The organism is Neolewinella lacunae (assembly GCF_014349155.1).
GTDB lineage: Bacteria > Bacteroidota > Bacteroidia > Chitinophagales > Saprospiraceae > Neolewinella > Neolewinella lacunae.
Map to the genome: position 1 here is coordinate 57672 of NZ_JACSIT010000154.1, position 57671 is coordinate 115342.

At 59.8% G+C, this 57671-nt stretch carries 49 protein-coding genes and 1 riboswitch (2 of these 50 cut by a window edge); of the genes, 25 read left to right on the top strand and 24 right to left on the bottom strand.

From position 1 onward, the window contains the following. Positions 1-147, bottom strand: the 5' end (the start) of a protein-coding gene (locus H9S92_RS21285) for a DUF4382 domain-containing protein (protein ID WP_187468730.1). The gene continues 795 nt to the left of window position 1, outside the view; the window shows 147 of its 942 coding nt (coding positions 1-147); the start codon lies at positions 145-147; its stop codon lies off the left edge, out of view. A gap of 422 nt (positions 148-569) precedes the next feature. Between H9S92_RS21285 and H9S92_RS21290 the strand changes: the two genes are divergently transcribed. After that, positions 570-2261 carry a DUF6909 family protein gene (locus H9S92_RS21290; RefSeq protein ID WP_187468731.1) on the top strand — a complete coding sequence of 564 codons (1692 nt, stop codon included), beginning with the start codon at positions 570-572 and terminating at the stop codon, positions 2259-2261. A gap of 79 nt (positions 2262-2340) precedes the next feature. Here H9S92_RS21290 and H9S92_RS21295 read toward each other — a convergent pair whose 3' ends face one another. The 3 genes from H9S92_RS21295 to H9S92_RS21305 all read right to left on the bottom strand — a co-directional run bounded on the left by H9S92_RS21295 (position 2341) and on the right by H9S92_RS21305 (position 7798). Then, positions 2341-2934 carry an RDD family protein gene (locus H9S92_RS21295; RefSeq protein WP_187468732.1) on the bottom strand — a complete coding sequence of 198 codons (594 nt, stop codon included), beginning with the start codon at positions 2932-2934 and terminating at the stop codon, positions 2341-2343. Between the two features lie 214 nt (positions 2935-3148). Next, positions 3149-4630 (bottom strand): RagB/SusD family nutrient uptake outer membrane protein, encoded by a 1482-nt coding sequence (locus H9S92_RS21300; RefSeq protein WP_187468733.1) that lies wholly within the window; start codon positions 4628-4630, stop codon positions 3149-3151. A 12-nt stretch (positions 4631-4642) separates the two neighbouring features. After that, positions 4643-7798: a SusC/RagA family TonB-linked outer membrane protein gene (locus H9S92_RS21305; protein ID WP_187468734.1), complete on the bottom strand. Its 3156-nt coding sequence runs from the start codon at positions 7796-7798 to the stop codon at positions 4643-4645. Positions 7799-8170: 372 nt separating this feature from the next. Continuing rightward, positions 8171-8363: riboswitch (cobalamin riboswitch) on the top strand. 258 nt (positions 8364-8621) lie between these two features. Between H9S92_RS21305 and H9S92_RS21310 the strand changes: the two genes are divergently transcribed. After that, positions 8622-10493 carry a TonB-dependent receptor plug domain-containing protein gene (locus H9S92_RS21310; protein ID WP_187468735.1) on the top strand — a complete coding sequence of 624 codons (1872 nt, stop codon included), beginning with the start codon at positions 8622-8624 and terminating at the stop codon, positions 10491-10493. 12 nt (positions 10494-10505) lie between these two features. Here H9S92_RS21310 and H9S92_RS21315 read toward each other — a convergent pair whose 3' ends face one another. Further along, positions 10506-11000 carry a DinB family protein gene (locus H9S92_RS21315; RefSeq protein ID WP_187468736.1) on the bottom strand — a complete coding sequence of 165 codons (495 nt, stop codon included), beginning with the start codon at positions 10998-11000 and terminating at the stop codon, positions 10506-10508. 387 nt (positions 11001-11387) lie between these two features. Between H9S92_RS21315 and H9S92_RS21320 the strand changes: the two genes are divergently transcribed. After that, positions 11388-12692, top strand: coding sequence for an aspartate kinase (locus H9S92_RS21320; protein WP_187468737.1), 1305 nt, complete (start codon positions 11388-11390; stop codon positions 12690-12692). Positions 12693-12881: 189 nt separating this feature from the next. Here H9S92_RS21320 and H9S92_RS21325 read toward each other — a convergent pair whose 3' ends face one another. Next, positions 12882-13565 (bottom strand): cell division ATP-binding protein FtsE, encoded by a 684-nt coding sequence (locus H9S92_RS21325; RefSeq protein ID WP_187468738.1) that lies wholly within the window; start codon positions 13563-13565, stop codon positions 12882-12884. A 282-nt stretch (positions 13566-13847) separates the two neighbouring features. On the opposite strand from H9S92_RS21325, the gene H9S92_RS21330 reads away from it, so the two are divergent. The 6 genes from H9S92_RS21330 to H9S92_RS21355 all read left to right on the top strand — a co-directional run bounded on the left by H9S92_RS21330 (position 13848) and on the right by H9S92_RS21355 (position 18291). Then, positions 13848-14948 (top strand): putative type IX sorting system protein PorV2, encoded by a 1101-nt coding sequence (locus tag H9S92_RS21330; protein ID WP_246464044.1) that lies wholly within the window; start codon positions 13848-13850, stop codon positions 14946-14948. A gap of 79 nt (positions 14949-15027) precedes the next feature. Further along, positions 15028-15879 carry a cell division protein FtsX gene (locus H9S92_RS21335; RefSeq protein WP_187468739.1) on the top strand — a complete coding sequence of 284 codons (852 nt, stop codon included), beginning with the start codon at positions 15028-15030 and terminating at the stop codon, positions 15877-15879. A 146-nt stretch (positions 15880-16025) separates the two neighbouring features. Further along, positions 16026-16358 carry a DUF3098 domain-containing protein gene (locus tag H9S92_RS21340; RefSeq protein ID WP_187468740.1) on the top strand — a complete coding sequence of 111 codons (333 nt, stop codon included), beginning with the start codon at positions 16026-16028 and terminating at the stop codon, positions 16356-16358. 6 nt (positions 16359-16364) lie between these two features. Continuing rightward, on the top strand, positions 16365-17162 hold the full coding sequence (locus H9S92_RS21345; RefSeq protein ID WP_187468741.1) for an undecaprenyl-diphosphate phosphatase: 798 nt from the start codon (positions 16365-16367) through the stop codon (positions 17160-17162). Positions 17163-17359: 197 nt separating this feature from the next. After that, the gene (locus H9S92_RS21350) at positions 17360-17938 is read left to right on the top strand and encodes a sigma-70 family RNA polymerase sigma factor (protein ID WP_222936200.1); all 579 of its coding nucleotides are present in this window, start codon (positions 17360-17362) and stop codon (positions 17936-17938) included. Between the two features lie 98 nt (positions 17939-18036). Beyond that, the gene (locus H9S92_RS21355) at positions 18037-18291 is read left to right on the top strand and encodes a hypothetical protein (RefSeq protein ID WP_187468743.1); all 255 of its coding nucleotides are present in this window, start codon (positions 18037-18039) and stop codon (positions 18289-18291) included. Between the two features lie 227 nt (positions 18292-18518). On the opposite strand, the gene porD is transcribed toward H9S92_RS21355, so the two are convergent. The 4 genes from porD to H9S92_RS21375 form a co-directional block, all read right to left on the bottom strand. Further along, the gene (gene porD, locus H9S92_RS21360) at positions 18519-19529 is read right to left on the bottom strand and encodes a type IX secretion system protein PorD (protein WP_187468744.1); all 1011 of its coding nucleotides are present in this window, start codon (positions 19527-19529) and stop codon (positions 18519-18521) included. A gap of 134 nt (positions 19530-19663) precedes the next feature. Next, a complete protein-coding gene (locus H9S92_RS21365) occupies positions 19664-20959 on the bottom strand; it encodes a bifunctional phosphopantothenoylcysteine decarboxylase/phosphopantothenate synthase (RefSeq protein ID WP_187468745.1) in 1296 nt (431 codons plus the stop codon). 164 nt (positions 20960-21123) lie between these two features. Beyond that, positions 21124-21471, bottom strand: coding sequence for a DNA-directed RNA polymerase subunit omega (locus H9S92_RS21370; protein ID WP_187468746.1), 348 nt, complete (start codon positions 21469-21471; stop codon positions 21124-21126). Continuing rightward, positions 21437-22270, bottom strand: coding sequence for an outer membrane protein assembly factor BamD (locus tag H9S92_RS21375; RefSeq protein WP_187468747.1), 834 nt, complete (start codon positions 22268-22270; stop codon positions 21437-21439). Before H9S92_RS21375 ends, H9S92_RS21370 begins: the two co-directional genes overlap by 35 nt. Positions 22271-22467: 197 nt before the next feature. On the opposite strand from H9S92_RS21375, the gene H9S92_RS21380 reads away from it, so the two are divergent. Together H9S92_RS21380 and H9S92_RS21385 are read left to right on the top strand one after the other, a co-directional pair. After that, a complete protein-coding gene (locus H9S92_RS21380; RefSeq protein WP_187468748.1) occupies positions 22468-23403 on the top strand; it encodes a DUF3137 domain-containing protein in 936 nt (311 codons plus the stop codon). A gap of 240 nt (positions 23404-23643) precedes the next feature. Then, entirely contained in the window at positions 23644-24789 is a 1146-nt protein-coding gene (locus tag H9S92_RS21385) for an MFS transporter (protein ID WP_290282473.1), read from the top strand. A gap of 40 nt (positions 24790-24829) precedes the next feature. Here H9S92_RS21385 and H9S92_RS21390 read toward each other — a convergent pair whose 3' ends face one another. Further along, positions 24830-25543: a LytR/AlgR family response regulator transcription factor gene (locus tag H9S92_RS21390; RefSeq protein ID WP_187468750.1), complete on the bottom strand. Its 714-nt coding sequence runs from the start codon at positions 25541-25543 to the stop codon at positions 24830-24832. Further along, positions 25540-26562: a sensor histidine kinase gene (locus H9S92_RS21395; protein WP_187468751.1), complete on the bottom strand. Its 1023-nt coding sequence runs from the start codon at positions 26560-26562 to the stop codon at positions 25540-25542. The genes H9S92_RS21390 and H9S92_RS21395 overlap by 4 nt, the downstream gene beginning before the upstream one ends. Positions 26563-26790: 228 nt before the next feature. Between H9S92_RS21395 and H9S92_RS21400 the strand changes: the two genes are divergently transcribed. Further along, positions 26791-28227, top strand: a complete 1437-nt coding sequence (locus tag H9S92_RS21400) for a S41 family peptidase (RefSeq protein ID WP_187468752.1) — start codon at positions 26791-26793, stop codon at positions 28225-28227. Positions 28228-28256: 29 nt separating this feature from the next. Here H9S92_RS21400 and H9S92_RS21405 read toward each other — a convergent pair whose 3' ends face one another. From H9S92_RS21405 to H9S92_RS21415, 3 genes are all read right to left on the bottom strand, one after another. After that, positions 28257-29168 (bottom strand): FAD:protein FMN transferase, encoded by a 912-nt coding sequence (locus tag H9S92_RS21405; protein ID WP_187468753.1) that lies wholly within the window; start codon positions 29166-29168, stop codon positions 28257-28259. Between the two features lie 88 nt (positions 29169-29256). Next, positions 29257-30570, bottom strand: a complete 1314-nt coding sequence (locus H9S92_RS21410) for a Gfo/Idh/MocA family protein (RefSeq protein WP_187468754.1) — start codon at positions 30568-30570, stop codon at positions 29257-29259. 45 nt (positions 30571-30615) lie between these two features. Further along, on the bottom strand, positions 30616-31518 hold the full coding sequence (locus tag H9S92_RS21415) for a formylglycine-generating enzyme family protein (RefSeq protein WP_187468755.1): 903 nt from the start codon (positions 31516-31518) through the stop codon (positions 30616-30618). A gap of 250 nt (positions 31519-31768) precedes the next feature. Here H9S92_RS21415 and H9S92_RS21420 point away from each other — a divergent pair, with 250 nt between their 5' ends. Further along, positions 31769-32455, top strand: a complete 687-nt coding sequence (locus tag H9S92_RS21420; protein WP_187468756.1) for an outer membrane beta-barrel protein — start codon at positions 31769-31771, stop codon at positions 32453-32455. A 634-nt stretch (positions 32456-33089) separates the two neighbouring features. On the opposite strand, the gene H9S92_RS21425 is transcribed toward H9S92_RS21420, so the two are convergent. Both H9S92_RS21425 and H9S92_RS21430 read right to left on the bottom strand, forming a co-directional pair. After that, positions 33090-33374: a hypothetical protein gene (locus H9S92_RS21425; protein WP_187468757.1), complete on the bottom strand. Its 285-nt coding sequence runs from the start codon at positions 33372-33374 to the stop codon at positions 33090-33092. Between the two features lie 5 nt (positions 33375-33379). Then, positions 33380-33898, bottom strand: a complete 519-nt coding sequence (locus H9S92_RS21430) for a hypothetical protein (RefSeq protein WP_187468758.1) — start codon at positions 33896-33898, stop codon at positions 33380-33382. 114 nt (positions 33899-34012) lie between these two features. Here H9S92_RS21430 and H9S92_RS21435 point away from each other — a divergent pair, with 114 nt between their 5' ends. The 4 genes from H9S92_RS21435 (at position 34013) to H9S92_RS21450 (ending at position 37275) form a co-directional block, all read left to right on the top strand. Beyond that, complete coding sequence (locus H9S92_RS21435; RefSeq protein WP_187468759.1) at positions 34013-34465, top strand: hypothetical protein; 453 nt, start codon at positions 34013-34015, stop codon at positions 34463-34465. Between the two features lie 39 nt (positions 34466-34504). Further along, positions 34505-35095, top strand: a complete 591-nt coding sequence (gene rdgB / locus H9S92_RS21440; RefSeq protein ID WP_187468760.1) for an RdgB/HAM1 family non-canonical purine NTP pyrophosphatase — start codon at positions 34505-34507, stop codon at positions 35093-35095. Next, positions 35095-35919 (top strand): hypothetical protein, encoded by an 825-nt coding sequence (locus H9S92_RS21445; RefSeq protein ID WP_187468761.1) that lies wholly within the window; start codon positions 35095-35097, stop codon positions 35917-35919. The genes rdgB and H9S92_RS21445 overlap by 1 nt, the downstream gene beginning before the upstream one ends. A 129-nt stretch (positions 35920-36048) precedes the next feature. Further along, entirely contained in the window at positions 36049-37275 is a 1227-nt protein-coding gene (locus tag H9S92_RS21450) for a metallophosphoesterase (RefSeq protein WP_290282792.1), read from the top strand. Positions 37276-37319: 44 nt separating this feature from the next. Here the strand turns inward: H9S92_RS21450 and H9S92_RS21455 are convergent, their stop codons facing one another. After that, complete coding sequence (locus tag H9S92_RS21455; RefSeq protein WP_187468763.1) at positions 37320-37865, bottom strand: TraR/DksA family transcriptional regulator; 546 nt, start codon at positions 37863-37865, stop codon at positions 37320-37322. 324 nt (positions 37866-38189) lie between these two features. On the opposite strand from H9S92_RS21455, the gene H9S92_RS21460 reads away from it, so the two are divergent. Beyond that, positions 38190-38537 carry a 4Fe-4S dicluster domain-containing protein gene (locus tag H9S92_RS21460; RefSeq protein WP_187468764.1) on the top strand — a complete coding sequence of 116 codons (348 nt, stop codon included), beginning with the start codon at positions 38190-38192 and terminating at the stop codon, positions 38535-38537. 238 nt (positions 38538-38775) lie between these two features. On the opposite strand, the gene H9S92_RS21465 is transcribed toward H9S92_RS21460, so the two are convergent. Together H9S92_RS21465 and H9S92_RS21470 are read right to left on the bottom strand one after the other, a co-directional pair. Next, on the bottom strand, positions 38776-39474 hold the full coding sequence (locus H9S92_RS21465; protein WP_187468765.1) for an outer membrane beta-barrel protein: 699 nt from the start codon (positions 39472-39474) through the stop codon (positions 38776-38778). A 672-nt stretch (positions 39475-40146) separates the two neighbouring features. Beyond that, the gene (locus H9S92_RS21470) at positions 40147-41631 is read right to left on the bottom strand and encodes a family 20 glycosylhydrolase (RefSeq protein ID WP_187468766.1); all 1485 of its coding nucleotides are present in this window, start codon (positions 41629-41631) and stop codon (positions 40147-40149) included. Positions 41632-41811: 180 nt separating this feature from the next. On the opposite strand from H9S92_RS21470, the gene H9S92_RS21475 reads away from it, so the two are divergent. The 6 genes from H9S92_RS21475 (at position 41812) to H9S92_RS21500 (ending at position 50458) form a co-directional block, all read left to right on the top strand. Then, positions 41812-42531, top strand: a complete 720-nt coding sequence (locus H9S92_RS21475; protein ID WP_222936201.1) for a M15 family metallopeptidase — start codon at positions 41812-41814, stop codon at positions 42529-42531. Between the two features lie 66 nt (positions 42532-42597). Next, positions 42598-42774 (top strand): DUF6435 family protein, encoded by a 177-nt coding sequence (locus H9S92_RS21480; RefSeq protein ID WP_187468767.1) that lies wholly within the window; start codon positions 42598-42600, stop codon positions 42772-42774. A 19-nt stretch (positions 42775-42793) separates the two neighbouring features. After that, on the top strand, positions 42794-42973 hold the full coding sequence (locus H9S92_RS21485; RefSeq protein ID WP_187468768.1) for a DUF2256 domain-containing protein: 180 nt from the start codon (positions 42794-42796) through the stop codon (positions 42971-42973). Next, positions 42970-43614 carry a cytochrome c oxidase subunit 3 gene (locus tag H9S92_RS21490; RefSeq protein ID WP_187468769.1) on the top strand — a complete coding sequence of 215 codons (645 nt, stop codon included), beginning with the start codon at positions 42970-42972 and terminating at the stop codon, positions 43612-43614. Before H9S92_RS21485 ends, H9S92_RS21490 begins: the two co-directional genes overlap by 4 nt. A gap of 185 nt (positions 43615-43799) precedes the next feature. Continuing rightward, entirely contained in the window at positions 43800-48641 is a 4842-nt protein-coding gene (locus H9S92_RS21495) for a translocation/assembly module TamB domain-containing protein (protein WP_187468770.1), read from the top strand. A gap of 503 nt (positions 48642-49144) precedes the next feature. Next, complete coding sequence (locus tag H9S92_RS21500) at positions 49145-50458, top strand: alkaline phosphatase D family protein (protein WP_187468771.1); 1314 nt, start codon at positions 49145-49147, stop codon at positions 50456-50458. A gap of 243 nt (positions 50459-50701) precedes the next feature. Here the strand turns inward: H9S92_RS21500 and H9S92_RS21505 are convergent, their stop codons facing one another. The 4 genes from H9S92_RS21505 to H9S92_RS21520 all read right to left on the bottom strand — a co-directional run bounded on the left by H9S92_RS21505 (position 50702) and on the right by H9S92_RS21520 (position 57252). Continuing rightward, entirely contained in the window at positions 50702-51133 is a 432-nt protein-coding gene (locus H9S92_RS21505; RefSeq protein WP_187468772.1) for an LNS2 domain-containing protein, read from the bottom strand. Between the two features lie 201 nt (positions 51134-51334). Then, a complete protein-coding gene (locus tag H9S92_RS21510; RefSeq protein ID WP_187468773.1) occupies positions 51335-52408 on the bottom strand; it encodes an efflux RND transporter periplasmic adaptor subunit in 1074 nt (357 codons plus the stop codon). A gap of 1 nt (position 52409) precedes the next feature. Further along, complete coding sequence (locus tag H9S92_RS21515; protein ID WP_187468774.1) at positions 52410-56714, bottom strand: CusA/CzcA family heavy metal efflux RND transporter; 4305 nt, start codon at positions 56712-56714, stop codon at positions 52410-52412. A 124-nt stretch (positions 56715-56838) separates the two neighbouring features. After that, complete coding sequence (locus H9S92_RS21520; protein WP_187468775.1) at positions 56839-57252, bottom strand: hypothetical protein; 414 nt, start codon at positions 57250-57252, stop codon at positions 56839-56841. A gap of 161 nt (positions 57253-57413) precedes the next feature. Between H9S92_RS21520 and H9S92_RS21525 the strand changes: the two genes are divergently transcribed. Continuing rightward, positions 57414-57671, top strand: the 5' portion of a protein-coding gene (locus tag H9S92_RS21525; protein WP_187468776.1) for an SDR family NAD(P)-dependent oxidoreductase. Its footprint extends 546 nt past the window's final position; only the first 258 of its 804 coding nucleotides appear in the window; the start codon lies at positions 57414-57416; its stop codon lies off the right edge, out of view.

The following is a 57671-nucleotide window of genomic DNA, read 5'->3' on the forward strand; positions in this document are numbered from 1 at the left end:
GTCGTCAATGGGTGCATCGGTAATTTCAAGGGAAAAAGTACCCTGGTCGGTACTGATGTTGTTGCCGTCATCGTCGCCACAACCAACAAAAAGGGCAAGGACGAAGAAGGCCGCCAGGAGGCGGGTGGGGAAAAGAATAGACTTCATGTCAGGAATGTTTAGGTTGAAAAGATGGTTTAGGGGTTCGCCGAACCGTGCAAGGACGGCGAAAAAATTGATGGGTTAAGTAAAGTCAAATCATCGCGATCGAAGGATTTGTGGGGATTAGTTCTTGCGGTAATCATCTACGCAATCATTGATCTAACGGATCAACGGATTCCCAACTGCGGATGTTCGGATAATCTCTGACAGCGGCGTGAACATTACCTGTTACGCGGAAGCCCTTTCTCAGGGGCTGTTGTGGCGCAGACAACTGAGTGCAGGCCTTTTTGCATGGTAGAGTTGACCGCGTGTGGACTCTCCCTGCTCTTTCGTGCCGACCAAGGCACCTGCGGCCGCGCCCTATTTTCCTACTCCCTGCTTAAACCAGTTTTGGTTGTCAGGTGTCTTTAGCCGAAGGACTTCACTTTATGACCATACCCATCCGTACCCGCGCCCAGGAAAGCCGCACCGCCGTTCAACGCCTCTACATTGCCATGCGACATTTGCTGATCCGCGGCAGCTACAAGCCCGTGGGGATGAGTGGCAAGACGCTGATGGACAATCTGATGGTCTTGCGGCCGGAAATTTATGGCTCCATTGCCGATGAAGAACGGGTGGAGCTCAATGGCCTCCACTACGTGCTGAACCGCCTACCCAAGGGCATCGAGGAATGTCGCTTCGTTAAACTCATTGCCCGGGAGGGATACGAGAAAAGTCATTTTGAGCCCATCATTGCGCCGGCCCGGCGGCGTAGTGCCTACCGGATCGACGAAAATGAGATGTACATCGAGATGACCAGGGGGCGCTCCGACATCTACGACATTCTAACGCACCTGACCTTCCTCTACGCGGAGGCCACCAAGATTTACCGCAACAGCCTGGACAGCAAAGGACGCCCCATCCGGGAGTGGGGCCTGCTGGAACAAATCGTCAAAGACGAAGAAATGGGCCGCGATTTTAAACTGGAAACGGCCTACACCTATCTGAGTACCCTACTGGGGCGCACCTACGAAGAAGTAGTGGGGGCCTCGCGGCGCTTTGCCCAGTCGGAAGACGTCAACTCCCTTTTTCACGTGGCCTACTGGCTGGGACGGATGGCAAAAGAAGAAGCCGAGCACAAGCAGGATCGGGAAATCACCTTCAGCAGCAGCCTGCGCGAGCAAACCGGGCACCATTACTACGGAGAAATCTGGGCCCTCAACATTAAGGCCGTGTTGTTGGAGCGCAAGCTCATTGAACGCCCCTTACACATCATCAGTGCCAACCTCCACAGTGTAGCCAATAGCCTTTTTGCCCCCGCAGCCCTGGGCAAAAAATTGCGCAACCACAAAAGCTTATACGATTTTGCGCGGGCCATGAGCGAAGCTGAATACAAGCACCTGCGGCCGGAGGTATTTCAGATGGCGGCCAAAAATGGCCTCATTGAACTGACGGACACCAGCGGGGCCAACCTGGGGGTACAGATCTACGATACTGCCGCATTCGACCCCAAGGTGATTTCTCCTGAGCTTAATTTCCAGCCGACCAGGTCGCCCGACCAGGCACCGGTTTTGCTGGTGATGGACTACGCCTTCGGGGAACAGGCTTACGAGAGCATGGACGAGTTGCTGCGCCCCTACCACGATCCCGAAACGGGGCGGGTGTACGATATGCCTGTGGAGAGCATCAACATCATGGGCAAGGCGGGCATTCTGGAAGGCAAAAAGGGAGACATTATGGTGCCCGATGCCCACATATTTGAGGGGACGGCGGATAATTACCCCTTTGAGAATGACTTCAGTATGGAGGACTTTACGGGCCAGGGCCTGGGCGTTTACGGCGGGCCGATGGTGACGGTATTGGGGACCAGCTTGCAGAACATCCCCATCCTGGATTACTTTCTGACCAGCAGCTGGCGGGCCGTTGGTTTAGAGATGGAGGGAGCGCACTACCAAAAGGCCATCCAGGCGGCGACGCACATTCGCCGCTCGGTCAATCCCCACCTGAAGCTCCGTTACGCTTATTACGCCAGTGACAACCCGCTGGTAACGGGGCATACCCTGGCTTCGGGGCCGTTGGGAGCCGACGGGGTAAAGCCTACCTACCTGATTACTGCGAAGATTCTGGAGCGGGTGCTCTAAAGCAGCTTGGAGGTTGCGGGGAGCAGGGCAGAACATCATCAGCTGGCCCCGGCACCTGCCCCCCGGAACGGTCAGGCGTTTAAAGCGGCGTAGCGGCCTGCTCTTTGTAAATCACGTAGGTTTTGGCCAGGGTATCGTGGGCGGCCTGCTTGCGCTGGTTACCGAGCATAAAGAGGGCTGAAACGAGGGGCAGGAAGCCCAGCAGCTGGCCCAGGTAGGCCATAACGCCCATTTCTGCCATGTATTCTTGCTGGTACATGGCGAACTCCATATAGCCCGTGATGCCTTCGGCTTCGGCACCGGAGATCAGGGAATACTGCAACCAAACGCTGAAAATAGTCCCCACGAAGAAGGGAATCCAGCGCATGAAGGCCTGCTCGGGGGTGATGGGCACCCCTTCGGCCCCGACGACTTTGATTTTGGTTGCCATCTTGCCCACCGTAGCCCCGTACTGCATCTCCATGATGGGTTTGTAGAGGGACGTCAGCAGGGCGATGCCCAGGTAAGCCAGGGCGTTGGGGTTGAAAGAGGAGAAGTAGACGCTGGCCCCGATGAAGGGAATAAGTACCAGCATATCGATGATGTAGGCGCCCAGCCGCACGCCGAAGCCAGCAAAGCGGGGTGCGTAAATATTGTCGTTGAAGCCAACGCTATCGAGGGTATCACTAGTCATAACAGTATGGTTTGGTTACGGTGGAAAGATAAGTTGGGCCGGGTCGACTTTGGGTAAATCCTAGATTAATTACGGGCGGGGGTCGACGGAGGGGTAAGTTAAGCCGGGCAAAACGGTTGACCAGCTCCTCTAAAACGCCACCGGGCACCCTGCATCGTTGCAAGGCGCCCGGTGTACTATTGCAGCAGATTAAACCGCTGCCATCATCCCTCTACTAAGGGTTTTGGGTGATGTTGGGGTTTGCGTCAATTTCTGCCATAGGGATCAACCACTGCCAGCGGCTATCGCCAGCGGGCACTTGCAGCAGGTTGCCCAGCAAAGCAGGAACGTGGTTGGAGCCCGTGCGGTCCAGCGCAGCATCCGTACGCTTAAGGTCGAAAAAGCGGAAGCCTTCGCCCCACAGTTCCCAACGGCGTTGCAGCAGAATCTCGTCAATGAGGGCCTGCCCCGTGTTGGTGGAGAGCGTGTAGGCAGCGTCGCGGTTTTGGGCCAGTGGCAGCAAAGCTTCAGCCCCGCCCGTGCCCATACGGGCTTTGGCTTCGGCCTCAATCAGGTACATCTCGGCGGCGCGCATGTAGGGGACGTCGCCCCGGCTGTCTCCCGTATCAAAAGACAAAAACTTCTGGCTGGTGTAGGGGAAGCGGGCAAAGTTGGAAGGAATGACGTACCCAGCCGGGAGGTTCGGGTGAGAACCATCGGGGCTGAAGACGAGCGAGCGCACATCGGTAGTGGGAATCTGATCGTGCAGCACTTTGCTGATGGACTTAGGATTGCCCCGGATGTTGGTGGAGTTGAAGTTGCGGCTCATCCAGGCACCGAAGTTGGTGAACAGGGAGCCTTGTTCTTCATTGTAAAAACCACCCCACATCCATTCGCGATTGCTGTAATCGTTGAAGCCAGCCAGGTATTCGTCGTTACTCATCAGTTCGAAATCGGCGCGTGCCTGAATGGCGAAATCTGCGGCGACTGCCCAGTTGCCCTGCACCAGGTTTACCCGTGCTTTGAGGCCTTTGGCGACGAATTCATCGATGTGCGAGTTGTTGGGCCGTACGTAACCCTCCAGGTTGGCGATGGCGTCGTCCAGGTCTTGGTTGATCTGGGCGTATACCTCTTCAACGGTGGCGCGGGACTGCCCTTCGGTGGTCGCCGTCAACACCAGTGGAATCCCGGGTTGGGTATTGTTTCCGCCCGGTGTGTAGCGGATGGCGTGCCGTTGCACCAGGGTAAAGTGAGCAAAGGCCCGGTAGGCCAAAGCCTGCCCTACGGCTGCTTTGCGCTGGGCGTCGGGGCCGGTAGCCTCATCCGCGCCTTCGATGACAATATTGGCGTTGTTGATGATTTTGTACAGCACCCGCCAGCCGAAGCGGTTGTCGCTGTCGGTTGCGTTGGTGTGGTCATTCCAACTCGCCATACTGATCCACCAACCGTTAGAGCGGGCGTTCATCACCAGATCTTCCCCCAGCGCATCGTGCTGGATCATCATGGCGGAATAGCCGCCTTCACCGTTGGAACCCTGGCGCTCGTACATCAGGCGGTGGATGCCGTTGACGACGAGAAAGAGGTTATCCGTAGTGGAGACGGCAGAACTGGCCGCAACGCCCGTAGTGGGTACTTCGTTGAGAAATTCTTTCTCGCAGCCCGTCAACACCAGCAGTAGCAACAGCGGAAGGCTGATAAATTTCAAGATTTGTTTCATTGTTGATTGGCTTTAAAAGGTAGTGTTAATACCAAAGGTGACGACCCGCGATGGCGTGAAGCGGTTGGAGGTGGTGCCATTGAAGTTCTGGTTCACGTCCATTCCCTTCCGCGCCGTGTCCAGGAAAAGGTTTTCGGCGTTGGCGTAAATGGTGAAGTTGCTCATGCCCAGCCGGGACATCAACGCATCGGGGATGTTGTAGGAGATGTTTGCCTGACGAATGGCCAGGAAATCGGATTTCACCAGGAAGCGGCTGGAAGCAGCACCGAAGTTATTGGTCTGGGAAGCGTCCAGGCGGGGCACCAGCGTGACGTCCCCGGGCTGCTGCCAACGGTCGCGAATGTCTACGCTGAGGGCAGAGCCAAAGTTGCCGTTGCTCAGCAGATTGGCGTGGTTGGTGTCGTAAGTCTGTCCGCCAATCTGGTAGGTGACCAGGAAGCCGAAACGGAAATTGCCGATCTGGAATTTATTGGTAATGGCACCGAATAAATCCGGAACCGCCGTGCCTACGAAGTCGAATTTGGCGTTATTGAAGTTCGTGGTCAGGGTATCTCCGTTCAATATGCGGACGCTGGCATCGGTGGCACTTACCTCTGGATTGAGGCGGTAAAGTGCAGCACCATCGGCGGGGTCTACACCGTAGTAATCGCGCAGCCAGTAATCGTAGATCGAGCCGCCCACTACCAGCTTCTTCGTGCCGGTAATGATTTCCTCCTGTGGCAGTTCCGTGAACTCGTTACGGATGGTCGAGCCATTCACGTCAAGGGTCCAGGTAAATTTCGGGGTGCGGATGATGTCACCGCTCAAGTTCAGTTCGATGCCCCGGTTGAACATCGAGCCGATGTTGGCCAGCACGTTGTCGTTGCCCGTAGACAGCGGCAGGGGTACTTCGAAGATGAGGTTATCGGTGTTGCGGTTGTAGTACTCAATGGTACCGTTGAGGCGGTAGTTGAACAGGCTGAACTCCAGGGCAACGTCCGTTTGCGCGTTCGTTTCCCATTCCAGGTTTGGGGCACCGAGCGAGCCCACCAGGATGCCCGGCTCAGAAGCGTTGTTGAAGCCGAGGCTGAACAAGGCCTGGCTGGCGTAAGCACTCAGCGCGCCGAAGTCGAGATTGGAGTCATTGCCCACTTCCCCGTAAGAGGCCCGCAGTTTCAGCAAGTCTACCCAGGGTAAGTTGTCGATAAAAGCCTCCTGGTCCAGACGCCAGGCACCGCCGACGGAGTAGAACTGTCCCCACCGAACGTCTTCCGCAAAGCGCGAAGAGCCGTCTGCGCGGAAGGAAGCCGAAAGGAAGTAGCGGCCATCAAAGTCGTACTCCGCCCGCGCCAGGTACCCTTCGGTGGTGTAGCGCGTGGTATTGGAAGTCGCATCTTCCAGCGTAGCGAAATTGATCAGTTCGTTGTTGCCCGTAGCGATTTGGGAGGTACGGAATGCATACAGGTAGTTGTTTTCGTACTCGAAGCTTTCGTGGCCTACCAGCAAAGACAGGTTGTGGATGCCAAAGTCTTTTTTGTAGTTCAGCAGCTGGTTAAAGCTCAGGGAGTTCGTAACTGTGTTGGTCCGGAAAGCCCGTCCGTTCGGGGCCGCGTCACCCACGATGGTGTTGCCGTAGCCCACGTTGTTGAAGGCGCGGTTATCGTAGCCAGCGTTTACCGTCAGCGTCAGTTCCGGGAGGAAAGTGAGGTCCACAAAAGCCCGGCCGCCGATGGTGCTGTTGCGGTCGATGTCCTGGTTGAGCAGCGTTTCCTGGATGACGTGGCGGCCGCTGGTGTTGCCAACACGATTAGCGCCCAGGTCGTAGATGCGGTTGCCCGCATCGTCCAGCAGGAAGGCCCCCGTTACGGGGTCGTGCTCAAACACGGAGTAGATCGGTGCGATCGTCCGCGTAGAGAAGAAAGGGTTCACAAAACTCGTGCTCCCGCCGTCGGCCGCCTGGTTGGCCGTAGAGGTGGCCACGTTGGCGTTAAATCCGGTACGGATCCATTTGCGGGGACTGGTAGTGACGTTGAGACGGCCAGAAACCCGGCGGAAATCGGACGCCAGGATCCAGCCCTGATCGTCAATGTAGCCCAGGGAAGAGTAGTAAGAGGTTTTTTCGGTTCCCCCTTGGTAGGCAACGTTGGCTTCCGTGCGGTTGCCCAGGCGCGTCAGCGGTTCCTGCCAGTCGAGGTCATCGGGGTAAAGAAGCTCCGCATTGGGGTTGATCCGGCCATCGGTGCCCACGATTTGGTTGTTGGGGACGTTAAAGGGGTTCGTACCCAACTGGGTGAAAATCTGGTCGGTGGCTTTCTGGTTGGCCGTGGCGAGGTCGTCGTTGGCAGTCGTCAGAAAGCTGTTCCGCAGCGCTTCCCACTGCAATTCGTAGTATTCGGCTGGGCCAACCCGTTCGTACTCGGGCAGGGCGCGACCACTGAAACCCTGGCTGATGTTCACGTTCATCGTAGATCGTCCGGAGGCGCTGGTGCGGCCGGATTTGGTGGTGATCAACACGACCCCGTTGGCCGCCTTGGCACCGTAGAGTGCAGTGGAAGCTGCATCTTTAAGCACCGTAAGGCTCTCAATGTCGTTGGGGTTCAGGCTGTTGAGGTTACCAGAAAAGATGATACCGTCTACTACGTACAGTGGGTCAGCCGAAGCATTTACGGAACCGAAGCCCCGCACGCGCAGGGGAGAACTCGCCCCCGGCTGCCCGCTCCCCGGAGAGTACTGGATACCCGGTGCACCGTTGAGCGCGCTGGTGATGTTGGTCACCCCACGGTTCTGGATGTCTTCGGAGTTGATCTGCGTCGCAGAACCCGTAAAGGCACCTTTTTTTGAGGTACCGTAGGCCGTCACAATGACCTGATCCAGGGAAATATTGGAAGAGACCAGGGCCACGTCAATCTGCCGTTGCGTACCCACCGTGATTCTTTGCGTTTCCATCCCCGTGTAGGAATAAATCAATACATCCGTCGCACTGGCCTGGATGCTGTAATTGCCGTCCAGGTCGGAAACGGTACCTGTCGTAGTACCTTCCACTAGGACCGTAACCCCAATGAGGGGCTCGCCGTCTTCCGCCCCGGTAATCGTACCGGTGATGGCGTTCTGGGCCTGCACGGCCACCCCCAGGAAAAGGAGGGGCAGTAACAAGACCAGGCGGTAAATGCTGGTGATTTTTTGTTTCATAGATAAGTTGAGTTATGAAAAAACGTGTGGAAAAATGCTCATTTCGCCCTAAAGAGCCGCCTGAAGACAACAGTCAACTGTACCCCGGAAACCGGGGAAGAAGGAGGTAGCCAAAAGTGAAATATGGCACAACAATGGTCAGTTCTGTTGCCCGTGGCGGATATAAGGTGAAGTGTGCCGAAAGCTCTACATTCGTCGTTAGGACTAATTCAGGAGGTAAGTGTAGCGCATTAACGGTTGACCGTCAAAAAATGCTGCCCCCCTGATCCCGCTTTGGCAATTTTGCTTGCCAAAACGGAATTCGCAGAAAAGCCGTGCAACGTTTGCCTTTTTTTGTCGTCTCCCTCCCGCCCAACTGTGGGCGGCACCTTACCTTTATCCCCGCAATTTGGTGCCCCGGGTTTTCGCCGGGACTTAAAAGGGAATCCGGTGCAAAACCGGAGCTGTCCCCGCAGCTGTAAACCCCCGTATTCCACGCGCCATCGTGCCACTGCGCCCTCCGGGTGTGGGAAGGCGGCGCGCCGGAGGGGTGAGCCAGAAGACCTGCCGGTTGCCATATTCCTTCACTTTTCGGTGAGAAAGAGTGGGGTTGTTGTTGCGTTCGCGTGCCTGTGGCGCGTCCCGCAAGAAGACGCCGTGTGCCCGCCACCGGGGTCTTTTTGCGCGGCCGCAGGCGATAGTCCCGGAGGATTTCGGGATGCCGGGGGAAGGATGCCCCCCGACCCCGAGGGGAGGAGCGAGGGAAGGCTTCGCGCCCACTCCCCTACCCGCCCGCAACAACAGCTGCCTGCGCCTGGCTCACCGGATACACCCCAAAATGACCATGCGTTTCTTCCTTCTTTCGTTCATTTTTGCTCTCGCACTGCCCCTGTGGGCCCAAGACCTGCCGCCTTGGGAAGCCACTACCGAAGAGGTGGTCGTCACCGGCAGCCGCGTGCCCCGGCCTGCGGCGGAGAGCCCGCACCGCGTGACGGTCATCGACTCGGCCAGCATTGCCCGCTCCAACGACCTGGCCCAGCTGCTCAACGAAGCGGCGGGCATCGTCATCAACGGCGCGTACAGCAACCCCGGCAAAGACAAGTCCATCTTCCTCCGCAACGGCGCCAACCAGTTTACCCTCATCCTACTCGACGGGCAGCCCTTGATTGATCCTTCTTCCCTGGGCGGCGCGGTCGATCTGCGTCTCCTTTCACTGGAAAACATTGAGCGCATCGAGATTTTGCGGGGCGCGCGGTCTTTGCTCTACGGCTCCGACGCGGTGGCGGGGGTGATCAACCTCATCAGTCGGCAAAACACTGCTCCCGATCCCCTTACCCTGCACCTGCGCGCCGCCGCCCAATCATTCGGCACCTACGAAGGCAGCCTGGCCGCATCCGGTGCCACCAACAAATTGGACTACCGGCTGGGCTACGAGCACTTTACGACGCAGGGCTTCAGCGAAGCACTGGCCCCGGCGGGGAGCACGACGGAATTTGACCGCGACGGCGCGACGCGCCGGACGCTCAACGCCCAGCTCAACTACCACCCTACCCCACAACTCAGCATCCGACCGGCCCTGCGCCTGGCCAGCTTTACGGGCGACTACGACGGCGGTTCTTTTCAGGATGCCGACAACACTTATACCAACGACCTGCTTTTGCCCAGCCTAGCTTTTGACTACCGCTACCGCAACAATACCCTCGGCGGGCGCTACAACCTGGCGGCTACCGACCGGGTGTTCAACGACGCAACCTTTGGCCCTTCCGCCTTCCGGGGCACCGCCCACCAGGGCGAGGTCTTTCACCTCTGGGCACCGGTGGACCGTGTAGCCCTAACCCTCGGCGGGCAGCTGCGCAGGGAAGTCCTCCGCACCGAAAATGCCGCTGGCACCGGTGCCACTACGGTCAGTCCCTACCTGCTGCTGGACCTCCAGTTGGCCAACCGCCTGAACCTGGAAACGGGCCTGCGCTACAATCACCACTCTTCCTTCGGCGGGCAAGGCAACTGGTCTGGGGCATTCGCCTTCAGCGGAGGTCCGCGCTGGACTTATCGCCTATCGGCCGCCTCCGCCTTCCAAAGCCCAACGCTGGACCAACTCTTCGGGCCCTTCCTTTCCAACCCCAATTTGGATCCACAGGTATCCACCTCCCTGGAAGGCAGTGCCCAGTTTGCGACCCCGGATGGACGCTACCGCGTGGGCCTGACGGTGTTTCGACGCAACATCAAAGACCTCATCCTCTTCACCGCCACCGGATATACCAACCAGGATAGGATGCGGGACTGGGGCATGGAGCTCGACGGGCAGATCCGTGTTACCTCCCACCTGAGCGCCACGGCCAACGTGAGCTACCTGCAGGGGGCCTTGATCAGCGACGATCCTGCCATCCCCACGGTAGACGAATTCTTCCGCCGGCCACAATTTACCGGGGCCGGACAAGTGGTCTTTACCGCCAAAAGTCCTTTTCTGGCCCGCTTGGGCATGACTTATACCGCCCCCAGACCCGACATCTGGTTTGATGCCGACTTCAACAGTTTTTTGTCTACGCTCGATCCCTTCGTGCTGGTCAATGCCTACGCCGAGTACCAGTTCCTGCCCGCCCGTAATCTCACCCTCTTCGCCGAAGTGCGCAACCTGACGGACGCCGAGTTCGTGGAGGTGACGGGCTTTGGCACCCAAGGGATCAACTTCCGGGGTGGCGTGGCGCTGCGCTGGTAGGGTTGCCTCCCCTTAATTCGTCGTATCCAGCGCCACTCCGGCGTAAAAACCGAGGTCCCGATCCTGGAGGGCTTTGGTCCAGAAGACAATCTGCCCGGTGTGGTAACTGAGGTGTTCTACCACGTGGAGCAGGATGAAAACCCCGTCGTGGACGTACGCCTGAATCTTGCGTTCTTCCCTCAATTGGGCTTCGGTCAGGGCCAGCACGGTGCTTTTGGCGGCGGCAATTACGGCGCTGAGCCGCGCCAGTAATTCCGCCTTGCTTACTCCGCCCGTAGCGGCAAATTCTGCGTCGCGTTGGCGTACGTCATTTGCTCCGCCCAGGCCATGGACTGCCCACTGCCGGATATTGCCCTCCAGGTGCAGCACCTGGTTGCCAATGCTGTTGGAATGGCCGTTGGGCCTGGCCCAGATCTGCTCTTCGCGCAGCGTTTCAAGGCAACGGCCGATGCGTTCGAGGTTCCAGTCCAGGAAATAAACGGCGGCGTTTTTCAGCGGGTCAAGCATTGGTAAAGGTTGAGGAAAATCAGGGGCGCGGCCGCAGGTGCCACGTTCGGGATGGAGGAGCAAGGTAAGGAGAAGACGGTGTCTACTACCAATAGCCAACGTTCCATCCTCAACGGTGAGGTGGTTTTGGAAAATGGGACAACAGAATTTAACATTCTCAATTAGCTGCACTGCTGCCTACGGCGGTCAACATTCAACATTTAACATTTGCTGCCGCTGTTACAAGGCGCAACATCTAAAATCGCACATCTGACATCACCCATCTGACATCACACATCTGACATCGTACATCCGACATCACCCATCTAAACGTCCCATTCCTTGCACCTGCGGCCGCGCCCACGCTATCTTTGCGCTCCTGATTAAGAATCCCCTCAAAAAGCCGCCATGCCAACGCCCGAGCTGAACGTGTTTAAATTCGGCGGCGCGTCTCTCAAAGATGCCGCCGCCATCCGCAATGTTGCCAACATCCTCCAGGGTTACGCGGGCAAACAATTGGTGATCATCGTCTCGGCGATGGGCAAAACCACCAACGCGCTCGAACTGGTAGCGCGTGCCTACTTCGACGGCGACGTCCCCACCGCCCGGCAGCGCCTGACGGAATTGCACAATGCGACCCTGACGACGGCCAAGGAACTCTTCGGCCAAATCCCCGAAGACCTCGTTACGTCCCTCAACGATCTCTTCGTGGCCGTAGAGTGGATTTTTGACGAAGCCCCCAGTGATCTTTACGACTACGACTACGACCAGATTGTTTCCCTTGGCGAGCTCATCAGCAGCCAGGTTGTGGCGGCCTGGCTCAACCACGAAGGCCTCCAGACCCACTGGGTGGATGCCCGCGACTGTATCCTGACCGACAACACCTACCGCGAAGGCTGGGTGCAGTGGCCCGAAACCCAGGCCCGGATCGGCCAGCATGTCCGTCCCCTGCTCGCTTCCGGTGGCTTCGTACTCACCCAGGGCTTCATCGGCTCCACGTCCGAAAACTTCACCACCACGCTGGGCCGGGAGGGCTCCGACTATTCGGCGGCCATCTTCAGCTACTGCCTGGATGCGGTGGCGATGACGATCTGGAAAGACGTTCCCGGCGTGCTTACCGCCGACCCCCGCCTGTTTGAAAACGTCACCAAGGTCGAGCGCCTCAGCTACCGCGAGGCCATTGAGATGACCTACTACGGGGCCAGCATCATTCACCCCAAAACCATCAAGCCACTTCAGAACAAAAGCATCCCGCTGTTCGTGCGCAGCTTCGTAGACCCCACGGAGAAGGGCACGGAAATTTCCGACGAAGCCGGCGACAACTACCCGCCGATGGTAGCGGTGGAAAAATTCCAGGCCCTGGTCAACATCAGTACCCGCGACTTCAGCTTCGTTGCCGAACACCACATTAAGCAGCTTTTCGAGCACATCACCACCACCCGCCTGCAGGTGAACATGATGCAAAATACGGCCATCAGCTTCAACATCGTCGTTAATGACATCGACGACCGCGTGGAACGTTTCTGCCAACTCGTCAATGCCGAGTTCAAAACCGCCGTGGAGCGCGACCTGGAACTCATCACCGTCCGCCACTACACCAGCGAGGTGGCCGACAGTATGCGCCGCGGGAAAGTACAGCTTCTGGAGGGCCGCATGCCGCTGACCCTGCAAATGGTGGTGAAGGAAATCCCCGTCATCCGGCGCAAGGATTGAGGAGAGGCAGAGTCACTCCTTGAAATAATGGTCTCTTTGGCCAAGGGAAGGCTGAGCCCCACGGTACTGCGGGAGAAGAAGTTTAGCACTCCAAGGACGTTGGGCCGGACGAGACGTCCGGAACCAGCACAACGCCGGACGGGACGTCCGGAACCAGTGTCGCGGACATTGCACATCTGACATCAGGCATCAAACATCCAAATGGGAGTTTTCCACCCGCCCGTCAGCACATTGCACGACGCGGGCCTGGAATTGCTGGAGCAGGCTGTAATCGTGGGTTGCGAAGAGGATGGCCGCTCCGTGCCGGGTAGCCAGGCCGCGCATCAGGGAGAGCATTTCCCGGCTCGTTTCGGGATCGAGGTTGCCGGTAACTTCGTCGGCAATGAGCAGTTTGGGTTGGTTGAGCAGGGCCCGGGCGAAGGCTATGCGCTGTTGTTCGCCGCCGCTGAGGGCGTGGGGCATGGAGCGGCGGCGGTCGGGGAGCCCGACGGCGGTGAGGACTTCGTCAATCCGGCTTTCCTGGGCCGCTCCTTTACGCCAGCCGGTGGCCGCCAGGACGAAGCGGAGGTTGTCTTCGACGTTGCGGTCCATCAACAGGTTATAATCCTGAAAAATGATGCCGAGCTGGCGGCGCAGGCGGGGGATGGTACGGCGGTTAAGTTGTTGCAGCGCCATACCCGCTACGGTGCCGGTGCCGCCGCCGAGGGGCAAAGCGGCGTAGATCGTTTTGAGCAGGCTGGACTTCCCCGCGCCGGTTTTGCCGACGAGGTAGACGAATTCACCCGGCGCGATGCGCAGATCGACTTTTTCCAGGATGACGCGGTTGCCCTGCCGAATGTTTGCGCCCCGAAGTTCTACGATTGCTTCCGCCATACCCTGTTGTTTGTCGCTTGGGTTACCATGTGAACTGCTAAATTAAAAAGCCGTCGCGCTTCCTGAAACGTAGCTGGCCTCTAAGGTATCATTATTTTGGGCAGTGGCAAGACGGCGGTTGCCGAAGTTTTCGTTCTCCTGGCGCGGGCAATGCCCGCCCGGCGGTCCGCAATTGGCTACTTTTGCCCTGCGCGCGGTGCCAGCGCTACTCTGCAGTCGGTGCCAACGCCGGGCGGGCGGCAAAGTCGCTGCGTATTTTTCTTCCCCTCACCTACCACGGTTATGTCCCTAAGATTTGTCGCTCCCCTGTTCGTACTGGCATTTTCGGCCCTGCCACAGGGAGGCTGGGCGCAAAAGTACAGCAATGAATTTCTCAGCATTGGCGTCGGGGCCCGGGCCCACGGCATGGGTACTGCGGTGGTGGCGAGCCAGAACGATGTTTACGCCGCAGCCTGGAACCCCGCCGGCTTAGCGGGTTTGGACCCCTCCGCTGGCCTCGAGATCGGGGCGATGCACGCGGAATGGTTTGGCGGGGTGGGCAATTACGATTTCCTGGGCTTTACGCTGCCGCTGGCGGCGAAGAACCAGCGCATCGGCGTCAGCCTCATCCGCTTCGGCATTGATAATATCCCCAACACGCTTTCCCTCTACGAAGCCGATGGCACGATCAACTTCGATAACGTCACGGAATTTTCGGCCGCCGACTACGCCTTCCTGGGCACTTACGCCCGGTCCTACCCCAAAGCCAAGGGCACCCTGCGCGTGGGGGGCAACGTCAAGGTCATCCACCGCAGCATCGGGGAATTTGCCAGCAGCTGGGGCTTTGGCCTCGACCTGGGCGCACAGTTGGAGCGGGGCGACTGGACCTACGCCCTGCTCGCCCGCGACCTTACGACGACCTTCAACGCCTGGTCTTTCAGCTTCACCGAGGCCGAGCGGGCTACCTTGCAACTGACCAACAATACGGTGCCCATCAACAGCGTCGAAACCACCCGCCCCACCCTGGTGCTGGCCCTGGCCCGTCAGTTCAACCTCGCCCAGAACCTCGGCCTGGCCGCTGAGCTCAACCTCATTGCCACTACCGACGGCAAGCGCAATACGCTGCTTTCTGCCGATCCCATCAGTATTGACCCCGCCTTGGGGCTGGAGGCCAACTACGGCTCCTTCATTTTCCTTCGGGCAGGGGTCTCGCAGTTGCAGCGCATTGCTGATTTCGATCAGGTGGAGCGGCTCAACTCCCGGCCCTCCATTGGGCTCGGCCTCAAGGTCGGGCAACTCAACGTTGATTATGCCTATACCGACCTGGGCGAAGACGACGGCCGCTCCACCTACAGCCACATCATCTCCTTGCGCCTCGGCATCCGGCCCCGGACGGCAGAATAATTGGTAAAGCGGCCACCCAGCCGAAGAAATTCCCCTAACTTTCGGGCATTAACCCAAGTTGCCTCAACCGTCCGTAATCGTGCCCCGTCCCAATCAGCTTTACGTGGTGTTTTCCCTGGCGCTGGTCCTCTTCTTGCTGGGGCTGGTGGGCTGGTGGACCGTCCAGGCCACCCACCTGACCAGGGAGTTGCAGGAGAACCTCGACATCATCGTCGAGCTCGAAGCCGGCTCGACCCCGGAAGACCGGCAGGCACTGGAAGCCCACCTCGCCGCCGCCCCTTACCTCCGCCCGGGCAGCACTCCCGCTTTTGTGGGTCGCGATGCCGCCCTGGAATCCATGGGGGAAGACCTCGGCAATGACCTGGACGACCTCGGCCTCAGCAATCCGCTGTTAGACGTGGTCACCTTCAACGTCCCGCTCCACTGGCTCAGTTCGGAGCGCCTGGGGGCCATTGCTACGGAGATCCAGGGCCTGCCCGGGGTAGCAGGAGTGTACTACCAGGAAAACTTCGTGGAGCGCATTGCCGCCAACGCCCGCAAGCTGAGCCTGCTGTTGCTCGGGCTGGCTGGCCTCTTCACTTTCGTGGCGGGGCTGCTGATCCACAATACGGTCCGTCTTTCCCTCTACGCCAACCGGTTTACCATCAAGACCCAGGAGCTGGTGGGGGCTACCTGGGGTTTCATCAGTCGGCCCTACCTGTGGTCGGCCATTTTCCAGGGGCTGGTGGCGGGCTTGCTGGCCATTGGTGGCGTGGTGGGTTTGCAGTACTGGTTGCAATCCGTCTTCCCGGAACTCAACCTGTTTACTGCTCCCCAAGAACTGCTGCTGCTTTACGCGGGGTTGCTGCTCTTGGGTGTAATGATCAATTTCCTCAGCCACTGGGTGGTGGTGCGGCGCTACCTCCGCATGCGGGTGGATGACCTGTACTGATGCTGATGGTGGGTCAGGACAAAATCCGGAAAAACGCTTTTCCCCAACATTAACCTAAAATAACCCCCTACCTTTGCATTTCTCCCTAAACTTGCGGAGCGGAAGCCACTTGCTGGCGCTGCCCTCCCAAATCAAGCCACCCCCCGATGAGCAAACGCAGAGATAAAAATAAAGACGTCACTACCGGCCGCGAACCCATCCGCGAAGCCGCTACGCCCCGGCCATCTACCACCAGCCGGCCGAGTACCAGCGCCAACCAGAACGCCCGCCCCCTCACTTTCGGCCCCGAAACTTACAAGTGGATGGGCATCGGCTTTGGCCTCGTCTTGCTCGGTCTGATCCTGATGGCGGGCAGTCGGGGAGCGGATTACGACACTTTTGACGTCGACCGCCTCTACGGTTTCCGCCGCATCACCCTGGCCCCGATCGTTATTCTGGCGGGCCTGGGCACCGTGGTTTTTGCCATTTTCAAAAAGTAAGCGGGGGTGAGCGAAGTTTTACGCGCCTTGGTACTGGGCATCATCCAGGGCCTGACCGAGTTTCTCCCGGTCTCCAGCAGCGGCCACCTCGAATTGGCCAAGTGGTTGCTGCAAGACGATAGCCTCGCCGCCGAAAGCATGTTGATGACCGTGACGCTCCACGCAGCCACGGCCCTGGCTACGCTGGTAGTCTTTCGTCGGGCCATTGCGGAGATCCTGCGGGATTTGTTCCGCTTCGCGTGGAACGACGGTACCCGCTTTGCGGCGCTGGTGGTGGTCAGCATGGTGCCAGCCGCCATCGTCGGGGTGCTGTTTGATGAGGCTCTCGAGTCCTTGTTTGACCGGCAGATCGTCTTGGTCGCACTGATGTTGGTACTCACTGGCTTACTGCTGTTGCTGGCCGACCGGGCAAAAGACACGGGCAAGCCCGTAGGCTGGCGCGAAGCCATCCTGGTCGGCATCGCCCAGGCCATCGCCATTCTGCCGGGCATCAGCCGCTCCGGGGCTACCATCTCCACCAGCGTAATGCTGGGCATCGACCGGGAGAAAGCCGCCCGCTTCAGCTTCCTGATGGTCGTCCCGCTGATCTTTGGCAAAATGGCTAAAGACTTGCTCGACGGCGATTTTTCCGGCACCGCTTCACTGCCGGCCCTGGGCATTGGCTTCCTCGCGGCCTTCGCCACGGGCATCGTGGCCTGCATCTGGATGATCCGCCTGGTGAAGCAGGCAAAACTGAAGTGGTTTGCCTTCTATTGCTTTGCCGTAGCCGCACTGGCCCTGGCGTGGTTTACGCTGGGAGACTAAAGGCGCAAAACCGACCGTCCGAAAAAATTTATGCTTTTTTTAAGGCCAACGCAACTTTTGGTCTGGCCGATCGCATTCTCCCGGGGTAACAACCAAACGTAAACCTTACCTGCCCCACCCCGCGCGGCCAGGTAAAGCTGGTAGGCGGACATCTGAGAAGCTCCGTCACGCCAGCACAAACCCCGCAAGGGAAATCTATGGCACGCAACACCCGCGAGCGAATCTTTCAAACGGAAATGCTGCAACACTATCAGATAGTGTACAACTTCCTTTTCCGAATGTGTGGAAATGGCGCCGATGCCGCAGACCTGGTGCAAGAAACCTTTGCCCGGGCCTACGTCAAAATCGAACAGTACGAGCCCGGCACCAACGCCCGCGCCTGGTTGTTCCGCCTGGCCCAGAACCTTTTCATCAACGACTACCGCAAGCGGAACCGTCGGGCCGAAACGGAACTGGACGAGCGCGCCGCCTACAACCGGCGCGACGAAGGCCATGCCATGGCAGGCTTCTCCGATTTGCGCATCGCCGGGGCGATGGACCAGGATTTCTCCGACCCCATCGTGAAAGCCATGACTTTCCTCAAAGACGAACAACGCGCCATCATCATCATGGCCGATTTGTACGACTTCAGCGAGAAAGACATTGCCGACGCAACGGGTCTCAACCTGAATACGGTAAAATCTACCACCCGCCGCGCCCGGATCGCGCTGATCCGCCAGCTGGCCACTTACGCTGCCGATACTTACGGTATCGTCAATACCCGTAACCTGGGTTAAACATCCACGAATGCCACTCCGCGAAAAGGCTTGCGGGGTGGCATTTTTCGCATATTTTCTCTCTTCTCATTCCTTCATTGCCTTCAATACCATTTGCCATGTCCAACCGCAGTCACAAAGCCCCCCAAAACGGCCACCTCAGTCGCCAACCCCAAGTAGCTGATCAGGAATCAACCGTCCCCGTGGAAGGAAAATGTCTTGACCTATCGATCGATCCCCGCACAGAAGAGCTGATTGACCTCGGAACCTACCAGGTTTTTATGAAAAGAAACCTCAGCTGGCAAACGCCACCGGAAAATCTTCTGGCCAGCATCCACGAACGCATTGACCGCATTAAAGCCGGCAATGATTAACGCCTCTGCCGCCGCACTTTAGCGGCCGCTACCCTCTACAACCGTCATCCCCTCCCCTGCCCCGGGTTCTTTGTACCTACGCAATAAGCGTAAGCAGGCAAAGTCTGTTCCGTTCTTCGCAGCACGGTATCCACACTATAGTTGACCCAACTAACGGGCAATGAACAGTCCCTTTCCGTGGCAGCCTTACCTCGCAGGTAATGGAGAAAAAATGCACCGCAGTTCCCTTACCGACGCCCCCCGAGCCGGCTGGGTGCCCGTACCGTGGGGGCTGTATTCCGGGTGTTCGCAGCCGCTCGCGTGCGGATGTTGCGGTACTCATTGGCCTTCGCTTGATCCACCCGAGACATGGTGGCAATCACGGTATTCTGCTCGCTGCCCGGGGCCCCGCGGAAGATATCGACGATCTCGTCGCGCTTTGCATCAACAAAAGCCTGCATATAGTCCGTATTGGGGTAGGTCTGGTTGGCTTTTCCCGCGTCTTCGATGGCTAGGGTAACGTTTCTACGGCCGGTGGTCAGGTCATCGCCCATTAAGTCCAGACCAAGGCGGTGATAGGTGTAGTAGGCGCGGCGCAGGGCCAGCATTTTGGGGTTCAGCACGTTTTCCATCAGCCAGTAGCGGTTCCGGCTACGGCCGGCGGAGACCCAACCCGGACCGTTGAGGATTTGTGCGGGCAGGCGGTTGTACAGTTCCTGGGCCTTATCGAAGTAGGGCTGGCCGCCCAGCGGGGAGAAGGTATCGTAGTCAAACCCGATCACCATGTAACAGTAAAAGGCCAGGATGTGGCCCAGGTCACTCACGTAGCTTTGCTCCGAGTACTGAATCGCTTCGCCCTGGCGGTAGGTGAAGTTGACGGACCGATCCTGGGTATTCAGCACGGGGGTTTGTTCGCTGCTCCCGAAGATCGGGCGCAAACTTTGCAGGGCCATGGTGCCCTTGTACTGGTCGGGGACGGCCACGTCACCACCATCTCCTTTGCTGGATTGCTCGAATACTTCGCTGATGGTGAGGAACAGCGTAGCATCAATGCGTTCCTCTTCAGTAAAGCGATCGTTGGTCCAGGTCTGGCTGTTCAGAAAAGTGACGAGGTCTTTTTCCAGGGTGAGGAAAATGCGCTTATCGGCCGTGGTGATCTGGTCGGTATTCAGGTTCACCGTCCAGCGGATTTCGCTTTGGGCGCTGACGCAGGTGCCAAGCAAAAACAGGGAGCAAAGGAGGGTAAGCAGTCGATTCATTTTCCGAAGATCTTGGGGCACCGGGTGCCGTGGGAGTAGTTCTGGCCGCTCCGCCGCCCGGCCAGGAGCTACGAAGGGATAAGGCAAGAACGTAAAAAGCGGGGCTTTTCGTTCGTGCCGGGTGTAGAGCTTGTTCAAAAGCGCCCGGCCAGTGCGTCGAGGATGTCGTCGGCTACGGCGCGCTTGGGTTTGAGCTCGAAGGCGGTTACGGTATCGCGGTCGAGCAACTGTATTTTGTTGGTGGTATGTCCGAAGGCGGCCCCTTCGTCGTTGGGGGAATTGAGCACAATCAGGTCAAGGTTCTTGCGTTCCAGTTTACCGCGCGCGTTTTCGAGGGCGTTTTCGGTTTCCAGTGCGAAGCCGACGAGGCGCTGGTGCGGTTTTTTGTCTTCGCCCAGTTCGGCGGCGATGTCGGGGTTGCGGACGAGATCGATGCGCAGGGGTTTATCTTCCTTTTTGATTTTTTGCTGGGCCATGCTGGCGGGGCGGTAGTCGGCTACGGCGGCAGAGAGGATCGCGGCATCGGCTTTGGGCCAGAGGGCTACGCATACGGCGTGCATCTCGCGGGCGGAGCGGACGGGCACGAGGTTGATGCCCGGGTCGGTGGTAGACAGTTCGGTGGGGCCGAGAACGAGATCAACGCTGGCTCCGCGGGCGGCGGCGGCTTCGGCCAGGGCAATGCCCATGCGGCCGGTACTTTTGTTGCCCAGGTAGCGAACGGGATCGAGGTCTTCGTGGGTGGGCCCGGCGGTGATGAGGAGACGGCGGCCGGCGTAGTCGTTCCGCGTTGGGGCAACGGCTAGGGGGCGAACGACGGAGGTGGGGTCCTCCCCCTGCTCTTCCACTTTCCCTGGCACCTGCGGCAGCGCCATCTTATCATCCGCCGGGGCACGGGCAAAGAAGCGCTCGAGTTCGGCCAGGATCGTTTCCGGTTCGGCCAGCCGGCCCGCCCCGTGCAGGCCCGAAGCCAGTTCCCCCTCGGCCACGTCAATGAGGTGGTTGCCATAAGACCGGAGGCGCGCCACGTTGCGGCGGGTGGCGGGGTGGGCCCACATGTCGAGGTCCATCGCCGGCGCAAAAAAGACCGGACAGCGGGCAGAAAGGTAGACGGCCACGACGGGGTTATCGCAGATGCCGTGGGCCATTTTGGCCAGGGTGGTGGCCGTCAGCGGGGCCACCAGCAGGGCATCAGCCCAGAGGCCCAGTTCGACGTGGTTATCCCAACTCTCCCCGTCGTGCACCGAAGTGGTGACGGGCCGCCGCGAGAGGGTACTGAGCGTTAGCGGCGAAATGAAGGCGGTGGCCGACTCGGTCATGAGGACCTTCACCTGCGCACCCGCCTTGACGAGGCCCCGCACGATGAGGGCGGACTTATAGGCGGCGATGCTGCCACAAACGCCTAGGATGATTTTTTTGCCAGCTAACTGCACTAGAGAAGGGAGTTTGGGAGAAGCGCTAGGGTGTGGGCCGGGGAATCCGGACGCGGGGGCGTTAAGCAGGCCAACCCGAAGCAACGTCCGGTGGCTTACCAAGGTAAGGCAATGGAACGAAACTTCGGGTTGGCCAAAGAAAATCCAGAATACGGAGAGGCGCTTTAGACCTCTTCCTCTTCTTCCCGCCGATCGTTGTAGCGGTAGTAGAGCTCATCGTCGAGGTATTCGCGCATGGCAATGAGGACGGGGTTAGGGAGCTTCTCGTAAAACTTGGAGATTTCGATTTGCTCCTTGTTTTCTACGACCTCCTCGATGGTATCGGTCACTTCGGCAAACTCCTCCAGTTTCTGGTCGAGCTCGTGCTTGAGATCGACGGAAAGCTGGCGGGCGCGGCGGCTGACGATGGAGAGGGTCTCGTAAATATTGTTGGTATCCCGCACCACCCGCTGGATATCGCGGGCGGCTACGTCGGGGCTAAGACCTTGGGCCCGGGTTTTGATATCTGACATCTTCGAGTTCTTTTAGACGTGCTTGTGATTTTTTGAGGTAGGTAGTGAGCTCGTTGTTTACTTCGGCATCGGGGTAGCGGCCGAGGTAATATTCAATGAGTTCGACTGCTTTATCGTAGCGCTCCTGCTGACGGGTAACGAAGCTGGCGGCGGCGTACTCGTACTGGCTTTTGGCCATCAGGTAGCGAATTTCCTGGGCCCGGCGGGTTTCGGGATAGTCCTTGAGAACGTTCTCGAAACTCTGTTGCGCCGATTCATAACGCTCCAGGTCCATATACAGTTTGGCGGATTCGAAGTCCTTAAGCTCCATCTTGGCCCGCATCTCGTCGATGAGGCGGTTGGCTTCGGGAATTCTTTCGCTGGCGGGGTAGCGGTTGGCAAACTCTTCAAAGCCCTCGATTGCCTTGAGGCTGTAGCTCTGGTCGAGGCGGTAGACGGGGCTGAGACGGTAGTTGGAGTAGGCAGACATGAAGTCGGCCTCTTCCCGCAGGTTGCTGCCGCCGTAGGTGGTGGCAAAGTTTTTGAAGTAGTAGCTGGCCAGGACGAACTGCTTGGTATAGTAGTAGGTGTAGGCGTAGCGGTAGGCAATTTCCTCGGCTTCGGCGCGGCCGCGGAAGGGGCCGATGCTGAGTTCGTAGAGGGTTTGGGCCCGCTGGTACTCCTCGGCAGCGTAGTACTCGTCGGCCTTTTTCAGGATGGCTTCGGGGTTTCCGCTGGTGCGTACCGTCTCGAACTCGGACTTACAGCCGAAGCAGACGAGACAGAGTAAAAGCAGGGATAGCTGGAGGCTGATATTCATATAGCGCGCAAAGATAAGGGTTTAAATCGATACGGTAAAGAGGGAAGGGACGGAGGCAGAGTTGGTTGGGAGTTCTGTAGTTCATAGTTCACAGTTCATAGTTCAATAGTCATGGGAGCTCCCGGCTACTGAACTATGAACTATTAGACTACCGACTATGCACTAACTTGCGCCCCTGACCAAGACCAGTTGCTGCCTTGCCTGCCGTCCCCCGCATCGACGAATTAAGGGTGTACTACAACACCACCATCCGCCCGGAGCTGATCCGGATGGAACGTCTGCGGATCCGGCTGGTGCGGGGCATCTTCCTTTCGCTGTTGCTCATTGGGGCGGTAGTAGTGGTTTTTGTGGTGGCGGAGCTGGGCTTTTTGATGTTCCTGCTGGTGTTGCCGGTGGCCTTTTACATCATCTCCCTGTACTTGCGGATTGAGAAATTCCGGCAGGCCTTCAAGCCGGCCATCGTCAAGTTGCTGCTGGAATTCCTCAATGACTCCCCGAACTACCGCTCATTGCAGTACGACGCCAAGCGGGCCATTCACCGCGACCGCTTCGTGCGCAGCGGCCTTTTCCGGCCCATGCCCGATGCGTACCGCGCCGAAGACTACATCAGTGGCATGGTGGGTGAGATGGCCTTTGAGATGGGAGAAGCCTACGTGCAGGAAATCAGTCCGGCCAGCAACCGTCTCCTGGTGGTGTTCAGTGGCCTCTTCGTCCACGCCATCTTCGGCGAGCCTACGACGGGGCAGATTGCGGTGTGGCCCCGCAAAAACCTCCGCCGTCTCAAGCGAACGATCGACGCCTACGTAGCCAGCGGTGGCAAGAATGCCGACATCGAGGTCATGAACCCAGGCTTCCGCGAGCGCTTTGCCGTCTACGCCAAGAGCGGCACCCACGTGGCGGGCATCCTCACGCCGCCGATGCAGGATGCCCTGCTGCAATTTGCCCGCACCCAGGATCAGGACCTCTTTTTCGCCGTTCACAACCAAGACCTGTTCTTTGGCATCGCCCACGACTACGACCTGCTGGAACCCAGCTTTTTCCGCTCCAACCTCTCCTTCGCCATGGTGCGGAAGTTTTATACGGACATCACGCTGATGCTCGAAACGGTGCAGGTTTTTGACCAGACGCATTAATAAAGGGGGAAAGGAATAAAGGGGGAAAGGAATAAAGGGGGAAAGGAATAAAGGGGGAAAGGAGAAAAGGGGGCGCGGGCGCAGGTGCAAGGAAAAGGACTAGGAGAGAGGATGTTGGAGGGACGGTTCCGGACGTCTCGTCCGGCTAAAGCCCGGTGTTTTTGTTTTAGTTGGTAAAGTGAAGATACCTTTAGCTGAACAGGCTACTTGGGCACCCGAAATTTAGCGACCTTGCGCGTTGTGATCCGTTATGTCCTTCCCATCATTGTGGTGGCCCAGTTTTGCTGTACCTCGGTTTGGTTTGCCGGTAATGCGGTACTGGACGATTTGGTCCGGGCTTTTGGCTTGCCTGCCACTGCGCTGGGCCACCTGACCTCGGTCATCCAGCTCGGTTTCATTTGTGGCACCCTGTTTTTTGCTTTGTTGGCGGTAGCCGACCGCTATTCTCCGTCGCGGGTGTTTATGGTATCGGCCCTGGCGGCAGCGGTCTGCAACCTGGGGGCTACCTGGGCGGGCCATACCCTGGCCAGCCTGCTGGGGGTGCGGTTTCTGACGGGCTTTTTCCTGGCGGGCATTTACCCGGTGGGGATGAAAATTGCTGCGGATTACTACGAAAAGGGCCTGGGCAAATCCCTGGGCTACCTGGTGGGGGCGCTGGTGATGGGTACTGCTTTTCCGCACTTGCTGAAGGGTTTGGGGGGGCAGCTTCCCTGGCGATTCATCTTTTACCTGACCTCCGTGGCGGCGGCAGGGGGTGCTACGCTGGTGGGCTTGCTGGTGGCGGACGGCCCTTACCGCAAGCCGGCGGTGCAACTTCGCCTGGGAGCCATTCTGGAGGTTTTTGGCCCCAGGGATTTCCGGCGGGCGGCCTTCGGGTACTTCGGCCACATGTGGGAATTGTACACCTTTTGGGCTTTGCTGCCTTTACTGGTGGTGGTGATTTCTGACGTGCACCCTGAGGCTGCCTGGTCTCCTTCCCTGGTGACCTTTGGGGTGATTGCGGCGGGCGGAGTGGGCTGCGTCCTGGGGGGCTACGTGGCGGAGCGGTACGGTTCTATGGGTACGGCGCGTGCAGCGCTGCTGGCGTCGGGGCTTTGCTGCCTGGCCTTGCCGCTGGCCTTAGCGTGGTTGCCGCCCGGGCTTTTTCTGGCCTACCTGCTGGGCTGGGGCGTGGTGGTGGCGGCGGATTCTCCTCAATTTTCCACCCTGGTTGCCCAGCGGGCAGAGCCGAGCCAGAAAGGCAGCGCGTTGACGCTGGTGAATTGCCTGGGTTTTGCCATTACCATTGTCAGTATCCAGTTGCTGGCGGGGGTGGATTTGCGGTACGTCTATCCCCTGCTGGCGGTGGGGCCTTTGCTGGGGGTTTGGGCTACGCGGGGTGGATGAAGAACTTCCCCTGCCGCAGGGCCCTGGCGGGTCGTCCGTTTTATTCCTCGCCGCCGGGGTACTTTCTTTTCCGCCAGAGGATGGATTGGCTTTCGGAGACCCTTACCCGGTGCCCTTGCGGCAACTCCAGGAGAAGGCGGCCCCGACTCAACCGCCCGGTGCCCACTACTGCAGCAATACGGATGGCTTCCGAGCGGTTGGCGCGGAAGAATTCGTGCTCCGGGCAGGTAGCGAGAAAACTGGCCAACCCGTGGTGGATCAAATCCGTCCCCCCTGGCGAATACAAACGCAGGTAATGATCGTAGGCCCGGATCAAAAACACCTCGTTAAGGGCAAGGTAGTGCCCACCTTTGGCGGTGGCGATGAAAATTTTCCGGTCCTGCCCCCGCTCGGCGTGCAGGCGCTCCCGGACTACGCGCAGGGTTTCGGCCAGGCGGGCGGGTTGGACGGGTTTCAGCAGGTAATCAAGGGCGTGTACGGAAAATGCCTGGAGGGCAAATTCTTCGTAGGCGGTTACAAAAACCACGGGTGGGCAGCTGGGCAGGTGGCTGAGCAATTCAAAGCCGTTGCATGCGGGCATGTTGATGTCCAGAAAAATAAGGTCGGGCCGCCATTGGGTGACGAGGTCGGGCACGGCGGCGGGGGTTCCGGTATCGGCCAGAACTTCTACTCCGGGATGTTCTTCCAGCAGGGCCCGCAGTTCTACCCTGGCCAGGCGCTCGTCGTCGATCAAAAGGCAGCGTAGTGGGGTCATACGGAAGAGGGGAAAATTAATTGGGCCACGGTGGTTTCGGGCGCTGGCCCGGGCCCGATCTCCAGACTGGCCGATTCTCCGTAGTGGAGGGTGAGGCGTTGGCGAAGGTTACGCAAACCGGTGCCCTGGTGTTGGAGGACCTGAAACCGGCCGTCGTTCTGAACCTCAAGGCTCCAGGTACTGCGCTTGTCGTGCAGGAGAATGGAGATGGTGCCTCCATCGGGCAAGTGGGTGATGCCGTGTTTGACGGCATTTTCCACCAGGGTATGCAGCGCCATGGGGGGCAGGCGGAAAGGGTCGAGGGATGGGGGAAGCGCCCAGTTTACTTGCAGGCGGTCTTCGAGGCGCATTTTTTCCAGGGCCAGATAACTTTCTACCGTGGCGATCTCTTCGGCGAGGGGTACGGTGGGCTGGTCGCTTTGGCGGAGGGCGTAGCGGAGAAGTTCGGCAAGGCGATCGATGGCCGCGCGGCTCCGGGCCGGGTCTTCCCGCGTCAGGGCCTTGATGCCGGTCAGGGCATTAAACAAAAAGTGAGGGTTCAGTTCCGCATTGAGTTTGGCTAGCCGGGCTTCGGTGGCCAACTGGGCCTGGCGGGCGGCTTCGGCTTCGGTGGCGGCCGAATGGCGGGCGAAGTGATAGAGATGAAAGGCCAATAACCAAATCGCGTGGTACCGTACGCCCCCACTAACCACACCCAACAAAACATCTCCGCAAAAACACCCGCTGTAGCGCAGCTTAAAAACCAGGTAGGCCATCAGCAGGTACTGGGCAACCAGCAGTAACCACGCCAGCGAGGCCACTGGCAGCAGTCGCAACACCGGCAGTTTGAGCCAGCCCCTGCGGTGGGCCAGGCGCCGGTACGCATCCGTCACCAGGATTTGACCGACCCCTTCGAGCAGGATCAGCCACAGCATGGCGCCAGGCCCGTGGTCCCTTATTTCGTAGTAAAACCAAAACAGGACGACGGTGCCCCAGCCTCCGATTTGGCATGCCCAGTAAAGCGAGTTCTTCTGCGCCACGGCAACAAAGTTAGCCCACTACCGTGGTCCACTCGTTTTCGCTGCCTTTTCTCGCCTGAATCTCCCGTCCGCGCGGCCCCCGAAAGCTGGTCAACTTCCCGTTTCCTCCCCGCATTGCTCGGATTTTCAGCCCCTGCACCCGCGTTCGCGCCAAAAAATACCCGGGTTCACGAAAAGCAGCGCGGGGCAGGTCCACTGCCCCCCGATCTTCGCACAAACCACCTTGCCATGCGACGTTTTTTCCTCTCTTTTTTGGCGCTTTTCCTCCTGGTCTCTCCCCTCACTGCCCAGGAATGGAACAATCTGGATTTCGCCCTTCCCGATTTGGCCGGGTGGAAGAGCCTCCGGATGATCAATCCTCCGCAAACGGTGGAAAAAGAAGGCAGTAGTGGGCGCAGCCTGCACATCACCGCTCCCTTTAGCGCCTACGAAAGTGGTGCGGTATGCCAAACCGTGGCGCTGCCCCGCGTGCCGGAGGTGGCGATTTTCAGGCTCACCGGGCGCATCAGAACGCAAGGCGTGCAAGGCAACGGTGCCTCGCTGTACGCCTACGGCAGGGTGGATGGCCAAGCCCTCAACTACACCGAATCCGCTGCCATCCGGGGCGACGCGCCCTGGACCGCCGTGCGCCTGGACTTCATCGCCGATGACCGCATTGACTCCGTGCGAATTGGCTGCCAACTAACCGGCGGGGACGGCAGTGCCTGGTTCAGCGACCTGACCTGGCAAGCCCTGCCCGCTCCCGCCGACGTTTCCCTGGAGCCCGCCGCCCGGTCTTATCTGGACACCTTTTTCCACCTCGTCAGCCAACAGGTTTTGTACCGCGAGCGTTTTGACTGGACGGCCCTGCGCAGGACGGCCGATCGCCTGGCCGCCGGAGCCACCACCCCTGCGGAAACCTACCCCGCCATCCGCTACATCCTTGGCCGCGTGAATAAACACTCGGGATTCATCGACCCCGCTACGGCGGCCGCCTGGGCGGGGACCGGGGATGGCGAAGAGGAGACTTCGGAGCTGCAGCCCATTGAACAAGCCACGGGGAAACGCCTCGCAAGTGGCATCGCCTACCTCCGCATCCCCCACGTCAACAGCGGGCATGAGCCCACCCTTCGCAACTTTGCCGATAGCGTACGCAACCTGATCGTCCGCCTGGATGGCCCGAACACCAAGGGATGGATCGTGGATCTACGGGAAAACACCGGCGGCAACTGCTGGCCGATGCTTACGGGGTTGCATCCCCTTCTGCCCGACGGCCCGCTCGGCTATTTCATGGCCCCGGACGGCAGCGAGGCCACTGCCTGGATAAAAAAGAAGGACAAAATCTTTCTGGACACCAGCGAAATGGGCCAACTCAGCAAAGGCAAATACCGCCTGCACCGCCCTAAGCCACGGATTGCCGTGCTGACCAGCGGGCAGACGACCAGTTCAGGCGAAGTAGTCGCAGTAGCTTTCCACGGCAGAAAAAACTTTCGGAGCTTCGGCGCACCCACGGGCGGATATTCCACCGCCAACAGCATGTTCCCGATGCCCGATGGGGCACTACTGAACCTCACCATTTCGGTGTACGCCAATCACCTGAAAAAAGCGTTCGGCGCGGAAATCACGCCGGATGAAGTGGCGGAAGATGCCTTGGCTGCGGCGGAGCGGTGGTTATTGCAACAATAATAGGACCGAGAAAATGCGATGGCTTGGTATTAAGGATCGGGCTCAGTGATCAACACCCGGTAGCCGGGATAATGGCGGGCCAGATCGACTTCGCCAATGGAGAGCGCCGAGGCCAGTCCGTCGGCCACCATGCCGACGGGGCCAAGGACGGTGACGGTCCGCTGCTGCGTAACACCGAGGCCCGTCCGCGGATCGATCAGGTGGCTGTAGCGCACGCCTTCCCATTCCAGATAGCGGTAGGCGGCCCCGGAGGTGACTACGGCGGTATGCATGAGGGCTTCTTCGACCGTACCGTCGGGGAAAGCCACCCGCCAGCCCGGGGCATCCGTAGGTCGTTCGCCGAGGAGGAGGTCGCCGCCCCCGTCGAGGAGGAAGGACGAAAATCCGGCTTCGCGCAGTACCTGGGCCACTGCATCCAGTGCGTAGCCCTTACCCACGCCGCCAAGATCAAGCGCTACAAAAGACTGGCGCAGGCGGACGCGTGGACTTCCCCTTGCTACCCGGAGGTTTTTCCAGTGCACCTGCGACCGCGCCCGACTAATCTGTTCCTGCGCAGGAAAAACCTGCTGCCGGAAGGCCCGCCGCCACACTTTCGTCAGGGGGGCAACGGTGGGATCGAAGGCTCCCCTACTCCGCCGGGCCAGCTGCCGGCTGAACCTTAAGACGTGGTACAAATCGGGCGACACCTCCCGCCAGCCCGTACTGCCCCGCAGCTGGTTCAATTCACTGTCCGGACGGTAATCGCTCAGGCATTGTTCCAGCGCATCGATGCGGGCAAAAGCCGCCGCTACCGCCCCCGCCAGTCCCGTGCTGTCTTCGGTACTGACGGTAAGCGCAAAGAGCGACCCCATCGCCGGGTGGGTAAAATGGTAGCGCTGGGCGGGTAGCCAGTTCAGCAGGAAACACAGCGCGAGGGGGAGGGGGAATAGTCGGTAGTTCATAGTTCAGTAGTCTAGTAGTTCATAGTTCAGTAGTTTCCGGTAACTTATGAACTATGAACTATGAACCATGAACTAATAAACTAGTGAACTAAAAAACCTTGGTCTCTCCGGGAACGGGAACGGGATAAAAGCCGCTGGGCAGGGGTAAAATCGGGGGCTCCGCGTTGAAGTCGAGTTGCTTTGGGGAGAGGTCGAGGCTGGAAGCCATGGCTTCGTCCCAGTTGATGACCTGCCCGCTGTAGGTGGCCATGCGGCCCATGATGGCGGTCATAGTGCTTTTGGCCCCGTTTTCGGCGTCCGCAAATTTGTAATCGCCTTTGGCTACGGCTTCGAAGAGGACGTCGTGCTCCACCTGGTAGGGGTTGGGGTCCTTGCGGCTGTTGTGGTCGAGCAGGACGTAGCCGCTCTTGGCCATGATTTTGCCGGGTTGGGGTGCGGAGCCGTTGGTGCCCTGGAAGCCTTCGGACACTTTATCGGCGCAGCCATTCCAGTGGCGGCACTGGCTGATCATCTTGCTGCCGTCGGCGTAAGTGTATTCGACGAAGTGGTGATCGAAGATCTCGCCGTGTTCCTTTCCGTTGCGGGTGTGACGGCCACCGTAGCCGGAGGCGGTGACGGGGTAGGCCTGTTTTACCCAGTTGCCCACGTCGAGGTTATGGATGTGCTGCTCGTTGATGTGGTCTCCGCAGAGCCAGTTGAAGTAGTACCAGTTGCGCATCTGGTACTCCATTTCAGTTTGTCCGGCCTGCCGGGGGCGGACCCATACGCCGCCGCTGTTCCAGTAGACGTAGCTGGCGGTGATGTCGCCGATGACGCCGTTCTGGAGCATATCGACCCAGCCGCCGGTGTAGAGTTTCTCGTAGTGGCGCTGGAGGCCGACGACGACGTTGAGTTTTTTGGCCTTGGCGGCTTCGGCGGCCTGGAGGACGCGGCGGACGCCGGGGGCATCAACGGCCAGGGGCTTTTCCATGAAGACGTGCTTGCCGGCATTGACGGCCGCCTCGAAGTGGGCGGGGCGGAAACCCGGCGGGGTGGCGATCAGCACGACGTCCGACAGCTCAATCACCTTGCGGTAACCTTCGAAGCCAACGAATTTATGCTCTTCGCTGACGGCCAGGCGGCCGGCGTCCAAGTCGTTGTCGGCCAGGTGGCCCTGGATGCTGCGGTAGCTCTCGTCGAGGCGATCGCGAAAAGCATCAGACATGGCGACGAGGCGGACGTTTTGGGTGGTGCTCAGGGCCTGGGCAGCGGCACCGGTGCCCCGGCCTCCGCAGCCGATGAGGCCGACGCGGATCACGTCGGTGCCCCCAGCGTAGGCCTTGGCAGCAATTTGGGAAGAAATGGCCAGGCCGCCAGCGAGGGCGGTGGTTTTTTTGAGGAAACTGCGTCTGGATTGTGGCATGGTTCGACTTAAAATTTTAAACGGTGACGATGGTATATGACTCGCTTAATCGACGATGAAAGTAGCGAAAAAGTCCTGGATTTCCTCCTCCGAAGGTTGCGCGGCCGGACGTACCAGGCGAAAACCGACGAAAGGAGAATCGACATTCCACCACTTGCTCTTCGGGATTTGTGGGTCGCGCGCCTGCCATTTGGCCTGGGATTTTTCGCGTACGCGGCAGCCTACTTCGGCAGCCTCGGCATCGTAGTGGCCGCCGCGTACGGTGCGGGAATGCTTGCCGGTGGGCGGGATGACGGGGTCCTGGGGCCATGCGCCGATGCGGACGAAATAATCGGCCGCGTACGCGTCGAGCGTCCACTCACTCACGTTGCCGAGCAGGTCGTAAAGTCCCCAGGCGTTGGGTTTTTTCTGGCCGACGGGATGAAAGACCTCGTCGCTGTTTTCGTAGGTCCAGGCGTAATCTCCCAGCATTTCCGGGCTCGGGGCATCGCCACCCGCCAGGCAGGCGTATTCCCACTCGGCTTCGGTGGGCAGGCGGAAAAACTGGCCCGTTTTCTGGTACAGCCAGGCGCAGTAGCGCAGGGCGGCCTGTTGGGTGGTGTTTACCTGGGGGAAGCCGCCGCGGGTGCCCATGCCGTAGGTGAAATCCAGGTAAGGCGGGGAGGGCCGCGTTACGGCGTCAACCGCAAAATCGGGGGTGGCGGCCGCCGGACTGTCGTTGTCCCGCTGCTGAAAAATGCGGTACGCATCGTGGGTTACCTCGTGGGTGCCGATGGCGAAGGGGGCAAGGGTGACGGACGTTCCTTCCTCGCCCATGGCGAAGGTGCCGCCTGGCAGGCTGGCGAGGGTGAAGGAGACCTCCGTCCCCGGAATCCGCACCGTATCCAGGTTTTGTGCGCCCACGGGGAGGGCGATGAGGACCAGCAGTACCCGGCAAAAATTTAGCATAAGCAGACGCATTTTTTGCGCCTCCCAAGGTAGGGTAAAAAGGATGTAGTGGGCAAACGCGATTTCTGTAATGTGCTACTGGGCGCGGCCGCAGGTGCTCCCCCCCAACCCCCCGAAGGGGGGAGAACGGACAGGGAGAAAGGAGGAAGCACCTCCCGCCTTAACAAGCTTTAACCGGCCTTAACAATTCCCTACCTAAATTCTGGTGCCGCCCTGCGTTATACCCGGCAAACAACAAATGCACTTACCCATGCGCTCATTATTTGTCTCCCTGCTTTTCCTTTTCGCCAGCGGCTTTGCACTTGCTCAGGTCAACGTCGGCTTCCGGGCCGCCTACGGGCAATCCAACCTGCGCACCGACGATCAGCTCGATCTCCTTTCCGATCAGTTCAGCAGCGCCTCCAGTACCAACGCAGGCCTGTACGTGGAACTACCCGTCAGCGAAGTCTTCAGCCTCCGCTCCGGCCTGGAAATCAACCGCCGGGGCACCAGCCTGCGCCTGGACGAAAGCGTGGAAGTCTTTGGCTTCGACCTCCCCTTCGGCGCCACGGCCAAAACGCGCTTCACCTACGTTGATGTGCCACTGCTGGCCCAGGTCCACGTCCCTACCGGCAGTGTCCTGCGTCCCTACGCATTCGGCGGTGCCAGCCTGGGCTACGCAACGGGAGGCAACATCCGCACCACCGCGCGGGCCATCATCGATTTTAACCTGATGACCACCAACATCGACCTGGACGCCATCAACTACGAGCGTTTTCACGTAGCTGCCCTTGGTGGCGTGGGCGTGAAAGCGGAAGTCGCCCAGGGCTTCTCCGTCTTCGCCGAAGGACGCTACGAACAAAGCCTCACCCAGCCCTACGACGTGCCCGTTCTCAACGCCAAAACGGGCTTTAAAGGATTTAATTTCGGTGCGGGCGTTGCCTTCACCCTCCAATAAAGGATTGCTCTCCGGCCGCTTCAGTGGCCAAACAAAGAAACGAATATCCCTGTGTAAGGATGGCTCGGCTTCTCTTGGGAGGTCGGGTCATTCGTTTTTTTGCCACTGGGGTTTGGGAGCTTCGCTCCTATTTTTGAACAGCTTTATGGTACGAGCTTCGCTCTTTTTTTGAACCACTAAGTTCACTAAGGGCACTAAGATGGGGAGCTTCGCTCCTTTTTTTTGAACCACTAAGTTCACTAAGGGCACTAAGTACACTAAGATGGGGAGCTGCGCTCCTTTTTTTGAACCACTAAGGGTAGGCTGTCTAATTAGCCAGGCCGCAGCCGTACTCACTTTGGCCAACCGGGGAGGCTCAAGCGCTTAATAGGTCGAGACCCTCTGGGTCGTAGGAGAATACGCCAATGTACTTAGCTGGATCGACACAGTGGGTCTCAACCTAGGGGGGCACCGTGATTAGCTGGATCGACCCAGAGGGTCTCAACCTAGGCGGTCCAGGCCCCTAAAGCGCGCACGGGTTAAACCCATTAGATTAGACCGCCTACCACTAAGGGCACTAAGCACGTGTCACACAACTCTTAGTGCCCTTAGTGTACTTAGTGCCCTTAGTGGTGAAAGAAGGTGGTTCAAAAAATCAAGTCAAGCGCAGCTTAACATCCAGCAAACTCCGCCCGTGTTCCGTGCGCCACCGCAGTTGGTCTACTTCCAGATTGGCAAGCAGGGCGGCGGGGTTGAGACCGTCTGCGCGGGCTGCTTTACCGGGGTCTGCGGCGGCGGCCGGAGGGGTGCGGAGGGAGGCGAGGAATTCCCCGATGCCGAGGTTGATCAGCTCGTCGCTCAGTGCGATGGTGCCTGCGAGGTGACTGCCGGCAAGGTCCTTGAATTGGGTGTCCTGTAAATGTTTCTGGAGAGGATGCATGGTGCTTAGGCGACGAGGTGAAGGGTAAGGATGAGCTGGTTGCTGACGCTTTGGATCTCCAGGCGGTGCAGCAGCGGAACCAGGGGTTGGTAGCCCGCCGCCGTAAGCAAAGCCGGGATGTGGAGCCGGAGGTGCTCGGCGCTCAGTTCGATGCCCCGGGGCAGGCGCTCGTCGATTTGCCCCTGCATCAGTTTCAGGATGGGCTTATCAAAGAGCTTGAACCCGTCGGTGATGACAAATTCCAGCCAGGGTTGATCGGGAAAGCATACGGCGGGACCAGGGCGCAGGGTGATTCTGCGGTGGACGGTCCCCAGCACCGGCACTTGTACTTCCAGGTGGAGGTGGGCCTGGCCGTCATCGGGATCCAGCAGCAATTCCTGCACGGGTGTATCGGGCGGACGGGCGGCGAGGATTTCGTTGAGCAGGTTCCGGCTCAGGTGCAGGCGCAGGGTGGCGTCCGTTCCGGCCAGGTGGACGGTCGGTTTTTCCAGAAGGGCTTGCAGCGGGGCGGGAGAGGCGGACATGGGTGGGTGGCTTGTGCGTGGTGGGGAACTTACCTGAGAAAACGAGCCAAGCTCCGGCTTGTTCGCCCGGGGCGGAGGCAGTAGAGACAAAGCAGAACTTCTTACCTTGCCGGGGTGAAACTGCATACCCACATCCGGCTGATCGGCCAACCTGCGTTGGCTGACGCTTTGGAGCGCTTATCCACCGCGCCCTCCCCTGCGGCCAGGCTGCTGGTGGTGTACGATGCGGAGCGGCCTTTCGTTGAGCGAATCCTCGGGGCGGCGGGGTACACCGACCTGCCCACCCAGGCCCATTTGCTGGAGTGGAGAGGTGAGGACGGGGGGCTCGACCTCGCGGCCCTGCGCCATCACCTGGGCGTTAACCGTGTGATGCTTTTCGGGCAGTCGCTGCCGGCCCTGGGCTTGCATTTTCAGGTGGCCAACTACTTTCCATTGGAGGTAGCGGGCGTTCATTTCCTCATTGCGGAGTCGGCCGCCGCCATTTCCCGGGCCAGGGAAGCGGGCAACAACGGTCCTGCTGCCGCCCTCTGGCAAGCGATCAAGGCCTCCTTTATGTTCGCCCCCTGATGCGGCCTCCCGCTTTTGTCCATCCGCTAACCTTTTGCCATGTCCAGCCTGGTCTTCGCCACCAACAACGCCCATAAGATTGCCGAGATCCGCGCCCAGCTGGGCAGCGCCTACAATTTTTTCAGCCTTCAGGAGATCGGTTGCCACGAAGAACTCCCCGAAACCACCCTTACCCTGGAAGGCAACGCCCGGCAAAAAGCCCACTTTGTGAAAGACCACTACGGTTACGACTGCTTCAGCGAAGACACGGGCCTGGAGATCGATGCCCTCGGTGGCCGCCCGGGGGTGGATACGGCCCACTACGCCGGTCCGGAGCGCAGTGCGGCGGCCAACAATGCTAAGGTATTGGCCGAATTGGGCGACACCGCGCTGCGCACGGCCCGCTTCCGCACCATCATTTGCCTGGTCCAGGGCGAAGAAGAACACCTTTTCGAAGGCCGTTGCGAGGGCCACATCGCCCGGGAACCCGGCGGGGAGGGAGGCTTCGGCTACGACCCCATCTTCGTCCCCGCCGAGGGCGATGGCCGCAGCTTCGCCGATATGGGCACGCAAGAAAAAAGCCAAATGAGCCACCGCGCCCGGGCCATGCAGCAACTCCAGGATTTCCTCACCCGCCAGGCTGATCAGTAATGCGCACCCTCGTCCCCATCCTCCTCCTGGCCTGCCTGGGCTACGCCGCCTGGTACTATTGGCAGGCCTACACCGACCGGCCGCTGCGCGAGCACGTACTGCTGGCCAGCCCGGCCGAGATCAGCAGCGTCAGCGTCCAACCCTGGTCTGCCGTTCAGCCCTTCACCGTAACGCGCAACGAAGCGGGCGGCTGGGTGGTACGGGAGGGCACCATCCAGGTGCTCGACCAGGCGGAGAAAGCCGAGGCCTTCGTAGAGGCACTGGCGGCGCTGCGGACGGACTCCGTAGCACAGCGTTTCCCCGCCGAAGAGCTGAGTCTCCTGACGGTGCATTCCGAGGCCCACGGCGCAGAGACTTTTGCCCTCGCCCGGCCGCTCGAGGGGCCGGCATTGCTGCGCGTGGAGGCCACCGGCGACGTCTTTGCCCTGCCCGAAGCCGCCCTCCGGCCTCTCCTGCCCGCCCTGGACTTTAACTACTACCGCGAACGCCGCCTGCTGCGCCTTGCTCCGGCGCGGGTGGATAGCATCGTAGCCTGGCAGCGCGACAGCTTTTTGTGGCGCATCACTGGGCCGGCCGCCGCACTACACGCGCCAACGTTCATTGCACCTGCGGACGCGCCCTACGCCGATCACTTCGATGAAATTGCCCACCAAGACCGCTACCACGCCACCATCATTTTGTACGCGGCCGGGCAGCCCCACCGCGTTACGGTCTTTCAAGACGCCCTCTGGCAGCCGCCCTGGGTACTCGTTGGGGCCGATTTCCCGCGTCGTTTCCTGGGCCTCGATAGCCTAAGTTTTCCGCAGCCCGGGGAGATAGAATAAGCGGGCGCGGACGCAGGTGCTCCCCCCAGGACAATGAGCAAGGCGCGACTGCCGGCCGCCGATTTAACCCCGCCAAATGAAACATTCGCACCGGCAGGCGTTATCCCTGCCTAGCCTGATACAATAGTGGTGCTCCGACTGATTATTTTCCTGACGATCCTCCTGGCCCTTGATGCGTACGCCTTTCTGGCGGTCCGCAGCTGGCTGTCTCCCTACGCCAAAACGACGCGTCGCATCGGCTACGGGTTGTACTGGGGTTTTTCGCTCCTGGCCTTCACCTTCCTCTTGCTCAACGTCTTTGAGGTAGCCGACCACTGGGGAAAATCCACGAAGCTTTTTCTGCGGGTTGGCCTTTTCCTGCACTGGATTTGCAAACTCCCCATCGTATTGGTGTTGCTGCTGGATGACCTGCGGCGGAGCATTACTTGGCTCGTCAACCGCATCAGTCCGGTTACGGAGCGCGACAGCAGCCGCTCCCGCTTCATGGCCAAGGCCGCACTGCTGGCCGGGGGCGTCCCGCTGGCCACCCTGACCTACGGCGTAGTCCGCAACGCCTACCGCTACCGCCGCATGGCCGTAGATGTGCCCATTGAGGGCTTGCCCGAGGGGCTGGACGGCTTCCGCATTGTACAGATCAGCGACATCCACTCCGGCAGCTGGACCCGCACCGCCCCCCTCTACCACGCCGTTGAGATGATCAACGCCGAGGCGGCAGACGTCGTCTGCTTCACCGGAGACCTCGTCAACAACGAAGCCAAGGAAATGCTGCCCTACGTCGATATTTTCCGGCAAATACGGGGCAAATACGGCGTCTTCAGCATCCTGGGCAACCACGATTACGGCGACTACGTGCAGTGGAAAAGCCCGGCGGAGAAAGCAGCCAACATGGAAGCGCTTTACGGCATTCACGCCGACCTGGGCTGGCAGTTGTTGCGCGATGCCAACCGCGTGCTCAGCGTCAACGGCCACAAAATCGCCATCCTGGGCGTCGAAAACTGGGGGGCGGCCCTCCGCTTTCCGCAGAAAGCCGATCTGCCGAAGGCGTACGCGGGGACGGAAGACTGCGACTGCAAAGTGCTACTGAGCCACGATCCTACGCACTGGGACGCGAAGGTGCGCCCGGAATATCCGGACATTGACCTGACGCTGAGTGGGCACACCCACGGCTTCCAGTTCGGCATCGAGATTCCCGGCTTCCGCTGGAGTCCGGCCCAGTACATTTACAAACAATGGGCGGGGCTTTACCGCGAGGGCAAGCAATTTTTGTACGTCAACCGCGGCCTGGGCTTTCTGGGTTACCCCGGCCGGGTAGGCATTCTGCCGGAAATCTCGGTACTGACCCTGCGGAAGGCTTGAAGGGGGAGAATAGGAGTGTCGGGCTAAAGCCTGACACTACCGTCCTACAAGTCGTCCTCTTCGTCCTCGGTTTTGCGGGACTTGCGGCCGGGTTTTTTCCGCTCCGCTGGTTCGGGTGAGCGGGGCGGGGGCAGGGGTTTTTTGATCTTGGAGATGATCTTATTGGGCCCCTCGCGGCGTTCCTGGGCACGGCGGGCAATGTCCTGGGCAGTCATGTCAAGCTCGCCGCTGGCTTCCATGCGCATCCCTTCCACACTTTTGGTGGTGGTGGGTACGGCTTCCAGGCGCTGGCGGTCGATGAGCTTGCCCGTGACGCTGCAGACGCCGTAGACCTTGTTCTTGATGCGGAGCATGGCGTTTTGGAGGGCCTGAACCTGGTCGCGCTTGCGCAGTACCTGCTCGTTGAGTAGTTCCATCTGGCTGACGGAACCACTGTCTTCGCCCATATCGGCACCAAAGCCTTCCGACATGGTCTCGCTCAAATCACTGATCTGATCGCGCAGCAGGGCGAGTTCGTTTTTGGCGAGCGCGTATTCTGTTTTTATTTTCTCGGCGAATATCGCGAGGTCTTCATCACTATATCTTTCCATGGGTCGCTACTATGGCCTTACTCGGGTCGGGTTCGGATTGCTGGGGCAACCACGTCGGCTGCCGTTTGCCAATGATACATCTTTTTTCCAGTTATGCAAATTGTCCGCTACAGAAGTAGTGGTCGATTGGCGAAATTCCGCACGTTTGGCCCTACCGAATACCGCTAACGGGGGGCGAAGAAACGCAGAAAAACGTTGGAAAAGCAAGGACTTGATTAATTTTGCCGCTGCTTCTTACAACCGTCCGCTGCTTTCGGGGTGTTGTAAGGGCAGTATTTTGCCGCTCCGGCGGCTTTTTTTTGAACGCTACACCGTCCATTCCCCATGGCCATAATGATTACCGACGACTGTATTAACTGCGGAGCCTGCGAGCCAGAATGCCCCAACACCGCCATCTATGAGGGTGGAGTGGAGTGGAAAATGGCCGATGGCACCACCGTGGACAGCGCCTACACCATCCAAACCGGGGACACCATTGAGCCTGATGCAGAGCAGGCTCCCATCAGCGATGAATTTTACTACATCGTCCCCGATAAATGCACCGAATGCGTCGGTTTCCACGAAGAACCCCAGTGTGCCGCTGTTTGCCCGGTAGATTGCTGCGTCCCCGACCCCGAGCGGGTAGAGGCGGAAAGCCTCCTGGCCGCCCGGCAGGCCAGATTGCACGCTTAGGGAGTAAAGGAATCAAGGAATAAAGGGGTAAAGGAGCAAGGGGGTAAAGGGTGAGGGAATACTGACCCTGGCGCGTGCGGCCCCCGGGTTTTTCCCTGAGCCGCCTCGCCCGCCGCCTTAGGAATCACCACCGAAGGTAGCACCGCACGCCGAATCCGGCATCCGGGGCTAGCCAAGATCATGCACCTAATCCAGGCAGCATACCGCAGGGTACGAAGTGCTAAGCCCCTACATCCCCTTAAATCAAACGCTTGAACACCAGGCGCAGGCCCAGTTGGTAGAAATTCCGGTTGGTCCGGTCGGGGTCTTCCAGGAAATTACCCTGAAGAAAAAACTGGAAACTGGGCTGAAGGCGGAGGCTGTAGTTATCGCCCAGCTTGCGGTCGTAGCCAACACTGGTATTCAGGGAGATGACGGGCGAGCGGAAGACGGCGTTGGGGTCGGGGTCAATGTTTTCGCGACTTACCTCATTGCCGTCCAGGAACGAGGTACGTTCGGTATTGGTTGCCAGGTGAAGGTGGGCGGCGAGCCCCAGGGAAAACGAGACGCGGTCTTTGGGCCGGATGTCTTGGTAGAAATTCAACTCAAAGGGTACGGAGAGGTAGTGGGCGGTGACGGTTTCGGCGAAGGTCCGGCCCGATCCCAGCCCACCGATGCTTTGTTCTTGTACGTCGTAACCCGTTTGCAGGTAGCGCAGGCCGGTGGTGAAACCAATTTTATCGACCCGGTTTTCGTAGACCAGCCCCAGGCCGTAGCCGCCGCGGCCGCTTTCGAGGCTGTCTTGCCGTTCCAGTTCGGAGAAGACAACGCCCGCGCCACCGGTGATGCGGCGGTTGCCCTGGTGGATAAAGGTTTCTACCCCGAAGCCCCGTTCCAGGGTCTGCCCCGTCAGGAAGAGCGGAAAGAGAAAAAATGCTGCCAGCACTGCACGCTGCATAGGCCAGTTGTTGAATTGCCCTTACAACTTTGGGGCCGCCCGGATTATTGCCAGAGGAGGCCGGCGGTAACCTTAACGCAGAGGTTAGGCGCATGCAAATATCACAACTAACTGGTCTTCCACGGCCTTTAGGAGGTAGTACGGTATCCGTTCAAAAAGTGGTGGGTTCGCCTAGTTTTACCCCTCCCCCTTCCCCTCCCCGCAGGCGGAGGGGTGACCTTCTCTTGTCATTTTTCGTGCTTGAGGAAAATATTTTTAGTACCCAGAGTGAAGGAGGTAGGCACTATTTATGCAAAGATAGTTAACGCACAATCTGATGAAAATCAATATTTTAAACAAAATAAATCATGGCTCCTGGGCACCCCTCCCACATGGGACCGGCGAAGCCAGCCGCGTAGCGCACGGGACGGGGGAGGGGTCTTACAACCAACTGAAAACCCATAAGGAAACCCTAGAAGCCTCCATTGAAAAGTGGCTGGTCCATTCCCCACAATTTAGACACAAGTAAACATAGCCCCCGCCCCACCACTTTTTGAACGGATACGCAGTACGGTAGTTTTGTAGTTCGATAGTAGGTATTGTCCACTACCGAACTAAAAAACCATTACGATCCAACCCTCTGAAAATCAGCGAGTAGCTAAGTTCCACCCCTCCCCCAACCCAGGGTCAACTTTACTGCAAGACCCGCGTATCGTAGGTGCCGATGCCCTGGGCCTTGAGCCAGCTTTGGTGGGCGCGGAGGCGACGCAGAAAATCGGGGTAGTTCCTTTTGCTCTGCGGGGTCCAGCCGATTTCGGCCAGGGCCAGCAGGCGGGGGAAGGTGAGGTAGTCGATGTCTTCGATGTTGCGGATGGTCTCGCCCCACAGGGGTGCCTCCACGCCGAGGATATCGGCGTCGGTGATGCCTTCGGTCAGCTCGGCGGGGTTCCAGTTGTAGGCGGAGTCAACCTCAATGTAGGCCGCCCAGTGGAGGCCGATACGGGAGGTGCTGTCGTACTGCATATCCAGGTAAGTCCGGGTGGCGGGGCTCATCAGGACCTGGTTGCCGGAGGCGCGGGCCATCTTGGCGTATTCGGCGTGGTTCCAGAGTTGGGCAATGGTGCCTGGGGCGAGTCCAGCTACGGCGACTTCATCCCAGCCCACGGGGATTTTACCGTTGTTGATGATGATTTGTTGGGCCTGGCGGACGAACTTCACATAGTCGTCGTGGGGCGTAACGGCGCTTTCGTCGCCCCCGAGATGAAAGTAAGGGCCGGGGGTGAGGTCGGAGATTTCCCGCACGACGTCTTCCACGAACTGGTAGGTGACTTCTTTATTGGCATCGAGGGTACTGAAGCCGACGCGGGTGCCGGTGTAGGGGTCGCGGGCGCGGCCGTCAAGGTTCAGCTCAGCGTAGGCGGAAAGGGCGGCGTTGGTGTGGCCGGGCATATCGATTTCGGGCACCACGGTCATGCCGCGGCTGGCGGCGTAGGCTACGAGGTCCTGGTACTGCTCCTGGGTGTAGTAGCCGCCGGGGGTGCCGTCAACTTCAAAGCGGCCGCCGATTTCGGCCAGGGCGGGCCAGGATTTGATTTCGATGCGCCAGCCCTGGTCGTCGCTCAGGTGCAAGTGCAGGTGGTTGATTTTGTAGGGGGCCAGGCGATCAATGACGGCTTTGACGGTGTCAACGCCGAAGAAAGTCCGGGCCACGTCCAGCATATAGCCGCGGTAGGCATAGCGGGGCCGGTCGGTGATGGTGCCCACGGGCAAAAAGTGACCCACCTCCGTGCTGGGGCTGAAGGCGATGATTTGTTCCAGGGTAGTGGTGCCGTTAAAGATGCCAGCCGCGTCGGGGGCAGTAATGGAGATGGCCTTGGGCAGGATACTGAGCCGGTAGCCGCCGGCCGGGAGACCCAGCGTAGAATCGATGGCGGTGGTGAGGGGGAGGCCAGTCAGGCCCTTGCTCTTCAGGTATTCCACGGCACCTGCGTCCGCGCCCAATTCCGCTACCTCCACCGCAGGGCCAAAGTAGAGGTAACCCGCTTCAGCCGTCATTTCTACGGGCAAGGGCACCAGGGGAAGCTCCGAAAAAACGGGCATGTTTTCGGGAGCGGGCGGCACCTGCGGACCGCAGGAAAAAAGGCAGAAAGCAAGGACAAAGCCAAGGAAAAGACGCATGATGACGGGGTTTGAACGGGGCTAAAGATAGGGTTTGGGGGAGAAAATAGTTGTCGCCGTCGGGCTGACGCCCGAGGGGGGGGGCGGGCTGAAGCCCAACAATACCGGGGTCGGGGTGAAGCCCGACATTACCTTCCGGTGGGGGCGGGATAAATTCCTCAATGCTTTTATCTTTAGCCCATGCCTTATGCTTCTCTTTTCCTTCTGCTCCTGCTGGCCGCCTGCGCGGGTCCCGGGGCGGAAGCTCCCCCCGTTTTACAGGCGGCCTTCCCGGTGCCCCTGCCGCCGCCCGCCGCCGCTCCAAAAGTGGCGGTGCCGCTCGCCTTCGATTACGACACGACGGAGTGGACGGAAATCATCCGCCTCGATTCCACGCTGCGCCTCGACCTGCGCTACGCCACGGCCAACAACTTCATGGAGCGGGTGATCTACGACTGCGGGCGCTGCTTCTACCGCCCCCCGGTGGCGCGGGCGCTGCTGGCCGTGCACCAAAGCCTCAAGGCCCAGGGCCTCGGCCTCAAGTTTTACGACTGCTACCGCCCGGGCCCCTACCAGCAGCGGCTCTGGGATGTTTTGCCCGACCCCCGCTACGTGGCCGACCCCAAACGCGGCAGCCTCCACAGCCGCGGCGCGGCTGCTGACCTGACCATCGTTCACTTAGCCAGCGGCGAAGAGCTGGACATGGGCACGCCCTACGATTTTTTTGGCGTCGAAGCCTACACTACTACCACTGACTTGCCAGACACCGTACTGGCCAACCGCGCCCTCCTCCAGGCCGCCATGGGCCGACAAGGCTTCCTGCCCATCCGCACCGAATGGTGGCACTTCAATTTCGGCGGTCCCCGGCTGCCGCTGGCCGACTGGGTCTGGGATTGCCCGGCGATGGATGGCGGCGAGTAAGGATGAACGGCTGGGCGGCGCAACCATTGGCGGCGCGCTCCGTTACGTACCCAAAAGCAGTAAACTATGTTTGGCCTCTTCAAAAAAGACCCCGTAAAAGCCCTGGAAAAGGAACATAAGCAACTCATGGAAGAAGCCATGGCCATCCAGCGCAGTGGCGACCTCAAAAGCTACGCCGCCAAAATCGCCGCCGCCGAAGCCGTGATGGATAAGATTGTCGCCCTCAGCAAAGACCGCTCCTAGTGGGCCAAGCCCCTGCCCCATGGCCCACAAAAAAACCGACCTCCCCACCAAGGTATGCCCGGTCTGCCAGCGCCCCTTCGCATGGCGCAAAAAATGGGAACGCGTTTGGGATGAAGTGCGTTACTGTTCCGAACGTTGTAAGCGACAGCGGCCCAAAGCAGCCAACCCCTCTGCCTCCCCCGATCAAAAAAAACCATGAAAGACCGCCCCTACGAGCTTCCCGCCGTGACGGATGAACAGGAAGACACCTTCGTCTTCCACCCCAAAAACGTCATCCTTACCCTGCTCTTGTCCAGCCTGACGATGCTGTTTTTGGCCATGACGGCCGCCTTCGTCTACACCCGGGTGCAGAGCGACCTGCCGCCCATTAAGCTGCCTTTGCTGTTTCTGCTCAACACCGCCATTCTGCTGGGCAGCAGCTACACGATGATCCTGGCGCGGCGGGCTTACCTGGCCGACGATACGGCGGGCTACACGCGCATGCTGTGGTACACGCTGGGCCTGTCCTTTTTCTTCCTCGGCATGCAGTGTCTGGCCTGGTACCAGCTGTTCAACCAGCAGATTTACATCACGTCTGATAATTCGGCGGGCTACCTCTACGTCATTTCCGGCCTGCACTTTGCCCACGTCATCGGCGGCATCCCTTTCCTGGGGGTTTTTCTGTACCGGGCGCGGAAGTACATGAAGGAGCCCGTCTCGGTGCTCGTCTACTTCTCCGATCCCGCCAAGCGGCTCAACCTGCGCCTGCTCACCATGTACTGGCATTTCCTCGATGCGCTCTGGATTTACCTGGTGCTTTTCTTTTTCGTCAACCAGCTCATCTGGCAGTTTTGGCCGTAGGGAAGGGTTAAGGGGGCGCGGCCGCAGGTGCCCACCCCGTTGGAGGAGCAAGGGCCGACCCAAAAAAACGCCCTCCGGCTGTTAACGCCATCCTAAAAGGCGGGGAATGCGGGCAAATGACTAACTAAAGCCCCGGCGGTCGCGTTTCCAGTAGCTGACACGTGTATTTTCGCGCCCGGAAGCGCATGGACCAACAAACGCCGCAAATTGAGGAAAGCAAAAAGCCCCGCCGCTTCGGCCGGGCCTGGAAGTGGTCGCGGCGGCTCTTTCTCTGGCTCCTTACGGTCCCCATCGCCCTTTTTCTGCTTTTCCAGTGGCAGCCCGTGCAAGACTGGCTGGCGGGCCGCGTCACCAAAGCCCTCAGCGCTGCCCTGGAAACCCGCGTGGAAGTGGAGCAGGTCCGCATTTCCTGGTTGGACGAACTGACCATCAACGGGCTTTTCATTGAAGACAAATACGGCGATACGCTCCTGTACAGCCAGCACCTGGAGGCCGACTTCAGCATCTTTTCGGGGCTCAAAATTGAAGGCATCCTCATTGCGGATACCCGCTTCCAGATTCGCCGCGACCTGGGCGACGCCGAAAGCAACCTGGCGACTGCCCTGCGCAAACTCCTCCCCACCAGCGATGAACCTGCCAACCCCCTCAACCTTAAGTTGCAACGGGTTGATCTGCAACGGATCACCTTCATCCAAAACGATAGTGTCAAAGGGCAACGCTTCGACGTCAGCCTCCTTTCCGGCATTCTGCGCATGGACGATCTCGACCTGCCCAACCGGGAGGTACGCATTGGCAGCGTAGAGTTGCGCGAACCCCTGGTGCGGCAGACTACCTTCGCCCCCAGCCCCATCCCGGAGGTGCTGCGGCAGATGGACAGCCTCGTGCAGGAGCGGGGGGACACCAATTACCTGCACATCACGGCCAACAGCATCGAAGTAATTGACGGCAGCTACGTGCTCGATAATTTCCGCCGCGACCCCATTGACGTGGCCGATATTACGGCGGTGGACTTCGCGCGGCTGGGCACTTCCAACGTCGATCTGGAGCTGACCGAAGTCGATTTCTACAACGGTGCCTTCCAGGCGGCGCTCAAACACCTGAGTTTGGAGGAGAAGTCGGGCTTCGTGCTCGACCGCCTGAGTGTGCAGGACCTTAAAATCACCGGAACGGAATTGCAGCTTTACGACCTGGAGCTCGTTACCGCCGAAAGTTACCTTTCCGACAGTCTGCGTTTCACCTTCCGCAATGGGTGGAATGCCTGGTCGGACTTCAACGACGAGGTGCGCATGGACATCCGGGTGAAGAACAGCGACGTGGCGGTGCGGGACATTCTTTACTTTGCGCGCAACCTGCGCTTCAACCCCTTTTTCCGGGAAAACCGGGGACAAAAGATCAACATCGGCGGCTGGTTCAGTGGGCCGGTCAATAACCTGCGGGGCCGCGACGTGGTGCTTTCGCTCGATCCCTACAGCAGTCTGGCTGGCAGTTTTGGTTCGCGCAACCTGGCCAAGCGGGGTTCTGAATCGTTGAACCTCGACCTCCAGCGCCTGAGCACCAACATGCGTACGCTGCGGCGCTTGTTTCCCGACCTCGACCCGCCGGAGAACTTCGACCGTCTGGGCGGGCTGCGCTTCCGGGGCCGCTTTGACGGCTTCTTTACCGACTTTGTGGCAACGGGAGATCTGCGTACCGACATCGGGCGGGCCAACTTCAACATGGCCATGGTCATTGACGAACGGCAGCCAGCGCGCTATCTCGGGCAGTTGGCCTTGAATGACTTCGACCTGGGCACCTGGACCCAGAACCCGGAATTTGGCCTGGTGACCTTCAACGGCGCCATCGAAAACGGCATTGGCCTGGAGGCGGCTGCCGCCAAGGCCGACCTGACGGCTACGGTGCAGGAATTCAACTTCCGGGGCTACACCTACCACAATGCAGTGGTGGACGGACGGCTGGAGGAAAAGTTCTTCAACGGAACTTTCCAGATCGCCGATGACAACATCGACCTCAACTTCGTGGGCCAGCTGGACTTCCGGGATTCCGTACCCAGTTTCGACTTCGACGCCAACCTGCGGGAATTTGACCTGCTGGCCCTCAACCTCAGCACCCGGCCCATCGCCCTTTCGGGCAACATCGATCTCAACCTCCTCGGCTCCAACTTCAGCCAGATGGAAGGCCGGGTGGAACTGGACAGCTTCAACGTCTTGCTCGACACCGTCAACATTGACATCGACAGCCTGATTGCCTACTCCAACTTTAACGCGAAAGGGCAGAAGGTGGTAAAACTGGAAAGCGACATTGCTACGGGCGAAATTGTGGGCCGCTTTGACCTGGACGACGTTACGGGCAGCCTGACCAACTACCTGCTGGCCTACTATCCCAGCTGGGCCCACCGCCTGCGCATCAAAGCACCGCGCCGGGTGCCGCCGCCCAACCGCTTCAGCTTTGCTTTCAATGTCCTCAACTCCCGTGGGCTCAACCGCCTGATCAATCCCCAACTCGGCAGCTTGCAGGACATCAGCCTGAGCGGAGAATACGACGGATTTATCGACGAGCTCAAGGCCGAACTGCTCGCGCCAGCCCTCTCTTTTGGCAACCTCCGGATGGTTGACCTCGTCTTGCGGACCCAGGGCAGTAAGGGTGAGGGGGAGCTGGACTTTTCCGTGGACTCCACCTTCTCGAACGGCAAGCACCTCCTCAACCGCGTCACCCTCAACAGCCTCATCGACGATGAACTGATCAACTTCGGCATCACCTACGGCGGATCGGAGGAAAACGTCTTGCTGGACAAAATCAACCTCGACGGCCTGCTGACCTTGCCCGACAGCCAGAACTACCGCCTCAGCTTTGAAGAATCCGTGCTGGAAATCTTCCAGGAACGCTGGCAGATCCGCGGGGGGAACTACCTCACCTTCGGGCCGGAGTACATCGATGCCCAAAACTTCTCCCTCCGCAGCGGCCGCCGGACCATCCGCCTCAACAAACTGGGCAACAACGGACTGAACCTGGACATCCTTAATCTGGATCTGGGCCTGATCGACTCCCTCTGGGCCTACGAAGCCCTCAACTTCAGCGGGGAGGTAGACATCAACGTGTCCGTGGCCAACGTCTTCAAGCAGGAAGGCATCCGGGCCAACGTTCGCTCTGATACCTTTCTGATGAACGGCGACGACTACGGCTACCTGAGCCTCGACCTGACCGCCCCCAACCCCCGCAGTAAACTCACCGCCTACCTCAACCTCAACCGGGATACGGCCCAAATCATCGCCGAGGCCACCTACAACCTGGCCGACCTGACCGAGAACCCCAGCAGCGCACGGGATCGTAAAAACTACCTCGACCTCAACGTAGGCATCAACGGCTACCCCCTCGACATCGGGCGCTACTGGGTGGGCGGATCGGTGTCAGACATCACCGGCCTGTTCAATGCCAAACTCAACATGGTGGGCCCCACCAGCCAGCTGGACGTCAGCGGCTACATCGACGCCCTGGGCGGAGCCTTCACCATCGACTATCTCCAGACCCGCTACCGCTTCTACCAGAGCCGGGTCAACATCACCAACACCCTCTTCGACCTGGCCAACACCCGGCTCATCGACCGCCTCGGCAACGCTGCCGTAGTTACCGGGGGCATCACCCACGACCGGCTTAAAAACCTGGGACTCAACGCCCGCATTGATACCGAACAATTTCTGGCCCTGGACCTGAAGCCGGGCTTCAATCCCCTTTTCTACGGTACGGCCCTGGGTACGGGCCGCGTGGTATTCACGGGCACTTTCCGCCAACCCGACATTTACGTAGCCGCCACCGTAGGCCGGGGTTCGCGGCTTTCCATCCCCGTCAGCTACGGCAGCGAGGCCGGCCCCATTGAAAACGTCCGCTTCGTCAACCGGGGCGTATACACCGAAGAAGTGCAGCCCACGGCGGTAGAACCCACCGGCGTCAGCCTGCGCATGGACCTTTCCGTGCGCGACGAAGCCATCGGGGAAATCATCTTCGACGAAGAGGTGGGCGATATCCTCCGCGGCCAGGGCAACGGCAACCTCCAGCTCAACATCCCCCGCGACGGGGAACTGGAGATGTACGGCGATTACTACATCACCGAAGGGAGCTACCTGTTTACCTTCCAGAAAATCATCAATAAGGAATTCTCCGTGCGGCCCGGCAGTAAAGTCACCTGGACGGGAGACCCTTTTGCCGCTACCCTGGACATTGAGGCCGACTACGAAAACCTCAAAACGCCCATTCTGCCCTTCATCCAGGAATACCTCATCAACGAATCGGGCACCGAAAACGCCGTCACCACCAATGCCCGCAAGGCGACCGACGTAGACCTGACCCTGAAACTCAGTGGCCTGCTGACCCAGCCCGACATCAACTTCGACCTCAACTTCCCCAACCTCGACGGTGACCTGGAGCGCTACGCCAACAACAAACGCCGCCTGTTGCTGCTCGACCAGAACGAGCTCAACCGCCAGGTCTTCGGCCTCATCGTCGCCGGGCAGTTTTTGCCTTCCGACCTCTCCTTCGGCATTTCCGACGCGGCCATCAACACGCTCTCCGAGTGGCTTTCCACCTACGTCAGCCTGCTCATCAAAGACCTGCTCAAAGACGCCTTCGGCGAAGAGGCTTTTATCTCGACCATTGATTTTGACTTGGCGTACAGCAGCTACCGGAACTCCGCCTTCAACACCACCAACGACGGCCGCAGTTCTGCCTTTGAACTCTCTTTCAGCCGCGACATCAACGACCGCCTCAAGGTGCGGGGCGACGTGAGCCTGCTCAACAACAACCAACTGAGCGGCCTGGGGAACTCGGGAACCTTCGTCGGCAACGACTTCGTTCTCGAATACATCCTCAATGATGCACGCTCGCTGAAAGTGCGGGTGTACCAGCGTTACGAGCCGGACATCACCAGCGGGGGGCGTTTCCAGGTGGGCACCGGCCTGAGCTGGCGGCGGGAATTCGACACCTTCAAAGAATTTTTCGATGGCTTCAAAAAAGATGCCAAAACCCTGGAAAAGTAAAGCTGGTGGGCGCGGGCGCAGGTGCCGGGAGCGGGGACGGAGGAGCGGGGCGGGGCGAACCGGCACAAAAAACCCCTCGTCCGAAGGGGGCGAGGGGCGAGAATATGGTATGTCAGAAAGCTTTCTCAAAGGGTTGCCGTCAGACGGTTCTTTGCCGACTGACAACCGCGTATCTTGAGGGAATGGAGGTGTTGGGAAGACCGGCCAGCCGGAAACCACGGATAAAAGTAAACATCCCGGGCGCAAGGTAGGGAATGTTACGGTGATTTTTTTGGAAATAGCAACCCCATGACCGTGGGGGGAGGGGAAGGATTGACCGCCGTAGGCAGCAGCGTAGTTAATGGGTGAATGAGCGAATGAGCTGTCGCACTGGACTGGCTGGCGCACGGTATGGGCTGATTGCGCAGGACAATTAACCTGGTGGGCGCAAAAACATAGCATAAAAAAGACGTGGACGCTGGCGGGTGCGGTATAACTTGCGGCGAAACGAAAACTGTGAACTTATGCGCACGCTTCTTACCCTGCTTTTCCTGACCTTCCTTTGCACCTGCGGCAGCGCCCAACGAGGGCTCCTGAAAGCGGGCCCCATGCTTGGCTACTGTGAGCAACGGGAGGTGATGATTTGGGTCCAAACCACCGAGCCCGCAGCGGTGGCCATCGTCTACACCGATTCGTTGGGCAAAAGCTACCGCACCGCTCCGGTGATGACCCTCCCCCAAACTGCGCACGTGGCTAAACTGGTGGCCGACCGCGTCTTGCCCGGCCAGCATTACACCTACCAGGTAGAGATTAATGGCGAAGTCATTGCCCTGCCCTACCCCACTGCATTTACGGCCCAGCCGATCTGGCGCTGGCGGCAGGATCCGCCCGACTTCACCGTAGCCCTCGGCAGCTGTACCTACGTCAACGAGCCCGAGTACGACCGCCCAGGTGCCGGCTACGGCAGCGAATACGAAATCTTCACCAGCATTAACCGGGCCCAGCCCGACCTGATGGTTTGGCTGGGCGACAACATGTACCTGCGGGAGCCCGACTGGTACACCCGCACCGGCTACTTCCACCGCTACAGCCACACCCGTGCCCTGCCCGAGATGCAAGCCCTGCTGGCCCGCACCCACCACTACGCCACCTGGGACGACCACGATTACGGCCCGAACAACTCCGACCGCACCTGGGTACAAAAGGAACTGGCCAAAGAAACCTTCGACCTGTTCTGGGGCAACCTCACCAGCGGGCTGCCCGGCAACGGCGGCATCACCAGCACTTTCCGCTACAACGATACCGACTTTTTCCTCCTCGACAACCGCTCCTTCCGCACCCCCAACGACCAGAAACGGCCCGACAACAAGACCCTGCTCGGCGAACAACAACTCGAATGGCTCATCGAAAGCCTCATCTCCAGCGACAGCCCCTGGAAGATGGTCTGCATCGGCGGGCAGGTACTCAACACCCACCGGGGCGGCAGCGAAACCTACGTAAACCTCGCCCCGGCGGAACTGGAATACCTCCTGCGCAGAATCACCGAGGAAGACATCAGCGGCGTAGTTTTCCTGACCGGCGACCGTCACCACACCGAGATGAGCCAACTAAAACTTGCCAATGGCAAGATGGTCTACGACCTGACCATCTCCAGCCTGACGGCCGGAACGGGGAGCAGCCGCGACGAACAAAACAACAACCGCGTAGCGGGAACCCTCCAGGTGAGGCACAACTTCGGCCTGCTCAGCTTTGCCGGGCCACTCCGGGAGCGCCGCCTCACCGTAGAAGTCTTCGCTACCGACGGCAGCTTGCTCTGGAAGCGGGAATTGACCCGCTAAGCGTCAGAATGCGGATTGGCGAATAAGTAGTGGTGCCAACAAGGGCCACTACTTATTCGCGCGTCCTTAGAGCTTGTCTAAATTTTTACTTCCTGATAATCAAGCAGTTTGCTACGCAGTACTTCGTGCTACGAACCTGCCGTCACAAAAAATGGCTTACGTAGTGCACTAGGCGCGCAATCTTTTGTCTAGCCAGAACCGTAAGTCATTGATTATCAGTCCTTAAAAACTCCAGACAAGCTCTTAGTCCTTAAATACCTCAACGTCGCGGTTTTTCACCACGAGGTCGGTGAACTTTCCTTTGAAGCGGGTGGCCTTCACGATGTGGTTATCGATCCAGTGGTAGTTGCCGCCGCGGGGCTTGTTCATGAGCATGGAGTGCCACTTGAAATTGTGGCGGGTGAGCCACTCTTCGGTGATTTCCCGGTGCTCTTCGGTGCGGGAGGTGAAGAAGGTGATGATGTGGCCTTCATCGTACCATTTATTTACAATGCGGAGGGCATCGGGGTAAGGCAGGCAAGTGCCCATGCGCTCGGGTTCCTCGTTGGGGATGTCGTCGCAGATCGTTCCGTCGATGTCGATCAGGAAATTCTTGACGCCATTGGGGAGGACGGGGCTGATGAGTTCGCCTTTCTCGTTGAAGGTAGTTTCGAGGGCTTTTTCAGGACTAGCCATAAGATTAGTTTGCTACGGAGTAATTTGGGGGAGGGGGAGATCTAAAATGCACCTGCCACAAAGGTAAGGCTTGCCCACGTCAGTAGCGCCCGTTTTCCTCCGAAAGGCCGTACGGAATTACGGCACTTTACGTTGGCCAAAGGAGCCGGGGGCCACCCATATGCCCCCGGCTGCATGGTAATTCACGGTGGAAAGCCCGGCTTACTCTTCCAGATAATAGGCTCCGGCCGTCACCCATTCTCCCGCCGGGACGGGCGGAGTGAAGGCGACGAAATCATCCCAAAGCCGGGCATCGGCCAGCAAGGTCTTGGTCAGCCCATCCCCGCTTTTGCGGTAGCCGAAATACTGCTCGCCCTCTCTGGTGACGGCCGAGAGGGGCAGTCCCGTCAGCGTCCGTTCGCCCGTCAGGATGGTGGCATTGAGGAAAAGGCCGGGAACGATGCCATCGGGTAATTCCCCTACGAAGTGGCAGTGGACGTTCAGCGTAGCGGTCTCCATATCGACCATGGGGTTGAGTTGTTTGATGCTCGCTTCGCCCTCCGCCCCGTTGAAGGGCAGGCGGAAGGTGACCCGTTGCCCCTTGGCCAGTGCCGCCACTTCGCGGGAAGGAACGCTCAACTCCAGGTGCAGGTGGTCCGTCCCAGCCAGTACGATGAGTTCGTCGTCGGGCAGTACCCGCTTGCCCTGGTTGGTTTGTACGGCGTGGACGTAGCCGCTGCTGCCGGCAAAAACCCCCACGGAAGATTGGAAGCTACCGTCTTTTTCCAGTCCGTCGACGTCCACACCGTATTGGAGCAGTTCCTGGCGCAGGCCCGTGTAAGTGGCGTTGAGCAACTCAACCTGGCTTTTGGCGTCGTCCAGGGCGGCCGCCGTGGTGGCCTCGCCCGCGTTGAGGGTGTTCTGGCGTTCCAGGGTCCGGCGTGCGGCCGCCAGCTGGACCCGGGTTTCGAGCAAAAGGCGTTGGCGGGGAATCAGTTCGGGGTTGGTGATGCGCAGCAGCTGGGTGCCCTTGCGGACGTAGTCGCCGGGCAATACCCGGAGGTCAGAGACCTGCCCCGGGGTGCGGGCGTGTACGGAAATGAGGTCGGTGGGCGGCACTTCGACGGTACCGGTGCAGGCGATTTCGTGGCTGATTTGGCGTTCGGGGAGGGGACCGGTTTGCACCAGTCCGGGAGTGGGTTCAGCGGCGGTGGCAGCGGCCTCGGCTGGCGGCTCCGGGCTGGTCCCGCAGGCCACGCAGAGCGCGAGCAGGAAGAGGGAAAAGAGCACTTTCATCTTAAAATTGGGTATTGGTCAGGAACTGTTGTTCCCGGATGAGTTGATGGAGTTGGTGGAGTTGCGCGAGGCGCTCCTGGCGGTCCGTCAGCAGCGTATCACTGAGTTGGCGGAAGGTCAGAAAATCGATGGCCCCCTCGGCAAATTGGAGGCTGGCGATGCGCAGGAGGCGGTCTTCGCTGGCGGTGGCTCCCGCGTCGGTACCTTCGGTGGCGCTGCGCAGGGTGCGGATGTTGCGGTCCAGTTCTTCCAGACGCTGCTGGCGTTGTGTGGACAGGCTGCGGCGCAGGGTGCTGAGTTGCTCGTCTTGCAGGCGGCGTTGTTCGGTGCGGACTTTGCTTTCCCGGCGGTCGAGGGGCAGGGCCAGGCCTACGAAGAGGCCCTGGAAGGCCAGTTCTTTCTCCAGCGTCTGCACGAAATAGCCGGCGGAGAGCTGGGGCTGGCGGCTCAGGGTGCGGTCCAGTTCGCCCTCCCGGCGCAGCGTTTCCTGGCGGGCCCGCAGCTGTTGTTCCCGGGCGCTGGTATCGGCGGGTAGGGCCGTGCTTACGGGCAGGGGCAGGGCCAGGGGGCGCGGTCGCAGGTGCTGGGTAGAGGACAATTGAGCGAGGCGACGCACTTCGCTCTCCGCCGCCAGGGCCCGGCTGGCGGCCAGGTCGCGGTTGCGCCGGGCGGAGCGGAGGCGCTGGCGAAACAGTTCTTCCTCCACCACCCCGAGCGTTCCGGCCCGCTGCCGGGTAAGGAGCTGGCCCTCCAGCTCGGCGTAGCGCTGCAAGACCGTATCCTGCAGGGCAACCTGGGCCAGCTCGTAGCGCCAGGCGTCGTAGGCCGTGGCCAGCTGGTAGGCCAGGTTGCGGCGCAAGGATTGGCCGCTGGCGACCACTTCGGCCACCTGGGCATCCACCAGCGCGGCGCGGGGAGCCCGGCTGAAGAGGTGGTTGAAATTTTGCCGCGCACTGATGAGGTGGTCAAAGTCCCGGGCGTTGATCTGCCCGCCCTGGTAGTCGATTTCCAGCGGTGCCCACTGCCCGATGGCCTGGCGGTTCAGTCCCACGGCAGCCTCTTCCCGGCGCAGGTTGGCCAGCTCAGGGTTTTGGCCGATGGCGAGGTCAAGCAGCTGGGGAAAGTCTTCGATGGGCTGGGCGTGGAGACCGGTATTGCCCCCCATTGCTCCTAACAACAAGACCATGGCACCTGCGGCCGCGCCCCGGAAACTACGGCCGTTGACTACCCGGTAAAGCGCCGGCAACACCACCAGCGTCAGCAAGGTAGAAGAGAGCAAGCCACCGATGACGACCGTCGCCAGGGGCCGCTGCACCTCCGCTCCGCTGCCCGTAGACAGCGCCATGGGCAAGAAGCCGAAGGCCGCCACCGCCGCCGTCATCAACACCGGCCGCAGGCGGGTGGTGGCGGCTTCGGTGATGGTTTCGATGACGCCCAAGGCCCGCTCCTGCCGCAACTGGCGAATGGCACTGATGAGTACGATGCCATTGAGCACCGCAATGCCAAACAAAGCAATGAAACCAATGCCCGAGGAGATGCTGAAAGGCATGCCCCGCAGCCACAGCGCCAGGATGCCCCCGATGGCCGAAAGCGGCACCGCCACCAAAATCATCAGCGCATCGCGGGCCGACGAAAAAGCCAGGTAGAGCAACAGAAAGATCAGGCCCAGGGCAATGGGCACGGCGATGAGCAGGCGCTGCCGGGCGCTGCGCAGGTTCTCGAAAGTGCCACCGTACTGGATCTCGTAGCCGGGGGGCAGGTCGAGCCCCTCCGCCAACCGGGCCTGGATGTCTTCCACCAGCCCTGCCACATCGCGGTTGCGGACGTTGACACCGATGTTGATGAAGCGCCGGGCCTGCTCGCGGGAGATCAGCATGGGGCTGAGGCGTTCTTCCACGGTAGCCACTTCGCTTAAGGGGAGGAGGCGGCCGTGGTGGTCCGCCAGCGTCAGCTGGGCCAGGTCCAGGTCCTCCCGGTACGCTTTATCCAGACGCACTACGAGGTCGAACTTCCGTTCTTCTTCGTAGACGGCGCCCACGACCTCGCCGGCGTAGGCGGCCCGGACGAGCTGGTTGGCCGCGCGCACATCGATGCCGAACTGGGCCAGGCGGTCGTGATCGTAGCGGACGTTGAGCTGGCGCAGGCCATCGGTTTGGTCAACCTTTACGTCGCCCGCCCCGTCAATTCGCCGGATGATGTCGGCGGCCAACTCCGCCTGGGCCTTGAGGACGGTGGGGCTTTCCCCGAAAATTTTCACGGATACGTCGGACTTCGACCCCGTCATCAACTCGTTGAAGCGAAGTTGGATGGGCTGCGTGAATTCGAAGGCCGCCCAGGTGAGGGGAGCGAGTTTTTCCTTCATGAGGGCCATGAGGTCTTCGGTGTTGTCGGCTGACGTCCATTCCTCTTTGTCTTTGAGGATGATCATGATGTCGGCATCTTCGATGGCCATGGGGTCGGTGGGCACTTCGGCGGTACCGATTTTGGAGACGACGTGCCTGACCTCGGGAAAATTATCGAGCAAAATCCGCTCCGCCAGCGTGGAGGTGTGAATGCTTTCCTGCAGGGAACTGCCGGGCTTGATGGATTGCTGCATGGCGATATCGCCTTCCTCCAGGGTGGGGATGAACTCGCCACCCATGCGACTGAAGAGCAGTAGCGACAGGGCAAGTGCCAGGCCTGCCAGAACGAGTGTGAAGGTGGCCCTGTGCAGCGCGACGCGGAGTACGGGCCGGTAAAGCCGTCCGAAAAAATCCATGATCCGGTGGGCAAGCCCTCCTTCCGGCCGGATTTCTTTTTTGATGAACAGCGAAGCCATGACGGGGACGTAGGTTACCGAAAGCAGCAGGGAGCCGAGGATGGCCAGGCTGACCACCTGGGCCATGGGGCGGAAAGTTTTGCCCTCCACCCCTTCGAGGGCCAGGATCGGCAGGAACACCACCAGGATGATGAGGACACCGAAGGCAGCAGCCCGGTAAATCTTCCCCGTCGCCGCCAGTACAACCCCATCGAAGGCCGGCTGGCTCAGCTTTTGCCCGACGTAACTGACGGCCAGCACGTGCAGCAAGCCTTCCATGATGATGACTGCTCCGTCGATGACGATGCCGAAATCGATGGCCCCCAAAGACATCAGGTTGGCCGAGATGCCGAAGTAGCGCATGAGGATGAGGGCGAAGAGCATCGACAGTGGGATGACAGAGGCGACGATGAGGCCCGCCCGTAAATTGCCCAGCAACAACAGTAGTACGAAAATGACGATGAGGCCGCCTTCGATGAGGTTAGTCCGGACGGTATCGATGGTCCGGCCAATGAGTGCCGCGCGGTCGAGGTAGGGGTAGATGCTGACGCCTGCGGGCAGGGCACTCTGGATGGTTTTCATGCGTTCCTCGACGTTGGCCAGGGCTTCGGAGGAGTTGGCCCCTTTGAGCATCAGGGTGATGCCGCCGACGACCTCGCCTTTGCCGTCCATCGTCATGGCCCCGTAGCGCTTGGCGCTGCCGGTGGTGACGGTGGCTACGTCGCGCACGCGCAGGGGTGGGCCGGTGGTATTGCCCAGGGGGATGGCCCCGATGGACGCTGGCGTGGTGACCCGCCCATCGGTACGGATGTAGTAGGAGTAGCTGCCGCGCTCCAGGTAGCTGCCGCCGCTGTTTTCGTTGTTGTCTTGCAGGGCGGTGATGACTTCGGCCAGGCTGATGCCCGTGGCGCGGAGCTGGTCCGGCAAAATGGCTACCTCGTACTGCTTGAGGTAGCCGCCGAAGCTGCTCACCTCGATGATGCCGGGCGTACCGTTGAGCTGGCGTTTGACGATCCAGTCCTGGATGGTACGCAGCTCCGTAGCGTCGTACTGGTGGGCGTGGGCGGCATCGACGGTCAAGACGTACTGGTAGATTTCGCCAAGGCCGGTGGTGATGGGCATCAGCTCGGTGTCTACCCCTTCGGGTAATTCACCGGCGGCTACGTTGAGTTGCTCCTGGACGTACTGCCGGGCGCGGAGCACCTCCACCGTTTCCTCGAAAACGATGGTGATGACGGAAAGCCCGTAACGGGAGATGGAGCGGACCTCGAGCACGTCGGGGATATTGGTCATGGCCGCCTCCAGGGGGTAGGTGATGAGTTGTTCGACCTCCTCGGGGGCGAAGGTGGGGGCAACGCTGACGATCTGCACCTGGTTGTTGGTGATGTCGGGGACGGCATCGAGCGGGATGCGCGTAGCGGAGAAAATGCCGAGGGCGGCCATGGCAGCAACGCCCAGCAACACGATCAGCTTATTCCCCAGGGAAAACCTGATGATACTTTCGAACATAAAAACTTGGGAATGGCGGGAGGGCAAGGGGTGCTGGACGAAAATCCAGCAGCGCGCCGACCCGGGGTAGCACGATCGCTGGCCGGAGCCAGCGCAGAGGGTGCGCTAAGTGCGCGAAAGTGGGCTACCCGACGGTGGGTGGACCGCGCGGCGAGGCCTGGCGGCGGCTTCCCGCTTGCAGTGGCCACGTACGCTGTTCCGAATGGCGTACGCGATCGGGTACAAACCCGGCGGCTACTTCGCTGACGAAGCAGCTGGGAATGGGAGGCAAAGCGGCCGAAAAAGCGGGGGCTGCCAGGGAAAAACCGGGGGCTTTTTCCGGAGAAAAGTACTCCAGGTGATCTTCTCCCATATCCGCTTCCACCAAGCCCGCCAACACGCCCAGCCAATTGGCGTGGGCATTTTGGCGGGAGCATAAAGTGGGCACGCCGCGTTCGGTGATGTGGTCCGTATGGACGTGCGGCACCAGGGTGTGGACCAGCAGGATCAGGCCCGACAGCAACAGAAAGTTCCGCAGTGAATTGGCGGTGTGACGCATTACAGCGGCAATTTAGGCCGATTTCTGTGGCTTAAGCGTGTCTGAACCTCCAATGCTGGTTATTTATCATCAGTCTAGTTGACGATAAGCGTGCCTGCACGGGCCCTTCCCCGGTGCAAGCCGCCCGAAATTCCTTTACTTTACCGCCACAATTGCAGAAAATGGGCTTACAGGAAGTAGTATTGGTAACGGGGGCCTCCTCGGGGGTTGGCGAAGCACTAGCGCCATTGCTGGCCAAGCGGGGTTACCGCGTATATGGCATGAGCCGGCGGAGCGTGGCGCTGGCGGGGGTGACGGCCTTGCCGGCGGACGTAGGCGATGCCGCAGCCGTGAACGCCGCAGTGGCCCAACTCATCGAGGCCGAAGGAAGGCTCGACATCGTCCTGCACTGCGCGGGCATCGGCGGTGCTGGCCCCGTC

What these genes read in the sequence shown, in the direction of transcription:
- H9S92_RS21470 (WP_187468766.1), bottom strand. Translation starts at nt 41,631, where the DNA reads ATGCGTCTTTTCCTTGGCTTTGTCCTTGCTTTCTGCCTTTTTTCCTGC.
- H9S92_RS21400 (WP_187468752.1), top strand. Translation starts at nt 26,791, where the DNA reads ATGCGACGTTTTTTCCTCTCTTTTTTGGCGCTTTTCCTCCTGGTCTCT.
- H9S92_RS21305 (WP_187468734.1), bottom strand. Translation starts at nt 7,798, where the DNA reads ATGAAACAAAAAATCACCAGCATTTACCGCCTGGTCTTGTTACTGCCC.
- H9S92_RS21405 (WP_187468753.1), bottom strand. Translation starts at nt 29,168, where the DNA reads ATGAACTACCGACTATTCCCCCTCCCCCTCGCGCTGTGTTTCCTGCTG.
- H9S92_RS21410 (WP_187468754.1), bottom strand. Translation starts at nt 30,570, where the DNA reads ATGCCACAATCCAGACGCAGTTTCCTCAAAAAAACCACCGCCCTCGCT.
- H9S92_RS21340 (WP_187468740.1), top strand. Translation starts at nt 16,026, where the DNA reads ATGAGCAAACGCAGAGATAAAAATAAAGACGTCACTACCGGCCGCGAA.
- H9S92_RS21505 (WP_187468772.1), bottom strand. Translation starts at nt 51,133, where the DNA reads ATGGCTAGTCCTGAAAAAGCCCTCGAAACTACCTTCAACGAGAAAGGC.
- H9S92_RS21475 (WP_222936201.1), top strand. Translation starts at nt 41,812, where the DNA reads ATGCCTTATGCTTCTCTTTTCCTTCTGCTCCTGCTGGCCGCCTGCGCG.
- H9S92_RS21415 (WP_187468755.1), bottom strand. Translation starts at nt 31,518, where the DNA reads ATGCTAAATTTTTGCCGGGTACTGCTGGTCCTCATCGCCCTCCCCGTG.
- rdgB (WP_187468760.1), top strand. Translation starts at nt 34,505, where the DNA reads ATGTCCAGCCTGGTCTTCGCCACCAACAACGCCCATAAGATTGCCGAG.
- H9S92_RS21445 (WP_187468761.1), top strand. Translation starts at nt 35,095, where the DNA reads ATGCGCACCCTCGTCCCCATCCTCCTCCTGGCCTGCCTGGGCTACGCC.
- H9S92_RS21485 (WP_187468768.1), top strand. Translation starts at nt 42,794, where the DNA reads ATGGCCCACAAAAAAACCGACCTCCCCACCAAGGTATGCCCGGTCTGC.
- H9S92_RS21355 (WP_187468743.1), top strand. Translation starts at nt 18,037, where the DNA reads ATGTCCAACCGCAGTCACAAAGCCCCCCAAAACGGCCACCTCAGTCGC.
- H9S92_RS21390 (WP_187468750.1), bottom strand. Translation starts at nt 25,543, where the DNA reads ATGACCCCACTACGCTGCCTTTTGATCGACGACGAGCGCCTGGCCAGG.
- H9S92_RS21490 (WP_187468769.1), top strand. Translation starts at nt 42,970, where the DNA reads ATGAAAGACCGCCCCTACGAGCTTCCCGCCGTGACGGATGAACAGGAA.
- H9S92_RS21455 (WP_187468763.1), bottom strand. Translation starts at nt 37,865, where the DNA reads ATGGAAAGATATAGTGATGAAGACCTCGCGATATTCGCCGAGAAAATA.
- H9S92_RS21480 (WP_187468767.1), top strand. Translation starts at nt 42,598, where the DNA reads ATGTTTGGCCTCTTCAAAAAAGACCCCGTAAAAGCCCTGGAAAAGGAA.
- H9S92_RS21495 (WP_187468770.1), top strand. Translation starts at nt 43,800, where the DNA reads ATGGACCAACAAACGCCGCAAATTGAGGAAAGCAAAAAGCCCCGCCGC.
- H9S92_RS21330 (WP_246464044.1), top strand. Translation starts at nt 13,848, where the DNA reads ATGTCCCTAAGATTTGTCGCTCCCCTGTTCGTACTGGCATTTTCGGCC.
- H9S92_RS21325 (WP_187468738.1), bottom strand. Translation starts at nt 13,565, where the DNA reads ATGGCGGAAGCAATCGTAGAACTTCGGGGCGCAAACATTCGGCAGGGC.
- H9S92_RS21315 (WP_187468736.1), bottom strand. Translation starts at nt 11,000, where the DNA reads ATGCTTGACCCGCTGAAAAACGCCGCCGTTTATTTCCTGGACTGGAAC.
- H9S92_RS21430 (WP_187468758.1), bottom strand. Translation starts at nt 33,898, where the DNA reads ATGTCCGCCTCTCCCGCCCCGCTGCAAGCCCTTCTGGAAAAACCGACC.
- H9S92_RS21425 (WP_187468757.1), bottom strand. Translation starts at nt 33,374, where the DNA reads ATGCATCCTCTCCAGAAACATTTACAGGACACCCAATTCAAGGACCTT.
- H9S92_RS21320 (WP_187468737.1), top strand. Translation starts at nt 11,388, where the DNA reads ATGCCAACGCCCGAGCTGAACGTGTTTAAATTCGGCGGCGCGTCTCTC.
- H9S92_RS21300 (WP_187468733.1), bottom strand. Translation starts at nt 4,630, where the DNA reads ATGAAACAAATCTTGAAATTTATCAGCCTTCCGCTGTTGCTACTGCTG.
- H9S92_RS21510 (WP_187468773.1), bottom strand. Translation starts at nt 52,408, where the DNA reads ATGAAAGTGCTCTTTTCCCTCTTCCTGCTCGCGCTCTGCGTGGCCTGC.
- H9S92_RS21350 (WP_222936200.1), top strand. Translation starts at nt 17,360, where the DNA reads ATGGCACGCAACACCCGCGAGCGAATCTTTCAAACGGAAATGCTGCAA.
- H9S92_RS21460 (WP_187468764.1), top strand. Translation starts at nt 38,190, where the DNA reads ATGGCCATAATGATTACCGACGACTGTATTAACTGCGGAGCCTGCGAG.
- H9S92_RS21500 (WP_187468771.1), top strand. Translation starts at nt 49,145, where the DNA reads ATGCGCACGCTTCTTACCCTGCTTTTCCTGACCTTCCTTTGCACCTGC.
- porD (WP_187468744.1), bottom strand. Translation starts at nt 19,529, where the DNA reads ATGAATCGACTGCTTACCCTCCTTTGCTCCCTGTTTTTGCTTGGCACC.
- H9S92_RS21310 (WP_187468735.1), top strand. Translation starts at nt 8,622, where the DNA reads ATGCGTTTCTTCCTTCTTTCGTTCATTTTTGCTCTCGCACTGCCCCTG.
- H9S92_RS21515 (WP_187468774.1), bottom strand. Translation starts at nt 56,714, where the DNA reads ATGTTCGAAAGTATCATCAGGTTTTCCCTGGGGAATAAGCTGATCGTG.
- H9S92_RS21375 (WP_187468747.1), bottom strand. Translation starts at nt 22,270, where the DNA reads ATGAATATCAGCCTCCAGCTATCCCTGCTTTTACTCTGTCTCGTCTGC.
- H9S92_RS21520 (WP_187468775.1), bottom strand. Translation starts at nt 57,252, where the DNA reads ATGCGTCACACCGCCAATTCACTGCGGAACTTTCTGTTGCTGTCGGGC.
- H9S92_RS21465 (WP_187468765.1), bottom strand. Translation starts at nt 39,474, where the DNA reads ATGCAGCGTGCAGTGCTGGCAGCATTTTTTCTCTTTCCGCTCTTCCTG.
- H9S92_RS21295 (WP_187468732.1), bottom strand. Translation starts at nt 2,934, where the DNA reads ATGACTAGTGATACCCTCGATAGCGTTGGCTTCAACGACAATATTTAC.
- H9S92_RS21370 (WP_187468746.1), bottom strand. Translation starts at nt 21,471, where the DNA reads ATGTCAGATATCAAAACCCGGGCCCAAGGTCTTAGCCCCGACGTAGCC.
- H9S92_RS21420 (WP_187468756.1), top strand. Translation starts at nt 31,769, where the DNA reads ATGCGCTCATTATTTGTCTCCCTGCTTTTCCTTTTCGCCAGCGGCTTT.
- H9S92_RS21290 (WP_187468731.1), top strand. Translation starts at nt 570, where the DNA reads ATGACCATACCCATCCGTACCCGCGCCCAGGAAAGCCGCACCGCCGTT.